Here is a 56,990-nt window from a genome sequence, read left to right on the forward strand (position 1 = left end):
TCCCGCGCGAGGAGCTGCCGGGCGCTGAGCTGGTGGCGGTCGTCGGGGACGGTGGGGAGCTGGTGCGGTTCGAGCGGCCCTGACCTGCGGGGGTGGGGGCGGCGTATGCCGTCCCCATTTCCCCGGCCCAGGGTGTTGTAAATCTAGAAGCGACTGTTGTAAAGTTAGAACCGTCAGGGCGGGGGTGAGAGCCCGAACTGACAACAACCAGTTGAAAACTCCACAGAGAGGACAGTCATCATGGCTGACCGCGAAGACGAGATGATGCAGGCGCTCGCCCACACCATCTCGCGGGTCTACTCGATCTTGGTGGACGTCTGCCGGGGACTGCCCGTGCCGATCACCCTCCCGACCGACGAGCACATCCCGGCATCCGACGCGATTCCCGCAGTGCGGCGGGTCGCGGAGCTGGCAAAGGACCAGCCGATGGGTGAGACCCAGGAGGGGCAGCTGCACACCGGATGCGTACACCTCTTGGCGGCCATCGACCTCTACGCCCTGTGCGCCACGAGGTGGGTGGACGCTCGGGCCGAAGGGTCAGGGATCAACCTCATGTACGCCGAGCGGGCACTCCAGGGCCTCGCGATCTGGCTCCTGACGCACGGCACTGACTGATCCGCCCCCGCGCCCCCCGGCCGCCAGCCGGGGGGCGCTCCCCTTTCCCCGCTGAAGGGTGTTGCAAATCTAGAAGCAAGTGTTGTAAAGTTAGAAACGTCAGGGTGGGGGGTGAGAGCCCCGGACCTGGCAGCCAGTTGAAAAGTCCAGAGAGGAGAACGTCATGGCAGACCATGACGACGAAGAGCGGACCACCTTCCTGAACGGGGCCACACTGGGAGTGACGTACCTCATACGCCAGCTCCTGGCAGCCCTCCCCGTCCCGATGGAGGTGCCGGACATCGTCACCGACGAGAAGGTCGACCCCGAGGCAATCCTGAGCCTCAACCGGGCGCGCGTTCTCATCGACGATGAACCGATCACCGAAGGTGCAAAGGTCGCGTACAGGGACATGATTCTCGATTGGTTCACGGCCTACGAGATCTTGGTCCTGGTGGACATTGCCGGGCCCGCTCCCTGGCGGCTCGAACTCGTCGAGTACTCCCTCGCACGTCTTGCCGTTACGGCACAGATGATCGAGAGAGGCGACGTGGACGACCTCGACTCTGACGAGTCCTAGCCCCCGCCGCCCGCCCCGCGCAGCCAGCCCGGGGCGGGCACCCTCTCCTCTCCGAGCCCCGACCCGCCCGCACAGACAAAAGGGGCCGACGCATTCCCCGAGCAGACTCGGGGGTGAGAGAGCGCCGGCCCCACCAGTTGAAAACTCCGCAAAGGAGCCTCACACCCATGGTAGAACGCCCCGACCTCATCGCCCCCGAGATCGCCGAGACGTACGGGGTGAGCATCCACACCGTAACCAAGAGCTGGGCCCGACACCCCGCCTGGCCTGCCGCAATCGGCAAGCGCAACCGGTACAAGACCTACTCTCCGTGGGACATCGAGACCTTCGTCCGCGACCACGTCGCCCGCCCGGCCGTTGAGCTGGAGCCCCGCCGCCTCTACACCGCGCGCGAGCTGGAAGAGGCCACCGGCATCAGCGCGGGCACCATCCGCGCCGACCGCACGCGCGGGCGCTGGCCCGAGCCTGACACCGAAGGCAGCGCGGACGGCACGAACCGCTGGTACGGCGACGCCGTGACCCAGGCGCTGGCCGGTCGCCGCGGCTACCGCCGGGGCACCACCCCGTCGGCCTGAAGCTGAGGAGAGCCCCATGTGGTCGACCCTGATCGCGGTCCTCGGCACGCTCGCCGGTGCCGCCTTGGCCAGCCTCTCCGCGCACTGGACGGACCGCCGCGCCCGCGCAGCCGAACACCGCCAGCGGGTTCTCGATGCCACCGCGCAGCTCCTCGCCGCAGTGCTGGCGTACCGGGAGACCTACTGGCTCCAGATCGCCAACCGGCGTGACGGCATAGCCCAGACCAGCGAGGACAGGGCCGACCTGTACCGCGCCCGCACAGCCACGACGGCCGCCTTCGACCGCCTCGCCCTCACCACGGCCGATCCAGCCCTCGTCGCCGTAGCCGCAGAGGCCACGTGGTCGGCCATCGAGCTTGCGGATATCGAACTCGGGGCGGTCGTCGACGGACGGTTCAGCGAGGCCGTGGAGGCCGCTCTCGGCACCGGACGGGAGCGGAGTCGGGACGCCCACACCGCCCTGCGTGACGCAGCCCGAATCTGAGCCCGAAGGCAACGCGGGCCGCACCAACCCCCGGGCACGGCGGGGACGTCGTGCCGACTCTCGCGGTATCGGACTTGATGTAAGCCGAGTGCAACTCTTAAGAGCCGGTCGCAGCGCTCTGACCTAGAGATTTGGCGACACTTATAGTTTAGTCTGCACGCCCAACGCTGGTACTTTGGCGCGTGGTGGGTTGTGCTCCTGTTTTACGCACCCTCACAGCGAAGGGCCCAGCTCCGCCAGAGCCAGGCCCTTCACCGCAGTAGTACACGAGCCCGGTCGCCTTCCTGTAGGCCGGGCTCGCTGCGTTGCAGCATCCGCCCGCGCCGGGTCCGTGCGTGGGCCTCACTACTGCACGAACTGGCCCACAGCGGCGATGATCGCCACTAGCAGGGCTGCTGCGGCTAGCCCGACATGCCACTTGTCGGGAGGTTGCCAGCTACCGCCTGGCCCTTGCTCGTTCGATCCCACCAGTTGCTCCTCCTAATCCTCCGAACGGCATCGTCGTCATGCCTGACGGCGATGGGTTTCCGCCGATGCCCGCGAAGAGATCGGCGAAGCTGATGCACGGAGAAGAAGTGGAACGGCGTTCATAGTACTGACGTCCAGCGTCACAACTGTCGTTTGCCATCCAACGAGGTATTTTGTGTGACCTGTTGCCTGCGTGATGGATCAGCATCAGCGACCTCACCTGGACCTTTGACTGCGAGACCGCGTCAGATGCACATCGGACAGGGCACACCACCTGTAAGTACATCCCGCTCGGCGCTTGCCAGCTGCCCCTACCCCATGGATCATGGGTGGCAAGTCCGTTGTGCCCGGACGCAGATGGGCCCGCCGAGTGCGGGCCTTCGTCATGTCACGGAACCGCGACACTCCAGCAAACGATCACCCCCCGCTGACACCCTGAACACCTCTCATCACCTTCACCATCGGTACCAGGGGGGTACACGTGGGGTTCATCAACAACGCCAAGGCCGAAGTCGCCACACAGGAAGCCAAGAAGGCGTACCAACAGGGCAGACAGGTCCTCACCTTCAAGATCATTGAAGCGAACGTCAGTCACCGCACCACCGGCGTCATGTCGGGCGTCGGCGAGCAGATCGAAGCCATCGAGGCCGAAGGATGGGCGCTCTACAACATGTGCGCCGCCGAGGGTAAAGCCCTGTCCGGGGACCGCTCCGCGCTGATCTGCCTCTTCCGCCGCCGCTGACCCCCGCGCCACCCGGCCCGGCCCCGCCCGCGCGAGGCCGGGCCCACGCACGTCCGGACGGGGGTGGCCACCATGGGCAAAGCCCGCCCCGTCACCGAAGCCGACCGCGACCAGGTGCGCCGCCTCCACGCCGAAGGCAGGGGCCGTAACGAGATCGCCGCCGAACTCGGCCGCTCCGGCCGCACGATCAGCGCCATCGCCAAGGACCTCGGCCTGTCCTTCGCCCGCGCCGCCGAAGTCCGCGCCGCCACCGAGATCCGCCAGGCCGACCTCGCCGACCGGCGCGCCCGCTTCGCCGAGCTGCTCCAGGACGACGCCGAGCTGCTCCGCGCGCGCCTCCGCCAGCCCTGCACCGTCTACTCCTTCGGCGGCAAGGAGAACGACTACGCCGAGCACACCTTCCCGGCCCCGCCGAACGCGGAGGCCGTGCTGATCCTGCGCGGCGTCGGCATCGCCCTGGACAAGTCGCTGCGCCTGGTCCCGCCGAAGGACGAGGACGGCTCCGGCGAGGTCGGCTCGCTGCTGACGTCGCTGTTCGACCGGCTCCGGAACCAGCATGGCGACGGCTGAGGCCCAGCTCTCGGAGAAGCAGGAGCGCTCCATCGCGCACTCCACGGCCTGGCTGAACGTCTGGGAGGGCTCCGTGCGCTCCGGCAAGACGATCGCGAGCCTGCTCCGCTGGCTCATGTACGTCGTCAACGCCCCGCGCGGCGGCGCCCTGGTCGTCGTCGGCAAGACCTACGACACCGTGGGCCGCAACGTCTTCGAGCCCCTCCAGGACCCGAGCATCTTCGGCGACGCCGCCAAGCACATCCACTACACCCGCGGCGCCCCGATCGCCTGGGTCCTCGGCCGGAAGATCGAGGTCATCACCGCCAACGACGCCAAGGCCGAGGCACGTCTCCGCGGCCTCACGGGCGCCGGCGCCTACATCGACGAGCTGACGCTGCTCCCGAAGGAGTTCTTCAAGCGGCTCATCGACCGCCAGTCGGTGCCGGGCGCTCTGATCTTCGCCACGACGAACCCGGACAACCCAGGCCACTGGGCGAAGAAGGAGTGGCTGAACAGGGCCGCTGAGCTGGGCATCCGGACGTGGCACTTCGCCCTGGAGGACAACCCGGCCCTGAGCCCCGAGTACGTGGCCCGCATGAAGCAGGCCTTCACTGGGCTCTGGTACCGGCGCTACATCCTGGGGCACTGGGTCATGTCCGAGGGCGCGATCTACGAGGCCTTCGACCCGACGATCCACGTCGTGGACGAGGTTCCGGCGATCACGCGCTGGCTGTGCGACGCGATCGACTACGGCACCGTCAACCCCTTCGCCGACCTGTTGATCGGGCTCGGCGCGGACCAGCGGCTCTACGTCGTGTCCGAGTACCGGCACGACTCCCGCACGGCCCGGCGGCAGATGACGGATGCCGAGTACTCCGCCGCGCGCCGTCAGTGGCTCGCCGGGCACGGGGTTCGGCCGGAGTTCACCGTTGTGGACCCGTCCGCCGCGTCATTCATCGAACAGCTGCACCGCGACGAGACGCCCGGCGTCGTCCCGGCGGAGAACACGGTCCTGGACGGCATCCGGACGGTGGCCTCGCTGCTCGCCGCCGACCGGCTGCGTATCCACCGCTCCTGCGTCGGCCTCATCGACGAGTTGCCCGGCTACAGCTGGGACGACGAGAAGGCGGAGAAGGGCGAGGACGCCCCGATCAAGCAGGACGACCACAGCTGTGACGCGCTGCGGTACGGCGTACGCACGACCGAGGCCCTGTGGCGGCCGCACATCCCGACTCTGTTGGAGGCCGCCGCGTGAAGATCGAAGTCGTCTTCCGGACCGCACGGCTGCCGGACGCCGTCGTCGGTGAGGCGGAGGGCGAGACCTTCCCGGAGTTTCGCGTAGCTCTTCCCGCGCTGCTCCGCGAGCTGGCTGATGAACTGGAGCAGGCGCCGACTCCCCAGGAGGTGCCCGATGCCTCTGCCGAGCGCTGACACCCCGTGGCCGCCCACCGAACCGCACGTCCAGGCCGCCCTCGCCGACTGGGACGCCTGGTACTCCGCCGAGCCCGACCGCCTGGAGAACCGCTACCGCGGCCGCGGCTACCGCGAGGCCCTCAACCGGCCCGCCCAGTACCGAGACGGCATCGTGGGACGGCTGGCCCGCTGGTTCTGGGGCAACCCGACACCCCCGGGCGAGAAGCGGACCAAGCTCCACGTGCCGCTCGCCGGAGACATCGCACGCACCAGCTCGGAGTTGCTGTTCTCCGAGCCGCCGAAGCTGACCGGCGCCGAAGGCCCCACCCAGGAACGCCTCGACGCGCTCATGGAGGACGGTCTCCAGCCCACGCTCCTGGAAGCGGGCGAGGTGTGCGCCGCGCTCGGCGGCGCGTACCTGCGCGTGGTCTGGGACGAGGAGGTCGCCGACCGGCCGTGGATCGACACGATCGCCGCTGACCGGGCCGTGCCCGAGTTCCGGTACGGGCGCCTGCGCGCGGTGACGTTCTGGACGGTCGTGGAGTCGGACGACTCCCGCCGCGTCCTGCGGCACCTGGAGCGCCACGAGCGCGGCGTGATCTTCCACGGGCTGTACGAGGGCTCGCTGACGGCGCTCGGGCGTCCGGTGCCGCTCACCGAGCACCCCTCCACGGCCGGGCTCGCGGGCGAGGTCGACGCGGAGGGCGGCATCGCGACCGGCGCCCCGAACCATCTGACCGCCGCGTACGTGCCGAACGTGCGCCCGGCGCGGGCCTGGCGGCACCTGCCGAAGGCGGCCTACTGGGGGCAGTCCGACTTCCAGGGCATCGAGGGCCTGATGGACGCCCTCGACGAGACGTACAGCTCCTGGATGCGGGACGTCCAGAACGGCAAGGGCCGCATCGTCGTCCCGAACAGCATGCTCGACAGCCTCGGCCCCGGACAGGGCGCCGCGTGGGACGAGGAGCGCCGGATCTACACCGGGCTGAACATGCTCCAGCGGCCCGGCGACCCGAGCCCGCTGGAGGTCGTGCAGTTCGAGATCCGCGTCCAGGAGCACCGCGACACCTGCGCCGAGCTGATCGAGCAGGCCGTCCGGCAGGCCGGATACTCCGCGAGCACGTTCGGGGAAACCGGCGACGGCGCCGCGGTGACCGCCACGGAGATCCGCGCGCGCGAGCGCCGCTCCATGAGCACGCGCGGGCGCAAGGCGCTGTACTGGGGCCCGGCGCTGGCGGACGTCACGGCGGCGCTCCTGGCCATCGAGGCGGGCGAACGCTTCCGCGTGCAGGGGCTGGACCTGGAGCCGCCGAAGGTGGAGTTCCAGGACTCTGTCAGCGAAGGCCCCACCGAGCTGGCCACCACAGCCGAGTTGCTGCGCCGCGCGGAGGCCGCGTCCACGGACACGCTCGTCCGGATGCAGCATCCGGACTGGGACGACACCAAGGTGCGCCAGGAGGTCGACGAGATCCTCGGCGAGTCCGGCCGGGCCGTCGCCGACCCCTTCGAGACCGGAGCTGAGGGGGTACCGGATGCCGGTGTCCCCGGCGATGGCGGAGGACCTCGCGGCTGAGGTCCGGCGCCTGTACGACGACGCGGAGGCCGCGCTCCTGGAGAAGCTCGCCGCCGCCCTGGAGTCCGATATCGCGTCACCCCGCTGGGCAGAGCTGAAGCTCGCCGCGCTCGGGAACCTGCGCGAGGCCGTCGAGACGGTGGCCACCGCACTTCAGCAGGACACCGACGGCGCCGTGCGGCGCGCACTCGTCGAGGCGTACAATCGCGGCCGCCAGGCCGCCGTCGCCGAGCTGGGCGCGCTCGACATCGGCCGCGAGCTGGTGGCCCGCGAGGCACTGCCCGGCGCCCCGGCCGTGGACCGGCTGGCGGCCTCGATGGCGCAGGACACGCGCCCGCTATTCGTGCGGATCACGCGGGCGGTGGTGGACGCCTACCGCGCGATCGTGGCACGAGTGTCCGGCGGCGTGCTGATCGGAGCAGCCACGCGGCGGCAGGCCAGCCAGCGGGCCCTCGACGCCTTCGCTCAGCGGGGCATCACCGGCTTCGTCGACAAGGCCGGCCGCTCCTGGGACATGGCCTCGTACGCCGAGATGGCCGTCCGGTCGGTCACCGCCCGCGCGGCGATCGAGGGGCACACCGATGCCCTGACGGAGATCGGCGTGGGCCTGGTCGTCGTCTCCGACGCCCCGCTGGAGTGCCCGCTGTGCGCGCAGTGGGAGGGCAAGGTCCTCACCCTCTCCGAAACTCCGGGGCCACAGGCGCTGCGAGCGGAGCACGCGGTCGAGGACGGGCGCACCGTCGTGGTGCACGTCGCCGGGTCCCTCGTGGAGGCGCGCGCCGCCGGGCTCTTCCACCCGAACTGCCGACACTCGCTGTCCGCGTTCTTGCCCGGGGTGACGAAGCGGCCGCAGTCGCCGCCGCACCCGCAGGGCGCGACGTACGAGGACACCCAGCGTCAGCGGTACCTGGAGCGGCAGGTCCGCGCCTGGAAGCGCCAGAGCGCTGCGGCCATGGACGACGCGGCCCGCCGCACGGCGAACGCGCGCGTCCGCAACTACCAGGCCCGCATCCGCGAACTCACGGACGCCAAGGGACTCGTCCGGAAGCGGCAGCGCGAGCAGCTCAGCACCACTAACTAGCCGAAGAAGCTTGGAACGAGGCCAACAAGCGTTCCCGCCACTGCAAGGAATAGGCCCCAGGATTCCAGCGTCAGTCCGTCAGCCATCGCTGTGTCCAGCCGTTCGCCAGAACTCCGTTCCAGCTCCTTGATCTCTCCTTCAAGCCGTCCCACTTCGGCACCGCGACTCCTACGCTCCTTAGCGAGTTCCTGCGCCAAGTCATTGCTCTGCTCCTGGAGCTGCTCCACACATGTGATGAGAAAGCTGACTTGCTGGTCCGTGCTGAGGCCAGGAGCTGGGCGGGTGACCACATAGGCGTCCTCAGCACTTGATGCCTCCTCGGCTACCCCGAGGCGAGCGGTCACAGAGGGACGCCGTGTGCGGAAACCGAGGCCGTGCAAGAAGGCGGTCCACAGCCGTCGCGCGTGACCGGCGATTCCAAGCCGCTCGGGCGCATGCTCCTTCCTTGTGGCGGAGACGCCTGCGCCTGCCACAAGGAGGCCCAATAGCTGTAGCAGGCCACCAACGATCGTCAGAGCCGTCATACGCAAGACGGTAGCTCGAGGCGCATGCCAGGAAGCCACGTTCTCGCCTGCCGCACGGCAGCAGAAACCCGAAAAGGGAGATCACCTATGCCTCACCCTTTCCAGCATCCGCTCGCCACGCACCCCGCCGGAGCGATCCTCGGCCGACGCCGCTCCGGCTCGCCGATCTACGCCATCGCGGGTGGCAGCGGCGAGGGCGAAGGCGGCTCCGGCCCCACGCCGCCCGCGCCCGGATCCGCTGATCCGGCCCCGACGCCGCCCACACCCGCCCCGCCCGCGCCTGCGCCCCCCACCCCCTCTGAGGGCGGCGAGGGCCCGGACTGGAAGACGGAGGCCCGCAAGTGGGAGGCCCGCGCCAAGGAGAACAAGGGCGCCGCCGAGGAACTGGCGAAGCTCAAGGCGTCGCAGATGAGCGAGCAGGAGAAAGCCGTCGCCGCGGCGGAGAAGCAGGGCCGCACGGCCGCTCTCGCTGAGGCCGCGCCCCGGATCGCTCAGGCCCGCCTCGAAGCCGCCGCCGCGCGCGCTGGCGTCGACCTCGCGCCTCTGGCCGAGTTCATCGACGTCACGCGGTTCGTCGGCGAGGACGGCGCGGTCGACGACGCGGCGATCAAGAAGGCCGTGGAGAAGCTCGGGAAGCTCACGCCCAAGGGGCCCGGCCGCTCTGGCGGGGACATGGGCGGCGCGGGCGGCTCCGGCGACCAGGCCGCCTCTCTCGACAAGCAGATCGAGGAGGCCACGAAGCGGCGCGACTTCGCCACCGTCATCCGACTCAAGCGGCAGAAGGCCGCCACCAGCACGTAAGGAGCGTGACCGATGGCCGGTATCACCGGGATGGGCACGACATTCGATCTTCCCAACTACGCGGGCGAACTCTTCGCGTTGACGCCCTCCGACACCCCGTTCCTGTCCGCGATCGGGGGCCTGACCGGCGGCGGCATGACCACGTCGCAGGAGTTCGAGTGGCAGACCTACGACCTGCGCGACCCCGCGCAGCGCACCCGCCTGGAGGGCGCGACGGCTCCGACCGCCGAGGAGCGGGTGCGGGCGAACGTGCGCAACGTCGTCCAGATCCACCAGGAGAAGGTCAGCGTCTCGTACACCAAGCAGGCCGCGACCGGCGCCATGACGACGCCCGGGGCGGCGCCGTTCCGGGGCGTGAACGGGGAGAACCCGGTCACCAACGAGCTGGACTGGCAGGTCGCTCAGGCGCTGAAGTCGGTGGCGCTCGACGTGAACTTCAGCTTCCTCAACGGCACGCACGCGAACCCGACGACCAACGCCACCGCGCGCAAGACCCGCGGACTCCTGTCCGCGATCACGTCGAACCGGATCGCGCGCGGCACCACCACGACCGGCGCCTCCTCAGCCACCGACACCGTCACCGCGACGGCGCACGGCCTGGTGGACGGCGACCGGATCGTGTTCACCAACACCAGCACCGCGGCCGGGATCGTGGCCGGTCGCGCGTACTTCGTCGACCAGCTCGACGCGAACACCTTCAAGGTGTCCACGTCCTCCGGCGGGACCCCGATCACTCTGGGCACGGCGACCGGCATCGCCTACACCAAGCCGTGGTCGACCGCGCTCAGCCCGGAGCACGTCGAGGACCTGATCCAGCTCGCCTACGACAATGGCGGCATCAGCGAGCAGGAGACCGCGACGCTGCTCGTGAACTCGGCCCAGCGACGGGCTCTGAGCCGGGCCTACGCGGAGGCGTACGGGAAGTTCCAGGAGACGTCCCGCACCGTTGGCGGCGTCGCCGTGGACACGATCGTCACGAACTTCGGCACGCTCAACGTGATGCTGGACCGGCACATGCCCCAGGACACGATCGCGGTCGTCTCGCTGGAGCAGTGCATGCCCGTCTTCCTCAACATCCCCGGCAAGGGCGTCATGTTCGAGGAGCCGCTGGCCAAGACCGGCGCGTCCGACGAGGTCCAGCTGTACGGCGAGGTCGGGCTGAAGTACGGCAACGAGCGCGCCCACGCGGTCCAGACCGGGCTGAAGGTGTGACGCGTATGGCGATCTACGAGCGAGGCAGCGGCGGACACATCGCCGAGCGGATCAGCCCGGTACCGGGCAGCGAGGAAGCCGAGCGGTACGAGGCGCTCGCCGCCGATCCGACGTCGGGCTGGCGCCGCGCCGAGCCCGACCACAGGGCCGAGCCGAAGCGCCGGACCAAGCCGACAGGGGGTGGATCCTGATGGGCGTCACCAGCACCCTCTCCATGTCCGCCACGGTCCTCCAGACCAGGGCTCTGGACCTCACGGCGGCCGAGGACTCGCTGGCGTTCCGGCGCGCGGTCCAGCTCACCGACGGCACCACCGCTGGCAAGGCCGACCGTGTGTTTCACGACCGGCGCACGCTGGCCGCGTCCGCGACGGAGGACCTGGACCTCGCCGGAGTCCTGACCGACGCGTTCGGCCAGGCCCTCACCTTCGTCCGCGTGAAGGGCCTGTTCATCGCGGCCGCCGCCGCGAACACGAACAACGTGGTCATCGGGAACGCCGCGAGCAACGCGTGGGCGGCGCTGCTCGGAGCAGCCGGCACCGTGACGCTGCGGCCGGGCGCCTGCCTGGGCGTCATGACGGGCCAGGCGGACGCCACGGGCTACGCGGTGACGGCTGGGACCGGCGATCTGCTGAAGGTCGCCAACGCTGCGGGCACCACGTCCGTCACGTACGACGTCGTGATCGTCGGCACGTCCGCGTAGAGGAGGTGGTCCGGTGGCCAGGGTCTACGCGACGTCGGCGCAGTATGAGGCGTACACCGGGCAGACGGCGCCCGCGGACATCACGGCCCGGCTCGCCCGCGCCAGTCGCTTCCTCGACAGCGAGGTGTTTCGGCTGTGCTGGTACGACGCAGGGACAGACGGCTACCCCACCCACACGCGCGTGCGGGAGGCCTTCGCTGACGCGGTGTGCGCGCAGGTGCAGTGGTGGGCGGCCACCGGTGATGAACTGGGGACGGCGGGACTGTGGGGCTCGGTGAAGATCGGCTCGGTTGCCCTGTCCGGTACCTCGTCCGGCGCCGACGGCACCGCCCAGGGCCGCCGAGTCGCTGACGCGGCCCTGGAAGCCCTCCGGAGCCCCGACCTGCCCCCGGACGTCTTCCGGCTCGGCGAGGTGGTGCAGTGCTGATCCCCGACTACCTGCTCCGGCACGAGGTCATCGTGGAGGCCTGGGAGGGCGAGGGACCGTACGGGCCCAAGTACGGCCCCCCGACGGCTGTGCGCTGCTTCCTCGACGAGCAGACCCGCATGGTCCGCAACTCGGCGGGCGAGGAAGTCACCTCCTCGTCCACCCTCTACGCCGCCCTCGACGCGCGGTGCCCGGCGCGCTCGCGCGTCACGCTCCCCTCCGGCCGCGTCACGGCCGCGATCGCCGCGTACCGGCGCGACGGCGGCGGGCTGCCCACCCCCGACCACCTGGAGGTGCAGCTCCAGTGACCCAGTACGTCCGCATGAACTTCCAGGGACAGCGGCTGTGGACGTCGCGCGGCCGCCGCCTCGCGAGCGAGGGCCTCGCCCGCGCCCTGGAGCACGTGCTCGGCGTCTCCAACTCCCGCGTGCCGCTGGACGAGGGCACGCTGGAGCGCTCCGGCCGCGCCGACGTAGACGGGCTGAACGGGGCCATCTCGTACGACACGGTGTACGCCGTCCGTCAGCACGAGGAGCTGACCTGGCGGCACGCCCCTGGTCGCCAGGCGAAGTACCTGGAGTCGGCGATGAACGACTCCAGGGAGGTCATGCTCCGCCTCATGGCCGTGCCCCTACGCCGCTGGCTCCGCGGGTAGATGCTCAGACAGGGAGGCTGCCTACTGAGACGCGCGCCGCCGCCGTTTCGGTATTTCATCAAGAAGACTCCTGGCAGCCTCGGCTGCTTTAGCGCTCCAGTGAGCCAGCGCATCAACCTGTAGACGATATCGATAGAAATCTACTTCCGGATTCTTCTCGACCACCCAACGGGCCCTATCCGTGAAGAGCAGGGCAGATTGCGCTTCTCGCGCTAGAGAATGAAGCTTTTCCCTCAAGTGGTCATCAGGCGTTGAGTAAGTGGGTGGCAGAGCTAGTTCGAAGGTCGCATACTCTGCACCGGAGAGCGCTCCGTCGATCACCAGAGGAACAAAGGAGCAGCGAGAGCCTTCATACTGCAAGGATTCGAGGACTTTCAAATGCTCCTCACGGAACTCTGAACAGATCCATACCGCGTGGCTAGCGTCAACCTCAGCAGCGCAGGTGATGAGCCTTCCCAGGTGATCGGCATCAGATCTCTCAAGCTGATTCTCGATTACCACATAACGATCGTTTCCGTTAACACGCGTCATGGCGAGCACGTCGATCCTATAACCAGCAATCTTCTGTTCGGTGCCGACCAATCTGAGCGGCTCTTCGATACGTGCGGCCATCTGCACATCAATCAAACTTCGCGCAATGTATGGAGTGTAATCCGACGCTTCGTGCGGAAAATAGTCACGATAGTTGGCCACCGGTCTCAGCCATGCAGCACGGTCCTCGCTCACGTCTGGTTCCTCTGCATCGACAATTTCAAGGCCGCTCGGGGGCGTATCTGCCCTAGCGGCATACATGAACTCGCCGGAGTCAAGCTCGGCATAGGCAGAGGAAAACGCTTTGCCCAAATGCGCCCAGTCCAGGGCCGGGGATGAATCGATCGTCACGGAGCGGAACCGTACCTTCCCCCACTGACAACGGTGCAGGTCAGCGCTGTGTTGACGCTGCGTGGAGGGTGCTTGTGAGATACACGACACGGCTCCTGCAGGGCCTCGCCTCACTCATCGAGGAGGCCGGGCTCGCCGTCTACCGGCCCGACGGCGTGTACGCGGCTTCCGAGGTTGGCCTGCTCTTCTCCGTCCTGCCGGACGCCCCGGACGGCGCCGTCGTTCTGACCACGTACCCGGTCGAGGACACCGACCTGACGGACGTCGTGACGGGCGTCCAGGTACGCATGCGCCGCGGCCGGGACCCCCGCGCCGTCGAAGACCTGGCCGACGGCGTCTTCGAGCTGCTCCACAACCGGCGCGGCCTGGTCCTCAACGGCGTCCACGTGGCGCTGATCTGGCGGCAGTCGCAGGCCCCGATGGGCCAGGACGTCCACGGCCGCCAAGAGATCGCCGCCACCTACTACCTCCGGGCCACGCGGCCCTCACCCCACCTGAACGAATAGGAGGCCGCGTCATGTCGACGCCGACCGAGGTCACCGCTCTCGCCCGCCGCTGGCGGCTGGAGATCAACATGGCCAGCGAAGCCACACCGGACTGGCAACTCTGCCCCGCCGTCGTGGAATTCCAGCCCGAGTTCGAACCGAACCACGAGGACTCCGGCACCTACGACGACGAGGGCTGGGACGACAACGACAAGACCGGCATGGGCTGGACGGTCACCGTGAAGTTCAACCGCAAGAAGTCGGCGGACTCCACGGTCTACCACCCGGTCCACGAGAAGCTGCGTCTCACCGCGTTCGCCTGGGGCGCCAACTCGAAGATCCCGGTCAGGTGGATGGACCGCGACGGCATGCCCGAGGCCTACCAGGGGCGAGCGCTGGTCACCTGGGCGCCTGAGGGAGGCGAGAAGAACGACCTCGACCAGGTCGAGGTGACCCTCACCGGGGCCGGGCCGCTGACTCCGATCACGAACCCGATCACGCCGTGAGCGCCCGCTTCGAAGCCCTGGACGAGCTGTTCGACGACAGCCTCGAACTGCCGATCAAGGGCAAGACGTACCGCATTCCGTCACCGTCCGGCGAGGACGGCCTGAAGGTCCAGCGCATCACCACGGCGGCGGCACGGCTCATCGCCGGGGGCCAGTCCCTCGACGCCGAACAGCTCGACGACACCGAGGAACGCGACCTCCTGGAGATGTGCCTCGGCCCGGTGTACGAGCAGCTCCTGGCCGACGGCGTCGACTGGGCCTGGATCCGACACGCGGGCCTCACCGCCATGTTCTGGATCATCTCCGACGTGGAACAGGCACAGGCGTACTGGAGGGCGGCTGGCGACCCTTCTCGCATGGCCCCGAACCGGGAGACGCGCCGCAAGCAGGCCAAGAGCAAGGGTGGATCGGCCGCGGCGAAGTCGACCCGGTCACGGGGCTCCACGAGTGGTACGAGCGCCCGTCCGGCTACCAGCCGCGCCCGAAAGGCCTCGAAGGACTGACCTGGGCCAAGCTCCTGGAGCAGTGGCCGCTCATCGAGGCAGACCTCCACGAGGCCTACGGCATCGACGTTGGCACGGGCGTCCTGCGGGACCGCTCGTGGCGCTGGCTGAAGATTCGTATTCTCGGCCTGCTCAGCACCGAGTCACGCCTCGCCCGGCACTTTGTACCCCCTGAGATCCCCTCCGCCACGAGGTCAGGCAAGGCCACCTGATCTCTTTTTTTGACTGCTCTATCTACATATTCATGCATTTGTAGACAGACCAGGTCGCCGCGCTCACCACGCACGACGGGGAGGTGGGCGCCATGGCCCTGCGTCTCGGCGAGCTGGTCGGCTTCATCCGCGCCGACGACTCCGGCTGGCGCGCGGGCCTGTCCTCCGCCGAGCTGCGCCTGCGCGGTCTCCAGCGCGCGACCGACGGCACACTCCGCGACCTCCGCGGGCGCTTCGTCTCCGAAGGCGAAGCAGCCGGCCGCGGCCTCTCCGACGGGATCCGCGCACACGCCCAGCTCGCCGTCTCTGCGCTGCGCAAGGTAGCGCCCGCAGCGGCCGGGATCGTCGCCGCCGCGCCCGCCGGTGCAGCCGTCGTGACGGTGCTCGGCGCGATCGCCGCGTCCGCCGTCGCTGCTGGCATCGCGGTGAAGGCGTTCAGCCTGGCGGTGGGCCCGCAGATGGAGGGCGTCGCCGAGGTCGCCAAGCTCGCCGAGGAGGCGCAGAAGGCGGCGGCTGACGGCGCGGCGGACGCGGCGGAGAAGCAGAAGGCGTACACGGACGCGCTCGCTGAGCTGCCGCCCGCGACGCGGGCGACCGCGAAGGCCTTCATCGGCTTGAAGGACGACTACAAGTCCTGGTCGGACTCGCTGGCGCCGACGACGATGCCGCTGGTCACGCGCGGCATTGAGCTTCTGCGGCGCCTCCTGCCGAGCCTGACGCCGTTCGTGCGGGCGGCGGCGGCCGCCTTCTCGTCTTTCTTCGACGACCTCGAAGAGGGGGTCAAGTCTGCCCGCTTCAAGGAGTGGGTGGCCGGGACCTCGGCGGCGGCCGGGCCCGCGCTCCGGAACCTCCTGACGGTCCTCCGGAACCTGGTGATCGGTTTCGCCGGGGTCCTGCACGCTTTCCTCCCGATGTCGGCCGGGGTGACCGGCGGTCTGGTGGACATGTCGGCGGCGTTCGCCCGCTGGGGCACGTCGCTGGAGGGCTCCGAGGGTTTCGCCGAGTTCCTGGAGATGGCGCGCGAGGGCGGCGCCACCCTGGGGCAGCTCGCCATCGCCGTCGGCAGGCTTCTGATCGCGCTGGGGCCGCTGATCGGCTTGACCACGCAGGTGGCGCTCGTGCTGGCGCGGGTCGTCAATGCGCTGCCGCCGAGTGTGTTGTCGGTGCTGGCGACGGCGATCCTCTTGGTCGTCGTCGGCATGAAGGCGTGGGCGGTCGGCGCCCGCGTCGTCGCGGTCGCCAACCGGCTCCTGGCGTCCTCGACATGGGCGGCGATCGCGGGCTGGCTGCGGATGATGGTCGTCGGCGTGATGGCCTACGCGCGGGTCGCGAAGGCCGCAGTCCTCTCGGCGGCCCGTACAGCGGCGGCGTGGGCGGGCGCGGCTCTGCGGAGCATGATCGTGTTCGCCGCCCAGATGATCCGCACGGCGGCGATCGCGGTAGCGCAATTCGCGATCATGGCCGCGCGCGCCGTGGCGTGGGCGGCGGTCATGGCTGCTCAGTGGTTGATCGCGATGGGTCCGATCGGCTGGGTGATCCTCATCGTGACCGCGCTCGTCGCGCTCGTGATCGCGAAGTGGGACACCGTCAGGGCCTGGACCCTTACCGCCTGGACGGCAGTGCGCACCGCCGTGACTATGGCGGTCCAGGGCGTCCTCATCGCGGTCGCCTGGCTCAGCCAGATCCCCGGTTGGATCTTGGGTTGGTTCACCCGGGCCAAGGACGTGGGCATCGCTGCCATGGTCGCCCTCGTCGCCTGGCTCGCCGGGCTGCCCGGCCGAGCCCGCTCGGCGATCGCTGGCCTGCCCGGTGTCCTGCGCGCCGCCGCGGTGAACGCGTTCACCGCCTTCCGCACGGCGGCGTCCTCGCAGGCCTCCACGTTCCTGGGCTGGGTGCGCGGCCTGCCGGGGCGGATCTCGGCAGGAATCGGCTCGCTCAAGGGACTTCTTGTCGGCCACGGCAAGGACGTCATCCGCGGCCTGTGGGCCGGGATCAAGAGCATGGGCGGCTGGCTCAAGAGCAGCTTGACGTCCTTCGCGAAGTCGATCATCCCGGGGCCGATCGCCCGCGCGCTGCGCATCGGCTCGCCCTCGCGCCTCATGGCCGACGAGATCGGACGCTGGATTCCGGCCGGGATCGCGGTCGGTGCCGAGGAGCACTCCGGCGTCCTGGACAAGACGATGCAGGGCCTCGTCACCACGCCGTCGCCGGGGCAGGTGGCCACGGCCGCCAGCTCGGGCGTCGGCACCACGGCAGTCGGCGGCGGCCGGACCGTGCTCGAACTCCGCTCCAGCGGCAGCCGGATCGACGACATGCTCCTGGAGATCCTCCGCGATGCCGTGTCGGTCCGGGGCGGCGACGTCCAGCTCGTCCTCGGGAGGTGAGCGGTGGCTTTCCCGGAGAGCCCTCTGGGGCTGCGGATCGAGATCCAGGCAGGCGGGGTGTGGACGGACATCACGGGGGACGTCCGCACCCGAGACCCGATTACGCACGCGCGCGGCATCCGCAACAGCGGCACGAGTGCTGATCCGGCGTCGGTGCCGCTGACGATCAACAACCGCGACGGCCGGTACTCGCCGCGCAACGCGATGAGCCCGTACTTCGGGCAGATCGGCCGCAACACGCCGGTGCGTCTCTGGCTGCCCGGTGGCGCCCGCTTCCTCGACCTCGACGGCTCCCCGGGCTCGTACGCCTCCACACCGGATGCGGCGCCGCTCGACGTCGTCGGCGACCTGGACGTGCGCTGGGACGGCGAGGGGAGCTGGTACGCCCCGGGCGCCCACACCCTGATCGGCAAGTGGGACGCGGCGGCAGACCAGCGCTCCTTCCTCCTGAGGATCCAGGACGGCCAGCTGAACTTCGCGTACAGCACCAACGGCACGTCGGCGGCCGCGGTCTTCCACGCCCGCGCCCTGCCCGCGCTACCGCAGCGGGCCGCTCTCCGTGCCACGCTCGACGCCGACGACGGCTCAGGCGGCAGGACCGTGCGCTTCTACTGGGCGCCGTCGCTGGCCGGTCCCTGGGTCAGCTTCGGTAATCCGTCCACGCTCACCGGCCCGGTCACCGTGCACTCCGGGACGGCTCCGCTCACGATCGCTCCGACCGACCTCACGCAGGCCGTCGCGCGCCGGCCCTTCGCGGGCCGCGTGTACGCCGCGGAGGTCCGCTCGGGCATCGGCGGCACTGTGGTGGCGGCGCCGGACTTCACCGCGCAGCCGCTCGGTGCGACGGCCTTCGTCGACTCCGCCGGACGGACGTGGTCGTACACCGGAGCCGCCGCGGTCGCTGACCGCCAGGAGCTCTTCGTCGGCGAGATCTCCTCGTGGCCGCAGCGGTGGGCGCCGTCGGGGCACGACGTGTGGACGCCGGTAGCGGCGGCCGGGATCCTGCGCCGCTACGGCCAGGGCGCCAAGGCTCTGGACTCCACGCTGCGACGCAGGATCCCGTCGGGGGCCCCAGTGGCGTACTGGCCGATGGAGGAGGACCGCTCGGCGACCCGCGCATACTCGCCGATCAAGGGCGTGCGTGCGGCCGCGATGACGGGCGTCGAATTCGGCGCCGTCGACACCCTGCCCAGCTCGCGCGCCCTGCCCCGGCTCAGTGCGGCCGCCACCCTGTCCGCGATCGTTCCCGCCCACCCCGGCGGCCAGTGGCAGGTCGAGTTCGTGTACAACGCCGACGACAAAACCCCCAGCGGCTCCGGCCCGTGGGCCGAGGTGATCGGCATCTCCACCACCGGCACCGTCCGCCGGTGGGTCATCGGCATGCGCTCCGGCTCCGCCCGCATCTACGGCTTCGACGCCTCCGGCACTGACGTCATCTTCCGCAGCGTCGGCCTCGGCTCCGATGTCTTCCACGGCTGGGTGCGCATGCGGGTCTGGGTGCGCGACACCGGCAGCGGCAGCATCGACTGGCGCCTGGACTTCCAGGACGTCGGCGGCGACGCGGGCGGCATCGGCGGCACCCTCACCGGGTCTGCGGGCCGCGTGACGGCCGTCACCGCCACCTGGGGCGCCCTCACCGAGGGCTGGTCCATCGGGCACCTGGCCGTGCTGCCGACCGCCGCCAACGGCCTCTACACCGGCTCGGACGACGGGTACGCGGGCGAGACCGCGTGGGCGCGGATGCTGCGCCTGGCTGCCGAGGAGTCCATCCCGCTGGGGCGCGTCGCGGGCCCGCTCCCTCCTGAGCGTGTCGGCCCGCAGCGCCCGGAGACGCTCCTGGCGCTGCTCCAGGCGGCGGCCGAGGTCGACGGCGGGATCCTCGTCGAGGACCGCTCCCGGCTCGGCCTGGTCTACCGGGACCGCTCCAGCCTGTACACCCAGGAGCCCGCGCTCGTCCTCGATTACGAGGCGGGCCACCTGGCGCCGCCGCTGGAGCCGGTCGACGACGACGCCAGCACCCGCAACGACATCACGGTCACCAGGCAGGGCGGCAGCTCGGCGCGCGCGGTGCTCGAAGAGGGGCCGCTGTCCGTGCAGCCGCCGCCCGCCGGGATCGGCCTGTACGACGAGGCCGTGACGCTCGCCCTGGACGACGACGTACAGCCACTGCCGCACGCGCACTGGCGGCTGCATCTCGGCACGCACGACGCGGCCCGCTACCCCTCGGTGCGGATCCTCCTGCACCGCGTCCCCTCCCTCATCCCGGCCGTGCTCGCACTGCGCGAGGGCGACCTCGTCCGGCTCACGAACCTCCCACCGTGGGTGGCGCACGGAGCCGTGGACCTGATCATCATCGGCTGGACGGAGACGCTGAAGCCGCGGTGGTGGGAGCGCACGCTCACGTGCGAGCCGGGCGGGCCGTGGATGACGGCGAAGGCGAATCACCCGGTGTACGGGAAGGCGGACACGGACGGCTGCACGCTGACGGCCGCTGTCTCCACGACCGCCACCAGCCTGCCCGTGGTGAGCACCGGGCTGCTGTGGACGACGGACCCGGCCGAGATGCCCATCCGGCTCCAGCTCGGCGGCGAGCACGTCACCGCTACCGCGATCACCACCACCTCCGCACCCGCCCGGACACAGCAGATCAGCGTCGTCCGGAGCGTCAACGGCGTGGTGAAGCCGCACGCGGCCGGGGCGGCTGTGCGGCTGGCCCACACCGCGATCACGTCCCTGTAGGAGGTCACATGGCTACCCCTGTCGAGCAGTGGCTCCCCGGGATGGACGTCACCGCGGGCCGCCTGGAGGCCATGAACCAGAGCCGCGTCGCGTTCACGGTCACCAACTTCGGCGCGGACCCGAGCGGCAGCGTCAACGCCTCCCCAGGCATCCAGATCGCCCTCAACCTGGCCCGCGACCTGGGCGGGGCTCAGGTCGTCGTGCCGCCCGGGGTGTACCTCATCGGGCAGACGCTCAGGATCTACAACAACACCCGACTGACCTGCATGGCTGGTGCTGAACTCCGGCGTAACCACGCCGGGACGATGCTCCTGAACGGTGACTCGGGGCAGGCCTTTCCGGGCTACACCGGCCACTCCCGGATCACGATCGAGGGCGGCCTGTGGAACATGAGGGGCACCACGGCCGGGCTCACCGGCAGCGCGATGTGCATCTCCATCGGCCACGCCACCGACATCGTCATCCAGGATTTGGAGATCAGGGATACCCCGGGTTTCCACGCCGTCGAGCTGAACAGCACCAGCCACGGCGTGATCAGGAACTGCAAGTTCAGGGGCTATGTCGACCCGGGAGGCCGCGACTTCAGCGAGGCCGTCCAGATCGACCTCGCCAAGTCCGTGGGGGTGTTCGGTGGCTTCGGGCCGTACGACCACACTCCGTGCGAGGACGTGCTGGTCACCGGCTGCCACGTCGGCGCCTCCGGAACCGCGGGCACGACCGCGTGGCCGCGCGGGATCGGGAGCCACTCAGCGACGATCACCCGCTGGCACAGGCGGATCCGTATCAGCGACTGCTCGTTCGAGGGGACCCTCCAATACGCGGTGTCCGCGTACAACTGGGAGGACGTCGCGATCGGCAACAACACCTTCGTGTCGTGCGGGAGCGGCGTACGCCTGCGCTCGGTGATCCTCTCCGACCCCGAGGACACCAAGGACCCGGACGGCAACCCGACCGGAGCATCCCAGGTCATGCGGAACATCGCCATCGTCGGCAACACCATGCGATCCGGCGGCGGCTACGACAACGCGATCATCGCCCTCGGTGAGACGTCCGGGACGATCCTCAACCTCACGATCGTGGGCAACGCCATCGACGGCACGTCCGGCGGCCAGGCGGGCGTACGCCTGGAGCGCGTGTCTCGCTGCACCGTCGCGGACAACATCGTCGCCAACGTGGCCGGGACCGGTATCAGCACCGAGAACCAGAACAACACGATCTTGAACGGCAACGTCGTGTGGACCTCTGGAGCCCACGGGATCACGATGGTCACCAGCGACAACAGCGACATCCTCGGCAACCACGTCCGCGACCCGGCGAACAGCGGGGTCCTGGTGCAAGGCGGCACGGACATCCAGATCCGCGACAACTTCGTGGACGGCGCCAACCGCGTGGCCAGCTCCTCCTACGGCATCCGCGTCTCCACGAACCCCGTAGCCGTGGCCATCTCCGGCAACAAGTGCCGCCCCGGCTCCTCGACGACCAAGGCCGTCCGCGGGCTCTCCATCAGCTCGGGCAGCGGCATCCACCGCTTCGGCAACGACATGCGCGGCACCTGGTCCGGCAGCGGCGGCACGGGCATTGAAGACGCCTCGACGTCGCCGAACACCACCGCCACCGACATCCAGTAGCCCCGCGCTCCCCCTGTACGCCCCGTGCCGTCCGGCCGGGGCTTTCTCTATGCCCGAGGAGGGCCTCTGTGAAGCCGACCGTCGGCCGCACCGTCATCTACCGCGCCCGGACGCGCGGCTACCCCCTGCCCGCCATCGTCACCGCGACCCAGGACACGCTCGACCCGGTCGGCCTGGAGCTCGGCGACGTGCCGCCGCTCGACGACGACACCACCGTGCACCTCCACGTCATGACCCCGGGCGCGCAGGGCTCGTACACCGAGCACGCGATCCCGCAGGGCGACGGGCCGGGCACCTGGTCCTGGCCGGAGCGTGCGTGATGGCCAGGCCCCTGACCGCATCCCGGTTCCTCGCTGCCCTGCGCACGGAAGGCGTGCACGTCGTCGAGGTCGGCGCGTGGCGCACGCACAACCGCAACCACAAAGGCCCCTGGGGCCCGATGCACGGCGTGATGATCCACCACACCGTGACCTCCGGCGCCCAGAAGACCGTAACGACCTGCCGCCACGGCTACGAGGGCCTGCCGGGCCCCCTGTGCCACGGCGTCATCACCAAGGACGGCACGGTCCACCTCGTCGGCTACGGCCGCGCCAACCACGCAGGCCTCGGCGACGACGACGTGCTCCAGGCCGTCATCGCCGAACACGCGCTGCCCCCGGACAACGAGGCCAACACCGACGGCAACCGCCACTTCTACGGCTTCGAGTGCGAGAACCTCGGCGACGGCGACGACCCCTGGCCCGCCGCCCAAGTCGAGGCGATCGTGCGGGCGTCGGTGGCGATCTGCCGCGCGCACGGCTGGGGCGGGACCGGGCCCACGTCGGTGATCGGGCACGCCGAGTGGCAGCCCGGCAAGACCGACCCCCGCGGTCCCGGGGTGTCCATGCCAGACATCCGCAAGCGCGTCGCCGAACGCCTCCGCCACCCCGCCTCGTGGTCGCCCGGCACGACCACGCCCACACCCCGGCCGCCCACGACCGAGGAGCGGCTGACCGCCCTGGAGAAGCGCGTCACCGCGCTGGAGAAGAGGACCCCGTGAACACCGCTGCCTTCTGGACCGCGACCCTTGAGCGCGTCGTCCGTACCTTCGCGCAGGCCCTAGCCGCAGTCCTCACCGCGGGCGCCACCGACCTGCTGTCCGTGCCGTGGGAATCCGCGCTCGGCACCGCCGGTCTCGCCGCGGTGCTCGCGCTGCTGACCGCTGTCGCGACGAGCGGCCGGGGTGAGGGGCCGGGGTTCACGGAGTCGGTGCGGAGACGGCTGTGACGGCGCCGGAGTCGCGTGATGTTGCCCTGGAGTTGGCCGAGTTGCGGCGGACGATGGAGGTGGGGTTCGCCGAGCAGCGTGGGCAGCTCGCGCTCTTGGTGCAGCGGGGCGAGCAGACGGACAAGGCTCTGGATGAGCATGAGCGGCGGCTGGACGCGCTGGAGCGCGGTCGGTGGCCGCTCCCGACGATCGCGGCTCTCGCCGGGGTGATCGGAGCTGGGTCCGGCCTCTTCGCGCTGCTCGCTCGCTGAATTGCCTCCTCTCGCCTTCGGGCGGGGGGAGGCCTTTCGTCATGCCGTGGGGCGGGCTGGGGTCAACAGCGAAACGGCCCCCGCACACGCGGGGGCCGTCAGGCGTACCGTTCTGAGTGTCGAGCTCTGAACGGAGGCACCAGTATGCCCGAGACCACCGACACCAATCCGGTACCGCAGCTCACCTTCGGCCAGCGCGTGCAGCGCGCCCGCACCCGATCCGGCCGGACCCGCGCCTACGTGGCAGACGTCATGGGCCACTCAGTGGAGTGGGTCAAGGCCATCGAACGCGGCGCGATCGGAATGCCCCGGCTGCCCAAGCTCCTGAAGCTCGCCCAAGTCCTGGGCGTTGAGGACATCACCGAACTCACAGGTGACGACCGCATCACGGCCGCCACGTACACGAAGGCCGAACACGGCGAACTGCCGCTCATCAAGCAGGCCTTGACCCGGTACCGACTGGCCCCGGCGGACCGGCAACCGGAGCCCGCAGATGTACTGTCCGCGCGGCTGCGTCAGGTGTGGAAGGTGTGGCACGCCCGCGATGAGCGGGCCGGGAACCAGACGATCGGGCACCGAACCCGTATCGTCCAGATGCTCCCGGCCCTGCTGGACGACGCCCGGCACTCTGCCCGGATGCTGGAGGGCGCGGACCGCCGCCGCGCGCTGGTGGCCGAGGCCGAGGCAAACCACCTCGCGCAGCTCTTCCTCAGCTTCCAGCCCGCCCCGGACTTGGTCATGCTCACTGGTGACCGTGCCATGACCGCTGCCCAGGACGCTGACAGCCCGCGCGCGATTGCGGCCGCCGCCTGGTACGTCAACCACGTCCACCGCGACGCTGGCGAGGCTGCCGAGGCCCGCGTCGACCTCGCCGAGCAGGCCGCCGCCCTGCTGTCCAGCAAGGAAGACCCCGATCACATCGCGCGCCGCGGCTTGTTGTATCTCGCCGTCGCCCTGTCCTACGCGAAAACGGGGCAGGCAGGCGATGCGTGGCGGTACTGGGACAAGGCGGAGGCAGCTGCGAAGCGGCTTGGTGACGACTACGCGCACCCGTGGCTGATCTTCGGCCGGGGTGTCGTCGATGGCTACGCGATCACCATGTACAACGACTTGGTCCAGCCCGCCAAGGCCCTTGATGTCGCTGACGAGCTGGATCTGCGCACGATCCCTTCAGCCACGCGTCGCTCGTACCACCTGATCGAGACCGCGCGGGCCCACACCCTGCTCGGGGAGAGTGCAGCGGCCGTGGCCTACCTGAAGAAGGCGCGCGACGAGTCACTGGAAACGATCAAGTACAACCTTTTCACCCGTGGCGCGCTGCCCGGCCTGGCGAAGTCGGGACCACGGATGGTGCGGGAGGACGCTGCCAGCCTCGCGCAGGAACTCGGCGTACCTGCCTGATCGCCTAAGGGGTAGGAACCGTACCCCTGCCGGAGGGGGTACGGACCCTACCTCTGCTCTGGTCGAACCCCTCTTACCGTCGCCAATACACCTGATCAGCGACGACAGGGGCAGATCGTGGACGCCACTCAAGAGAGAGCCGTATCGCAGCGGCTGGCCGAGGCCGACCCGCGTCCGGAGGCAATCCGGTGAACACGCAGGCGGAGAACAGACTGATCGCTGACTGGCTGGCCCAGGCTCACCCGCTGCCGAGCAAGGCCCGCCGCGAGTGGTCGGACGCGTACGTCGCGATGATTCCGCTCGGGCGGCGCTTCGACGCGGTACGCGTACCCGCGCAGCGGATCCACGCCGCGGTCGCCAGCGAGGAGCCCGCCACGGTAGCAACGGCGCTGCGGGACTGGCTGCGGGGCCCGGTGATCCGGGACCTGCGGAGCCCCTTGGGCGCGTACTACTTCCTGGTGACCCCAGGCGCGGAATGGGACGGACCGGAGGCCCGCCTGAGCACCGGCACCTACCTCGGCGTCCCCCGTGTGGGGCACATCGCGTACCTCATGACCTGGGTGGTGCCGCCGGAGCATCCCGGGAACCTGTGTGACGTGACGGCGCTGCGCACGCTGCTCGCCACGGCCGATCCGCTGCGGACGGTGGGCTGATGATGACCGGGCTCGACGACCACGAGGACCGCCAGGAACCCAGGGGCCCGTACGAGGCCTACCGCGAGCACCTGGACACGTGCCCCCGTCGGCACTTCGGCATCCTCGCCGACTGCTCCGAAGGTGTACGTCTGCACGCCGCCTGGATCGAGGGCGACCGCACGGCCGCCACGCCCGCGGGCCCGGCCCGGGGAGGCCGGGATGGCTGATCTCAAGCCGGTGGTGCTGCTCGCCGCCCTGCCCGAGGTCGGCATGCTCGACGCGGCGCAGCTGTCCGGCGCCGCGTGCGTCTGGTGCGAGTACGAGTTCCATCCCGGCGAGGGGATCGATCTCGGCAGCCCCGGCCCCTTCCGGCCCCACGGCTGCTTGCTCTGCTGCGAGGTCAGGACGAACTCCCTGACGACGTACCTCGCCTGGTACGACCACGAGGTCACGTGCCGCCGGTGCCCGTTCGGTCCGTGCGACGAAGGCCGGGCCCTCGGCGCGGCGCATCTGGCCGTGCGGGAACGGGCAGGTCACCCGGCGATACGCTGCGCGGCCTGCTGGAGCTCCATCGCGCCCGGCGAGCCGCTCCGCCCGCACTTCTGGCGAGAAGAGCCCTGGCCGATGTTCGGCTACCTCCACGCGCGTACCTGCCCGGCCTCCGCGAGCCGCCCGACGGCACCGTAGCTGCGGGAGCGGCGTGATGTCCGTCCGCCGTCCCCGCTCCGCGCTCGGCCCTCCGACCGAGCGCGACCGCCCGGTCCTCCCCTGGGGGAGGACCGGGCGGTTTACTGTGTGCCAGACGCCCCCTGCCGTGTGATCCGGCAGGGGGCGCCCTTCCGGCCAGCGCGCCTCCCGAGCTTGCTGACCGGGCCTGTCTTGGGGTTGTCCGTCAGGCCGTCGGAATCTTCACGTCCGGCCTCCCCACCAGGCACTCTACCCAGCACAGGGGTCGTTCTACATCCCCAACACGGCGAGTGTTCAGGGGAGTTCACGCTCGGGCGTACGCCCCCACCAGATCATCACCTGGTACATGGAGGCCATCCCGAGCGCCTCGCGCAGCTCGGCCAGGGCCTTATGGACGGCTCGCACCGAGATCGGCGGCGTGAGGCGCCGCGCGGCCTGCTGCTGGGAGTACCCAGCCTCCAGCTCGCGCAGGATGCGCCGCTGGAGTTCCGTGCTGGTGACCCGGTTGGCCGCAGGGTCCAGGTCCTGCCAGCGGGTGGCCTGCCACCAGAACATGTCGTAGACGGCGCGCGCCCAGGCGACGACCGCGCGGTCAGTGACGTGCCAGCCTGCGTCCGGCTCGCTGTGCTCCTCGCTCAAGACGTTGTCGATGAAGAGGTGCTGCCCGTCGACGATGACCATGCGCGGGACGCGGGCCGTCGTGACGCGGGCCTCGCCTCCGGCCTCCAGGAGCCGGGCGACGTACTCCGCGGTGGCCTCGTCGGTCAGGGCCGCCGAGTTGTACAGGGCCCGGTGGGTGATGCCCTGGCTGAGGGCCTTCCGGCCGCGCTGGCGGCCGAGCTTGCGCACTGTCGGGTCACGCTTCTCCGGCGGGGCGGGCTGGGAGGTGCACAGCTCGGTACGGGCGGTCTCCAGGACCGAGCCGATGCGGCCGTTCATCTCCTCCCCGGTCGCCAGGAACTCGCTGCCGGGGCCGCTGTACATACGGTGGGGCTCGAAGTGCCCGGCAAGCAGCTCCAAGGCCGGCAGCTGGTGGAGGCGCTCGACGGTGCGGTCCAGGAGTTCGTGCTCGGCGCTCATGAGGCGGCGGGCGACGGTGTGGGGGTCGCAGGCGATGAAGCCCGCGGGGAGGTGGGGCGCTCGCTCCACGAGGCCGAGGGTCAGCAGCCGGTGGGGCTCCCAGCCGTCAGGGGGCGCAGCTCCGGCGGAGATGTCGGCGTAGGCGGTGAGGTCGAGCGGTGTCAGGCCCAGTTGGGCGAATGCTTTGTCTCTGGCTGCGTCGTCCAATCTTCCCCCCTGTGAACTCGTGAACTTCCCGCATATGCAGGTTTTCCCGCGTCATGCCCCCTTGGACCCGGGTCAGGATCGTGTCAGCCTACGGGTCTGACAGGGCCAGGGGAACGTTTCTGCACGGAGGTGGCACATGGTCAGGGTTCGCGTGCTCTTCGCGTCCGCACTGCTTGCCGTTGCGGCGTCCGTGGGGGCCGCTGCGGCGGTCATGGCGGCTCCGGCCTCCGCCGATGACACGCCCGTGTGTTGCCGGGCGGCGGACGGGGGCGCCGTTCAGGAGCAGCCCTCTGCGCCGCCTACACAGAAGGGTGACCCCGGTTGGGGATGACCTAGACCCCGGTTGGTTGCTCGGCAGAGTACTGATCGGCTGGGTGGGTGCTCGGGAGGCCCCAGCCGGTCCGGTCGGTGCTCGGGAGGGCTCCAGCCGGATGGCAGTGCGCCCCCGCCGGACGAAACGGCGGGGGCGCACTGCTGCTGCCACAGTAGAGGCGGCATGCGGGATTCCGCACTAGCAGGTTCCTGCAAGATCATCAGGGGGCGTGTTGAAGAGGCGCCACGGCTTCGGCCTGTGGGGTTCCGGACGAATTCTGGCTTCTCAAGATCAACAAATGTAGACGCCCGGTAGATCCTGAAGATCTACCGGGCGTCTCACCTGGCCTCGGGCCGTTGTGGGGCTAACAGGATTTGAACCTGTGGCCTCATCCTTATCAGGGATGCGCTCTAACCAACTGAGCTATAGCCCCGCCGCGCTCTGCGGGATGTCCCGCGCGCTGACCTCTGAAGATTAGCGCACGTGGGGGCCAGTCCCAAAATCGATAGCCGAGGGACTGGTGACCACGCCCTCGCGGGGGCGGGCGCATGTCGGCCGGGCCGCGCCGCCCCCTGGGCCGACAGCCCCGTCACGAGCCGATCGGCCACCCGCCGGGAGCCCCGACGCCCACGCGGAGCCCCGAAGGCCGCGCGGCAGGCCGCACCGGAGCCGCACAGCGCGCTGCCGGGGTCCCTGGGCAGTGGGACCCCGGCAGCGTACGGAGGCGCGGCGGGAAGCGCGCGACGGGCGGAAAGGGCTACTCGTCCTCGGCCAGCGTCAGTTCCACACCGCCGACGAAGCCCGCCGAGAGGTTGTAGATGAACGCGCCGAGGGTCGCGAGGGCCGTGGCGAGGACGACGTCGATGACCGCGATGATCGAGGTGAAGATCAGCACGCGCGGCAGCGACAGGAACGCCTGGAGGTCGAAGCCGTTGGACTCGTTCGACCCCGTGGCCTCGGAGATCGTGCCGCCGACGGTGGAGAAGACGCCCATGGCGTCCATGACCATCCACAGCGTCGCGGCCGCGACGATCGTGCAGATGCCGAGCGCGATGGACAGCAGGAAGCTGACCTTCATCACCGACCAGGGGTCGGCCTTGGCCACGCGCAGCCTTGCCTTGCGCGTGCGCGGGGTGGTGCGCGCCCCCGTGCGCGGACGGCGGACCGCACCGGCCGGCGCCGCCTGGTAGGCCTGCGGCGGGTGGTACGGCTGGGAGCCCTGCTGCTGGGGCGGGCGCTCACCGGGCAGGGCGCTGGATCCGCCCCCCGCGGACGCGCCCTTCTTGGCAGGCCCGCCCTTGGCGGGGGCCTCGGTCTCGGACGTCTGCGTGCCGCGACCTCGGGTGTCTGTCACAGTCCCCCCCTGGGATCCATGAGACTCGTGGGAGTCGTCATCAGTGGCGGAGCCACGGGCACCATCCTTGCCGGTTCCACGCGATCCAGCCGCTCCGGCGCCCGGGGCTCCACTCACGATGACTCACTCCTCGCGCTACTCGGCCGGGGACGGTGTGCCCTCGTCCGTACCGACGGCCGGAGTGCCGTCGGACGATTCGTCGACCCCGTCGACTTCCTCGGCCTCGCGCCCGGCCTCGGCGTTACGAGCGATGCCGACGACGGCATCGCGCTTGCCCAGGTTGATCAGTTGGACGCCCATGGTGTCACGGCCCGTCTCCCTGACCTCGTTGACTCGCGTGCGAATCACACCGCCGGAGAGGGTGATGGCGAGGATCTCGTCGGTCTCCTCGACCACCAGTGCGCCGACGAGCTCACCACGGTCCTCGACGATCTTGGCGGCCTTGATGCCGAGACCACCGCGGCCCTGGACGCGGTACTCGTCGACAGGCGTCCGCTTCGCGTACCCACCATCGGTGGCGGTGAAGACGAACGTACCCGGCCGGACCACATTCATCGAGAGCAGCTGATCACCGTCGCGGAAGCTCATGCCCTTGACGCCGGAGGTCGCGCGGCCCATCGGACGCAGCGCGTCATCCGTAGCGGTGAACCGGATCGACTGCGCCTTCTTGCTGATCAGGAGCAGATCGTCCTCGGCGGACACCAGCTCCGCGCCGATCAGCTCGTCGTCCGAACCGTCGTCCGTCTCGCGCAGATTGATGGCAATGACACCGCCGGAGCGAGGCGAATCGTAATCCTTCAGAGGCGTCTTCTTGACCAGACCGCCCTTGGTGGCGAGCACCAGGTAGGGCACGGCCTCGTAGTCGCGGATCGCGAGGATCTCGGCGATCGCCTCGTCCGGCTGGAAGGCGAGCAGGTTCGCGACGTGCTGGCCGCGCGCGTCCCGTCCGGCGTCCGGGAGCTCGTACGCCTTCGCGCGGTAGACACGGCCCTTGTTGGTGAAGAACAGCAGCCAGTGGTGCGTCGTCGACACGAAGAAGTGGTCGACGATGTCGTCCTGCTTCAGCTTCGCGCCGCGCACGCCCTTGCCGCCGCGCTTCTGCGAGCGGTAGTCCTCCGTCTTGGTGCGCTTGATGTAGCCGCCGCGCGTGATGGTGACGACGATGTCCTCTTCGGCGATCAGGTCCTCGATGGACATGTCACCGTCGAAGGGCACGAGGGCGGAGCGACGGTCCTCGCCGAACTTGTCGACGATCGCGGCGAGCTCCTCGCTGACGATCGCGCGCTGCTTCTCGGGCGAGGCCAGGATCGCGTTGTACTCGTTGATCTTCTGCTGGAGCTCGTCGTGCTCCTGGATGATCTTCTGGCGCTCCAGGGCGGCAAGCCGGCGGAGCTGCATCTCCAGGATGGCGTTGGCCTGGATCTCGTCGATCTCCAGGAGGCCCATCAGGCCCTCGCGCGCGACGTCGACGGTGTCGCTGCGCCGGATGAGCGCGATGACCTCGTCGATGGCATCCAGGGCCTTGAGGAGGCCGCGCAGGATGTGGGCGCGCTCCTCGGCCTTGCGCAGCCGGAACTTCGTGCGCCGGACGATGACCTCGATCTGGTGGCCCACCCAGTGCCGGATGAACGCGTCCAGGGAGAGGGTGCGCGGCACGCCGTCGACGAGCGCCAGCATGTTGGCGCCGAAGTTCGTCTGGAGGTCCGTGTGCTTGTAGAGGTTGTTCAGGACGACCTTGGCGACCGCGTCCCGCTTGAGGACGATGACCAGGCGCTGGCCCGTGCGCGAGGACGTCTCGTCGCGGACGTCGGCGATGCCGCCGACCTTGCCGTCCTTCACCAGGTCGGCGATCTTCTGCGCGAGGTTGTCCGGGTTGACCTGGTAGGGCAGTTCCGTGACCACCAGGCACTGGCGGTTGTGGATCTCCTCGACCTCGACGACCGCGCGCATCGTGATGGAGCCGCGCCCCGTGCGGTACGCCTCCTCGATGCCCTTGCGGCCCACTACGAGGGCACCGGTCGGGAAGTCGGGGCCCTTGATGCGCTCGATCAGGGCGTCGAGCAGCTCCTCGTGCGAGGCCTCCGGGTGCTCCAGGGCCCACTGCGCGCCCGCCGCGACCTCGCGGAGGTTGTGCGGCGGGATGTTGGTCGCCATGCCGACCGCGATGCCCGCCGAGCCGTTGATCAGCAGGTTCGGGAAGCGGGACGGCAGGACGGTGGGCTCCTGGGAGCGGCCGTCGTAGTTGTCCGTGAAGTCGACGGTCTCCTCGTCGATGTCCCGGACCATCTCCATGGACAGCGGCGCCATCTTGCACTCGGTGTAGCGCATGGCGGCCGCGGGGTCGTTGCCCGGGGAGCCGAAGTTTCCGTTCGAGTCCACCAGGGGCATGCGCATCGACCACGGCTGCGCGAGGCGGACGAGCGCGTCGTAGATCGAGGAGTCGCCGTGCGGGTGGTAGTTGCCCATGACGTCGCCGACGACGCGGGCGCACTTGTAGAAGCCCTTCTCGGGGCGGTACCCGCCGTCGTACATCGCGTACAGGACGCGGCGGTGCACGGGCTTGAGACCGTCGCGGACGTCCGGCAGCGCGCGCGACACGATGACGGACATCGCGTAGTCGAGGTACGAGCGCTGCATCTCGGTCTCGAGCCCGACGGGCTCGATGCGCACCGTCTGGCCCTCGCCGTCCTCGGAAGGGGTGGGGTTGTTCTCGTCGGCCATGGCCGGTCAAGATCCTTTCGTACGTCAGTCAGCAGCCGTCGGGGTGCCTGACCGGCTCAGATGTCGAGGAAGCGGACGTCCTTGGCGTTGCGCTGGATGAACGAGCGGCGCGCCTCGACGTCCTCGCCCATGAGGACCGAGAAGAGGTCGTCGGCCTGGGCGGCGTCGTCGAGGGTGACCTGGCCGAGCACGCGGTGCTCGATGTCCATCGTGGTGATGCGCAGCTCCTCGGCGTTCATCTCGCCGAGACCCTTGAAGCGCTGGACCGAGTCGTCGCGGATCCGCTTGCCGTTCTGGCGGCCGAGCTCGATGAGCGCGTCGCGCTCGCGGTCCGAGTACGCGTACTCGAAGTCGTCCTTGCCCCACTTGATCTTGTAAAGCGGCGGCCGGGACAGGAAGACGTGGCCCGCCTCGACGAGCGGACGCATGAAGCGGAACAGGAACGTCAGCAGCAGGGTGTTGATGTGCTGGCCGTCGACGTCGGCGTCCGCCATCAGGATGATCTTGTGGTAGCGGAGCTTCTCGATGTCGAAGTCCTCGTGGACTCCGGTGCCGAAGGCCGAGATCAGCGCCTGGATCTCCTGGTTCTGGAGGATCTTGTCGACGCGGGCCTTCTCGACGTTCAGGATCTTGCCTCGGATGGGCAGGATCGCCTGGTACTCCGGGTCGCGGCCGGACTTGGCCGAGCCGCCGGCGGAGTCACCCTCGACGATGAAGATCTCGCACTTCGTCGGGTCGTTCGACTGGCAGTCGGAGAGCTTGCCCGGCAGGGACGCGGTCTCCAGGAGGCCCTTGCGGCGGGTGAGGTCACGCGCCTTGCGGGCGGCCACGCGCGCGGTGGCGGCCTGGATGCCCTTGCGGATGATGTCCGCGGCCTCGTTCGGATTGCGGTCGAACCAGTCCGTCAGGTGCTCGTGCACGACCTTCTGGACGAACGTCTTCGCCTCGGTGTTGCCGAGCTTCGTCTTGGTCTGGCCCTCGAACTGGGGCTCGCCCAGCTTCACCGAGATGATCGCGGTCAGACCCTCGCGGATGTCCTCACCCGTGAGGTTGTCGTCCTTCTCGCGGAGCAGCTTCTTGTCGCGCGCATAACGGTTCACCAGACCGGTCAGCGCGGCGCGGAAGCCCTCCTCGTGGGTGCCGCCCTCGTGCGTGTGGATCGTGTTGGCGAAGGAGTACACGCCCTCGCTGTACTGCGAGTTCCACTGCATCGCGATCTCGACCGAGAGCATGCGCTCCTTGTCCTCGGCCTCGACGTCGATGACGGTCGGGTGGACGACCTCGCCCTTGCGGGAGTTGAGGTACGTCACGAAGTCGACGATGCCGCCTTCGTAGTGGTACGTGACCGAGCGGACCTCTTCGGCGGTGTCGTCGGTGGCCTCGGCGGAGTCGGCGCCCGCCGTGGCCTTGGCCGACTCGCGCTCGTCGGTGAGCTTGATCGTCAGGCCCTTGTTGAGGAAGGCCATCTCCTGGAAGCGCCGCGCCAGCGTCTCGAAGGAGTAGACGGTGGTCTCGAAGATGTCACCGTCGGCCCAGAAGGTGACCGACGTGCCCGTCTCGTCGGTGGCCTCGTGCCGCTCGAGCGGTGCCGTGGGGGCACCCCCCTTGTAGTCCTGCGTCCAGCGGTAGCCGTCGGTCTTGATCTCGACGGACAGCTTGGTGGAGAGCGCGTTCACCACGGAGACACCCACGCCGTGCAGACCGCCGGAGACGGCGTACCCGCCGCCGCCGAACTTGCCGCCCGCGTGCAGCACCGTGAGCACGACCTCGACGGCCGGCTTCTTCTCCACCGGGTGGATGCCCACCGGGATGCCTCGGCCGTTGTCGATCACGCGCACGCCGCCGTCGGCGAGGATCGTGACGTCGATGGTGTCCGCGTGCCCGGCCAGGGCCTCGTCGACCGAGTTGTCGACGACTTCCTGCACGAGGTGGTGCAGGCCGCGCTCGCCGGTCGAGCCGATGTACATGCCGGGCCGCTTGCGGACCGCGTCCAGACCCTCGAGGACGGTGATGGCGCTGGCGTCGTAGGCCATGCCCTCGCCGGAGGCCTCGATGGCCTCGGGGGGTACGGCGCCGTCGCCGGCGGCAGTGGACGGGATGTTCTCGTTGGGGTTGCCGGAATCGGCCACGAAGCGCCCTTTCTGGCACAGCACAAAGCCAAGCTCCCGGCGCTGGCCGGAGCGGCTGCGGCGTGTTGCGTTGGTAAGCCTGGTTCAGCTCTTGCTCAGCTTCTCCCGCTGCTCCCCACGACTGGGGCGGGATTAGCTTCCAGTCTACCGGTAGCGCCGACAGTGATGGGGGTTTGCCGGTACCTGAGTCCGCATGTGCCGCCCTGAACCGGCATCAGCCGACTCCCCATATGCGCCCCCGGGCTCTAAGAGGCTCACAGCGGCACTCAGCGCTTCGGGCGGTCAACCCCCAGCTACCGACCGGATCTCGTCATCCGTAGGTGTCGCCGGGACCCGTGCTGCCGGGCGCCCGCAAGGGCCCGAAGCGGCGTGCGGGGCCACCGGGTCCGAGGACCTTGATGAGGCGTACGGTGCCGTGCCCGAGGTCCTCGTTCAGGCGCGCGACCAGCTGCGGAGCGAGCAGCCGCAGGTTCGTCGCCCAGGCCGTGGAGTCGCACTGCACGGTCAGGACGTGCTCGTTCTCGTCGTACCGCTGCGGTACGCAGTGCTTGGCCAGGTCCTCGCCGACGATCTCGGGCCAGCGGCCCATCACGCCGCCGACGGCCGCCGGGGTCTCCCAGCCGCGCTCGGTGATCAGCCGGTTGATGGCGGAGCCGAGCGGCAGCGGATCGCGCCCGTCGGAGCGCGCGCCCGAGCGCAGGCCGCCGCGCCGGGCCTGCTTCTTCTGGCGGGTCGCGTCCCCACGCGCGCGTGCCTGCTCCTTGGCGGCGCGCAGGGCCACGCGGGCGAGGTCGACCCCGGAGGGCTCGGGCGGCGCGGGCCTGGGCGCCCCGGCGGGCTCCGCGGGGCGGTCGGGCTTCGACGCCTTGCCGGGCTCGGTCATGCGCGTTCCACCTCGCCGCCGGACACGGCGTACCGCGCGCCCGCCAGGACACCCGGTACGTCGTCGTCCACGGCGGCCGTGACCAGGACCTGCTCCCCGGGGGCCACCAGTTCCGCGAGCCGCTCGCGGCGGCGCGCGTCCAGTTCGGCGAAGACGTCGTCGAGGACGAGGACCGGCTCATTGCCCTCGGCCCGGAGCAGGTCGTACGAGGCGAGCCGCAGCGCGAGCGCGTAGGACCACGACTCTCCGTGGGAGGCGTATCCCTTCGCGGGCAGCTGGCCAAGTTTGAGTAGGAGGTCGTCCCTGTGGGGTCCCACGAGGGTGACGCCCCGCTCGATCTCCTGCTTGCGGGCCTCTCCCAGGGCGGCGATCAGCTGCTCGTAGAGCTCCTCGCGCGCGTGGCCGACGATTCCGGCCGAGGAGGGCTTGTAGTCGAGGCCGAGCGGGCCGCCGCCGGGTGCCAGCTGTTCGTACGCCTTGTCGGCGAGCGGCTGGAGCGCTGCGATGAGGTCGAGCCGCTGGGCGAGCAGCTCGGCGCCCGCCTGGGCGAGGTGCTGGTCCCAGACGTCGAGGGTGGACAGGTCCATGGAGCGGCCGCCGTGGCGCCTTGCGAGGGCGGCGGACTTCAGGAGCGTGTTGCGCTGCTTCAGGACGCGGTCGTAGTCGGAGCGGACCGCCGCCATGCGCGGGGAGCGGGCGGTGATCAGCTCGTCGAGGAAGCGCCGCCGCTCTCCGGGGTCGCCCTTGATCAGGGCCAGGTCCTCCGGGGCGAACAGGACCGTGCGCACGATGCCCAGCACGTCACGAGGCCTGACCTGCGAGGATCGGTTGATGCGGGCGCGGTTCGCCTTGCCCGGGTTCAGCTCCAGCTCGATGAGCTGCTGGCGCTCGCCCTGCCGGACGGCGGCCCGGATGACGGCCCGGTCGGCGCCCATGCGCACCAGGGGCGCGTCCGAGGAGACCCGGTGGCTGCCGAGCGTCGCCAGATAGCCGACGGCCTCGACGAGGTTGGTCTTGCCCTGGCCGTTCGGCCCCACGAACGCGGTGACGCCCGGGTCGAGCGGAACTTCGACCCGGGCGTACGAGCGGAAGTCGGCCAGGGACAGGTGGGTGACGTGCATGATGTGGCGCCGACCTCCCCCGGCTTACCTGCTGTGGCTAGGGGCCGCCGTGGCCTGGGTGCCGACGGCCCGCCCGCCGCGGCCCACCGCTGTCCACACAGGCTGTGGACAGCGGGCCGCGCGGGCTGTGGATCAGTGCTCGCTCTTGGACTCGACGGCGTGGCCGCCGAACTGGTTGCGCAGCGCCGCGATCATCTTCATCTGCGGCGAGTCGTCCTGCCGCGAGGAGAACCGCGCGAACAGCGACGCCGTGATCGCGGGCAGCGGCACCGCGTTGTCGATCGCCGCCTCCACCGTCCAGCGGCCCTCGCCCGAGTCCGCGGCGAAGCCCCGCAGCTTGTCCAGGTGCTCGTCGTCGTCCAGCGCGTTGACCGCCAGGTCGAGCAGCCAGGAACGGATGACCGTCCCCTCCTGCCAGGACCGGAAGACCTCCCGCACGTCCGTCACCGAGTCCACGGCCTCCAGCAGCTCCCAGCCCTCGGCATAGGCCTGCATCATCGCGTACTCAATGCCGTTGTGAACCATCTTCGCGAAGTGGCCCGCGCCGACCTTGCCCGCGTGCACGGAGCCGAAGTCGCCCTCCGGCTTGAGCGCGTCGAAGACGGGCTGCACCTTGGCGACGTTCTCCTTGTCGCCGCCGTACATCAGCGCGTAGCCGTTCTGCAGGCCCCAGACGCCGCCGGAGACGCCGCAGTCGACGAAGCCGATGCCCTTGGCCGCGAGCTCCTCGGCGTGCTTCTCGTCGTCCGTCCAGCGGGAGTTGCCGCCGTCCACCACGACGTCGCCGGGCGACAGGAGCTCGGCGAGCTCGTCGATGGTGGACTGGGTCGCGGCTCCGGCCGGGACCATCACCCACACCACGCGCGGGCCCTTGAGCTTGCTCACCAGCTCTTCGAGGCTGTGGACATCCGCGAGGTCCGGATTGCGGTCGTATCCGATGACGGTGTGGCCTGCGCGGCGAATGCGCTCGCGCATGTTGCCGCCCATCTTGCCGAGGCCGACGAGACCGAGCTCCATCAGTGCGTTCCTAACTAGCGATGTGGCGTGAAGGCACGTCACGGCCGCTCGGCGCTGAGCGGCTCCGCGTACCCGCGGCACGTTCGTACCCGCGTCCGAGCCTACGCCCGGACGCGGCCACACACCTGTGGGCTCAGCCGCTCAGACGTACGGGCATGATCAGGTACTTGTACGCCTCGTCCGCCTCGGCGTCCACGGCCGGCTTGCCGCTCAGGAGCGCGGGCTTCGTCGACGTCGTGAACGACAGCTGGGCGACCGGGGAGTCGATCGCGCTCAGGCCGTCGAGCAGGAACGTCGGGTTGAAGGCGATCGAGATGTCGTCGCCCTCCAGCTGGGCGTCGACCCTTTCCACAGCCTGTGCGTCGTCGCTGGAGCCGGCCTCCAGGATGAGCACGCCCTGCTCGAAGCTGAGCCGCACCGGGGTGTTCCGCTCGGCGACGAGCGCCACGCGCTTGACGGCCTCCACGAAGGGGGCGGTCTCGATGACGGCGACCGAGTTGAACTCCGTCGGGAAGAGCGTGCGGTACTTCGGGAGGTCGCCCTCCAGGAGGCGGGTCGTCGTGCGGCGGCCCGCGCCCTCGAAGCCGATGAGGCCCTCGCCCGCGCCGGAGCCGGACAGGGCCAGGGTGACCGTGTCGCCGCTCGTGAGGGCCTTGGCGGTGTCCAGGAGCGTCTTGGCGGGCACCAGGGCCACGGCGGACGCCTCCGGGTTCTCCGGCTTCCACAGGAACTCGCGGACCGCGAAGCGGTAGCGGTCGGTGGAGGCCAGCGTGACCGTGTCGCCCTCGATCTCGATGCGGACGCCGGTGAGCACGGGCAGGGTGTCGTCGCGGCCCGCGGCGATGGCGACCTGGGAGGCGGCCGAGGCGAAGACCTCACCGGGGACGGTGCCCGTGGCGGTCGGCATCTGGGGCAGTGCCGGGTACTCCTCCACAGGCAGGGTGTGGAGGGTGAAGCGGGAGGAGCCGCAGACCACCGTCGCCCGTACACCGTCTGTGGAGATCTCCACCGGGCGGTTCGGCAGGGCGCGGCAGATGTCGGCCAGGAGGCGGCCGGAGACGAGGACCGTGCCCTCTTCGTCGACCTCGGCGTCCACGGAGACGCGGGCCGAGACCTCGTAGTCGAAGCTGGACAGGGAGAGGGCGCCCTCCTCGGCCTTCAGCAGCAGGCCCGCGAGGACGGGCGCTGGCGGCCGAGCCGGGAGGCTGCGTGCCGCCCACGCCACCGCCTCCGCGAGTACGTCGCGTTCCACCCGGATCTTCACTTAGCCGCCCTCCTGCTGTTGCTGGCACTGGGGACCAGTCTGACGCACCGCACTGACAGCTGGTGCCCGTCGGGGTCAAGTCGTGCCGAGAGGTCGTGGCGGCCCGAGCGGCGAGTTGTACACAGCCCCCACTTCAAAGCGGAAATCTGACTCTCTCTAGTCGGGAGTAGTAGTAGGGCCTGTGGAAACCGTGGATAACCGCGAATGCGCAGGTCAGCGCCCGTTTTTTGTCCACTGGCCCTGTGGGCGACGGCGGTGGACAACCGGGGGTAACTGTGGACGGGCGAAAGTTCTGCACACCCGATGCACAGGAGAGGGGGACTTCTCCCCAGCCCTGTCCCCAGCTTTACCCAGCTTCCCCACAGGCCAACCCGACAGCTTTGTGTGACGCCTTTCACTCGACCCGGTGAGAGCGCGCGTCGCGTTGCCGAACAGTGGACAGGCCTGGGGAGAAGCTGTGCACAACCAGCCCCAGCCTGTGGGCCGCCGGTGGACAACTTTTCCCACCCCCTGTGGAGAAGATCTTTATCCACAGTCTGTGGAGAGTCTTCGTCCACGAATCCACAACCACTTGACCTGGCCTGATGACTATTCAGCAGGGTCCCCTGTGGACACGGTTGGGACAACTTCCCAGTCCCCAGGGTGTGGAGAGCGAAAAGGCCGCAGATCTGTGGAGAACCCGGGTGAGGTGACCATGAATCGAACAGAAGATGACGAAGAGGTCGCGGTCATCGGGGGCGGAGAGCGCCCTGCACAGCCTTGAGGACGGCGTGAGGACGGCATGAGGACGGGTTTCAGCGGGCCGCGAGACGGGTCCTGGCGGCGCTGAGGAGGGCGCTCCTCGAACTGGGAACGCGTGCCAGGGGCCCGCCTCGCGGCCCGCTGCGGTCCTGCTGCGGCTGCTCCGCGGCTCTCCTGGAGGCATGCCACCCCCGCGTGGGCACGTGCCTGTGACCGCTCGTCGCCAGGCTGCTCCAACGCCCCGCCAAGCCCCACTACGTAGGCGATGTCTCACCACGTAAGCAATGGCCCACTACGTAGGCACACGAAAACGCGGCAGGGCGCCCCGGAGACGTGTCCCCGTGGCGCCCTGCCGTGGCGCATCGCCGTTGCTGTCAGCCGTTCTTGATGCGGTTGGTGAGCTCGGTGACCTGGTTGTAGATCGAGCGGCGCTCGGCCATCAGCGCACGGATCTTGCGGTCCGCGTGCATCACCGTCGTGTGGTCGCGGCCGCCGAACTGCGCGCCGATCTTCGGCAGGGACAGGTCGGTCAGCTCGCGGCACAGGTACATGGCGATCTGGCGGGCCGTCACCAGGACCCGGCTGCGCGACGAACCGCACAGGTCGTCCACCGTCAGACCGAAGTAGTCGGCGGTGGCCGCCATGATGGCCGTCGCCGTGATCTCCGGAGCCGCGTCCTCGCCGCCCGGGATCAGGTCCTTCAGGACGATCTCGGTGAGCCCCAGGTCCACAGGCTGGCGATTGAGCGACGCGAACGCCGTCACGCGGATCAGCGCGCCCTCCAGCTCACGGATGTTCCGCGAGATGCGGGACGCGATGAACTCCAGGACCTCCGGCGGGGCGTTGAGCTGCTCCTGGACCGCCTTCTTCCGCAGGATCGCGATGCGCGTCTCCAGCTCGGGCGGCTGGACGTCGGTGATCAGACCCCACTCGAAGCGATTGCGCAGCCGGTCCTCCAGGGTCACCAGCTGCTTGGGAGGCCGGTCACTGGAGAGCACGATCTGCTTGTTCGCGTTGTGGAGCGTGTTGAACGTGTGGAAGAACTCCTCCTGCGTCGACTCCTTGTCCGCGAGGAACTGGATGTCGTCGACGAGCAGGATGTCCATCTCGCGGTAGCGCTTGCGGAAGCTGTCGCCCTTGCCGTCGCGGATGGAGTTGATGAACTCGTTGGTGAACTCCTCGGAGCTCACGTAGCGCACGCGCGTGCCCGGGTACAGGCTCCGCGCGTAGTGCCCGATCGCGTGCAGCAGGTGGGTCTTGCCGAGCCCCGACTCCCCGTAGATGAAAAGGGGGTTGTACGCCTTCGCGGGGGCCTCGGCGACGGCGACCGCGGCCGCGTGCGCGAAGCGGTTCGACGCCCCGATCACGAAGGTGTCGAAGAGGTACTTCGGGTTCAGGCGCGCGGTGGGCTCGCCCGGGCCGGTCGCGGGCGCGGGCTGCGCGGCCAGCGGGCCGGGAGCGCCACTCGACGCGGGCAGGGAGGTGCCGCCGTGGCCGACGGGGCCCGAGGGGCCGCCGCCAGGGCCCCCGTGCGGGCCCGCGCCGGAGCCCGTGCCGGAGGGCGGCTCGTGCCGCTCACGCCGGTCGTGGCGGTCGTGGCGGTCGTGGCGGTCGTGTCGCTCCGGCCCCGGCCGCTCGGAGTGCTGCTGCTCGTACGGCGAGCGCTCCTGCGGCGGCTGCGAGCGGTAGTCGTGCTGCTGCGGCTGCTGGCCGGGGCTCGCGTACGGATCGCGCTCGGGGAAGCCGAGGCGCGGCTGCTGCCAGCCGTAGTCGTCCTGCGGCTGCTGCGGCCAGGCACCGGGGCGCTGGTAGTCCGGGTACGCCGGGCGGGCCGTCGGCAGCTGGTCCGGGCGCGGGCCTGCGGACCGCTCGTCCCCGGAGCGGCGGCCGTACGCGTCGTACGCGTCATGCCCCTGGCCGGAGGCGGGGGGCGGCTCCTGAGCCTCGTACCGGGGCGCGGGCTCTTCGTAGCGGGGCGGCTGCTCTTCGTAGCGGGAGGGCTGGTCCTCGTACCGTGGCTGCTGGTGCTGGACCGGCGGCGCGGGCGGGGTCTGCGGCTCGCCCACGGAGTCGTCGACCGTGATGGCGATGCGGATCGGGCGCCCGCACTCCCGGCTCAGCGTCTCGCTGACGACCGGGGCGAGACGGCCCTCCAGGACGCCCTTCGCAAATTCGTTCGGAACGGCGAGGAGCGCGGTGTCGGCGACGAGCGCGAGCGGCTGGCACCGTCGGATCCAGTGCTCGTCCTTCGCCTCGACGCCCTGCCCCCGCCCTTCGCCCAGCAGCTGTTCCAGAACCCTTGGCCACACTGCGGCAAGATCGGCAGGTACGTCAGCCACAGGGCACGCTCTCTCACAGGTCCCACGAAGGTGTGGTTCTTGGGACGGGTCGGGACGGAAATCGGGAGGGGCAGGGGGAAGGGAACGAATCGGAGTTCAGCCACGGTAGTCAGGGCGACGGGTGCGGTTCAAGTTGTTGTCCACAGGCTGTGCACAGTGTCTCTCCCCGACGGCTGGTTTGACCGGATGGCGTAGCCCCGCGTACCGTAACCAGGTCGAGTTGTCGATGGCTGCTGCCGCCTGCCTCCGATGGGCAAAGATCACGGTCAGTGATTGTGAAGCGGTGCACTCGGTGCCTATACGCGAGCTTCTCCGAGCTTCTCGTGGGCGCACGGTGACAGCCAGGCGATACCCGCCACCACACGAGTCATTACTGGAGCCCCCGAGTGAGCAAGCGCACCTTCCAGCCGAACAACCGTCGTCGCGCGAAGACCCACGGCTTCCGGCTGCGTATGCGCACCCGTGCCGGCCGCGCCATCCTGGCGTCCCGCCGTAGCAAGGGTCGCGCCCGCCTGTCCGCCTAAGCGCAATTAGGTCATGACGTCGTGCTGCCTACCGAGCATCGGCTGAGGCGGCGCGAGGATTTCGCGACCGCGGTACGGCGAGGACGCAGGGCTGGCCGCCCTCTCCTCGTCGTCCATCTACGCAGCGGTGCAACGGACCCGCACGTGCCAGGGGAGAGCGTTCCCCCGACACGTGCGGGTTTCGTCGTGAGCAAGGCCGTGGGTGGAGCCGTCGTACGCAATACGGTCAAGCGCCGACTTCGCCATCTGACACGCGACCGGTTGGCCTCGGTGCCCCCCGGTAGCCTGGTAGTCGTACGAGCGTTGCCCGGCGCGGGCGACGCCACCTACGCACAGCTGGCCCAAGACCTGGACGCCGCCCTGCGGCGCCTCCTTGGAGGGGGCGCGCGATGAAGTACCCGCTGCTGGCGCTGATCAAGCTGTACCAGTGGACGATCAGTCCACTCCTCGGCCCGGTGTGCAAGTACTACCCGTCGTGCTCCCACTACGGCTACCTCGCCATCGACCGGCACGGTGCGGTCAAGGGAACAGCGCTCACTGCCTGGCGCATCCTGCGGTGCAATCCGTGGTCGCTCGGTGGTGTCGATCACGTTCCGCCGCGCAAGCGTCCGCGGTGGCACGAGATGCTGCGCGTTGCCTGGCGCGAACGCAAGGGCGGGCCCTCCGCCGCTGGCGTGCCGACCGGAGACCTCCCACCGGCTCCCCCGAGCCCGGCCGCCGAGACCCCGTCCCATGCTCAAGGAGCCTGATTAGTGGACACGATTGCCGGTTTCTTCAGCTTCATCACGACACCCGTCTCCTGGGTCATCGTGCAGTTCCACAAACTGTACGGTGCGATCTTCGGCCCTGATACGGGCTGGGCCTGGGGCCTGTCGATCGTGTCCCTGGTGATCCTGATCCGCATCTGCCTGATCCCGCTCTTCGTGAAGCAGATCAAGGCGACCCGGGCCATGCAGACGCTGCAGCCCGAGATGAAGAAGATCCAGGAGCGCTACAAGAGCGACAAGCAGCGCCAGTCCGAAGAGATGATGAAGCTGTACAAGGAGTCGGGTACCAACCCGCTCTCCTCGTGCCTTCCCATCCTGGCGCAGTCGCCCTTCTTCTTCGCGCTGTACCACGTGCTCAACGGCATCGCGTCCAACAAGAAGATCGGCGTCATCGACCAGCAGCTGCTGGACAGCGCCCGTGACGCCCACATCTTCGGTGCTCCGCTCGCGGTGAAGTTCACGGACAGCGCCGACAAGGTCGCCTCGCTTGGCGCCTCGCTGACCGATGTGCGCGTCGTGACCGCGCTCATGATCATCCTGATGTCGGCCTCGCAGTTCTTCACGCAGCGCCAGCTGATGACGAAGAACGTCGACACGACGGTGAAGACGCCGTTCATGCAGCAGCAGAAGATGCTGATGTACGTCTTCCCCATCATGTTCGCCGTCTTCGGCATCAACTTCCCGGTCGGTGTCCTCGTCTACTGGCTGACCACCAACGTGTGGACCATGGGCCAGCAGATGTACGTGATCCGCCAGAACCCGACTCCCGGCTCCAAGGCCCAGGCCTCGTACCTGGAGCGCCTGCAGAAGCACATCACGACCGCCGGCAAGACCCGCAGCCGTGGCCAGGTCAGGGCCGTGAAGGCCATCGTCGCCAAGGGCCGCGACCGCAACGAGTACGAGCGGAAGTTCATCAACGGCCTGAACAAGGCCGGCTTCGCCGCCCAGGCCGACGGCACCGTGATCGTCAGCGACACCGTGGCCACCACGACCGAGGACGGTGCGCCCGCGGCAGCGCCCAAGCGGCAGCAGCCCAAGCGCCAGAGCAAGTCCAAGCGCCAGTCCGCCACCGCCGCCACGGGCGGCAAGACGGACGGTGGCGCGACGACCGCCCCGGCCTCCGATGCCTCCGGTCCGTCGCTGACCAAGTCCGAGGACAGCAAGCCCCAGGGTGCCGCGGCCAAGAACAAGCCCGCCGGCGCCGCCTCGGGCAGCCAGCCCGGCCAGGGCACCCGCAGCAAAGCCAAGTCCGGGCAGCGCAAGGGTCAGCAGCGGCCCAAGCACCCGTCCAAGAAGTAAAAGGAGTCCATCCCGTGACGGAAGGCACCACCACCTCCGCCGCAGCTGAGGCCGGCGACGCTCTGACCCGCCTCGAGCAGGAGGGGGAGATCGCGGCGGACTACCTCGAGGGTCTGCTGGACATCGCCGACCTCGACGGCGACATCGACATGGACGTCGAGGCCGACCGGGCCGCGGTGTCGATCATCAGCGATGCCGGCAGCCGCGACCTGCAGAAGCTGGTCGGCCGGGACGGCGAGGTCCTGGAGGCGCTCCAGGAGCTGACCCGCCTCGCGGTGCACCGGGAGACCGGCGACCGCAGCCGCCTGATGCTGGACATCGCGGGCTACCGTGCCAAGAAGCGCGAGGAGCTGTCCGAGCTGGGCGCCAAGGCCGCCGCCGACGCCAAGAGCTCCGGCGAACCGGTCAAGCTCAAGCCGATGACGCCGTTCGAGCGCAAGGTCGTGCACGACGCCGTCAAGGCCGCTGGTCTGCGCAGCGAGTCCGAGGGCGAGGAGCCGCAGCGCTTCGTCGTGGTACTCCCCGCCTGATCTGTACGTCTCATCCCGGCCCCGTCTGTTCGCAGACGGGGCCGGTCTTTGTCAGCCTGATAGTCACTGACCCAGTGCGGTACGGAAGGACGGTCCCCGTGACGGAGGAAGCGGAGCTCCCCCCGGCGCCGGAGCAGGCGCGCGCGGTTTTCGGCGAGCGATTCCCGGAAGCGGTCCGGTACGCGGAACTGCTCGCCGAGGCGGGAGTGCGGCGCGGCCTGATCGGCCCCCGCGAGGTTCCCCGGCTGTGGGAGCGGCACCTGCTGAACTGCGCCGTGCTGTCCGAGGTGGTTCCCGAGGGCGTGACGGTGTGCGATGTCGGCTCCGGGGCCGGACTCCCCGGCATCCCGCTCGCGCTCGTCCGCGAGGACCTCAAGATCACCCTCCTTGAGCCGCTGCTGCGACGCACGAACTTCCTCAGCGAGGTCGTCGAGCTGCTGGGGCTCGACCATGTCACGGTCGTCCGTGGCCGCGCCGAGGAGGTCCTCGGCAAGCTGCAGCCCGTCCACGTCGTGACCGCGCGTGCCGTCGCTCCACTGGATCGTCTCGCCGGATGGGGCGTCCCGCTGCTGCGTCCGTACGGAGAGATGCTGGCGCTCAAGGGCGACACGGCCGAGGAAGAGGTCAAGGCGGCGGGTGCCGCCTTGAGCAAGCTCGGCGCCGAGTCCGTCTCCGTGGTGCAGGTGGGTGAAGGGGTCGTCGACCCGTTGTCCACCGTGGTGCGGGTCGAGGTGGGCGAGAGCCCCGGCGGTGTGCGCTTCGCTGCCAAGCGTGCCAAGGCCGCGCGGGTCGGACGCGCCCGCCGCCGTCGCTGAAGGACGTCGGTGTCGCTGTCGACGAGGTGTCTTCCGTGCCGTTGATGCCTGTCGGCCGCTGGTGGACGCGCGTTGACGTTCGTCGCTGATCCGTCCTGACGACGAGCCGTACTCCACAAAAGCTGTCAAACGTACGCGTACCGGGGTGTCGCACGAGCGGCACCCCGGTCGCCATGCATCGTGTTTCACGTGAAACGTCGCTCACTGCTGCATGGCATCATCAGTCGCGGTCGCGCTGCCGAACCTCGCGAGCGTCGGCCACTTGGTTCCCTCGATAAGGGAACGGAGTTGTCCACAGAGACGGATTCGTCCACGGAAGACCGGGCCTCGCTGGTTCACGACCCCGAAAGCATGGGAGGCTCTGTTCATTGCGAGCCTGTAGTCGAGGAGAGTGAATCCTTGCGGTCCGACGCCAACATCGCGGGACCGATGACCGATCCGGTCCCCGGTCCCCGTACCGAGTCGGCGGGGGAGGATGTTTCACGTGAAACACCGAGCCCGATGGACGACACCCCCATCGGTCGTGCTGCCCAACTGGCGGTGGAAGCTCTTGGCCGCGCGGGCGAGGGCCTGCCACGGCCCGAGCAGACCCGCATCATGGTCGTCGCCAACCAGAAGGGCGGGGTAGGCAAGACGACGACAACCGTCAACCTTGCCGCCTCACTGGCCTTGCACGGTGCGCGTGTTCTGGTGATCGACCTGGACCCGCAGGGGAATGCCTCCACGGCGCTCGGTATCGACCACCATGCCGAAGTCCCCTCCATCTACGACGTGTTGGTCGAGAGCAAGCCTCTCGCTGAGGTCGTCCAGCCCGTCCCTGATGTCGAAGGTCTCTTCTGCGCCCCGGCCACCATCGATCTCGCCGGTGCGGAGATCGAACTGGTGTCGCTGGTGGCTCGGGAAAGCCGACTCCAGCGGGCGATCCAGGCGTATGAGCAGCCGTTGGACTACATCCTCATCGACTGCCCGCCGTCACTGGGGCTGTTGACGGTGAATGCCCTGGTGGCCGGTGCGGAGGTGCTGATCCCCATCCAGTGCGAGTACTACGCCCTGGAAGGCCTCGGTCAGCTTCTGCGGAACGTCGACCTGGTGCGGGGTCACCTCAACCCGAACCTGCATGTGTCGACCATCCTGCTCACCATGTACGACGGCCGGACCCGGCTCGCCTCCCAGGTGGCCGACGAGGTGCGCAACCACTTCGGCGATGAGGTGCTGAGGACGAGTATCCCGCGCTCGGTACGCATCTCCGAGGCGCCCAGCTACGGCCAGACCGTGTTGACCTACGATCCAGGCTCAAGCGGTGCCCTGTCGTACTTCGAGGCGGCGCGAGAGATCGCGCTGCGCGGAGTAGGCGTGCGGTACGACGTGCAGCACGCCCACACGGGCATCCAGAACGACCAGAACATGACGGAGGGGATCCAGTGAGCGAGCGACGAAGAGGGCTGGGCCGTGGCCTGGGCGCTCTGATCCCTGCGGCTCCCACGGAGAAGGCGGCTGCGCCGACCACGGGCGGAGCGTCCACCTCGCCGACGGCCGTGCCCGTCCTCACCGCGGAGCGCGGCGTGGCGGCCGCCACCGTGGCCGCGCTTCCGCAGAGCTCCCTTGCGCAGCCCTCGGTTCCGCAGGAGACGGAGGAGCCGGGCAGCGGGTCGGTGGAGGAACTGCGGAGCCCGGCCGGTGCGCACTTCGCCGAGCTGCCGCTCGACTCCATCACGCCGAACCCGAGGCAGCCGCGTGAGGTCTTCGACGAGGACGCCCTCGCGGAGCTGGTGACGTCCATCAAGGAAGTCGGGCTTCTCCAGCCCGTCGTCGTACGGCAGCTGGGTCCCTCGCGGTACGAGCTCATCATGGGCGAGCGGCGCTGGCGGGCTTGCCGTGAGGCGGGTCTTGAGCGCATCCCGGCGATCGTGCGGGCGACGGAGGACGACAAGCTCCTCCTGGACGCGCTCCTTGAGAACCTGCACCGCGCTCAGCTGAACCCGCTGGAAGAGGCCGCGGCCTACGACCAGCTGCTCAAGGACTTCAAGTGCACGCATGACCAGCTGGCGGACCGGATCGGCCGGTCCCGCCCGCAGGTCTCCAACACGCTCCGCCTTCTGAAGCTGTCGCCGAAGGTGCAGAACAGGGTCGCCGCTGGAGTGCTGTCCGCGGGCCACGCCCGGGCGCTGCTGTCCGTCGAGGACCAGGAGGAGCAGGACCGCCTCGCGTACCGGATCGTGGCCGAAGGGCTGTCGGTGCGGGCCGTCGAGGAGATCGTGACTCTCATGGGGTCGCGGCCGCAGAGCAAGCCGAAGGCCAAGGGGCCGCGTGCCGGGGCACGTGTGTCCCCCGCACTGACGAGTCTCGCCACGCGCCTCTCGGACCGGTTCGAGACGCGCGTGAGGGTCGACCTGGGCCAGAAGAAGGGCAAGATCGTCGTCGACTTCGCCTCGCTGGACGACCTGGAGCGGATCCTCGCCACGCTCGCTCCTGAAGAGGGCTCGGTCCTCAAGCGAGGTCTGGCCGATGCCGCGGCCGAGGAAATCTCGGACGGCGAGCAGAGCTGAGCAGCGACGGCGCCCTTCAGAGAGGCCGCGCGCTGAGCGCGGGGATCGGAAGACCGCTGTAGCCGAACCCTGTGACGCCTGTGAAAGCGGGCCGTGTCCGGTGTGTGCCGGAACACGGCCCGCTCTTTGCTTTCTTCCGGTATCGATGCAATCACATCGTGGATACGATGCGCTTGGGTATGGCGCATTCACCTGACGGCACCTCTTAGGGGAGGCGGGGGCCATGCGATCGGTGAGCCGCACCGGACTGATGACCGCAGGGTTCGGCCTGGGCGCGGTCGGTGGCTTCGTCGGCAGCCTGCTCAGGGAACGGAGCACACTGACAGCTGCTCGTGGCGCCGCGGGCGAAGGAGAAGAGGAACCGCCTTCATGGGGCGACGGCTCGTACCGCTCACGCTGGACAACCTTCCGGACCTTCCCAAGCGTTGCCGCGCGTGCGTCTTCTGGGAACTGGACCCGGTCAGCGGGCAAGCCGCGCTGAAGGCCGGAACACCCGAGCTGGAGAAGGAAGCGTGGATCTCCGCCGTCCTGCTGGAGTGGGGGTCGTGCGGCCGGGTCGTCTATGTCGACGACGTCCCGGTGGGTTTCGTCCTCTACGCTCCCCCCGCCTATGTGCCGCGGTCCACGGCCTTTCCCACGAGCCCGGTCTCGCCGGACGCCGTCCAGCTGATGACTGCCTGGATCATGCCGGGCTATCAGGGGCAGGGACTTGGCCGCGTCATCGTGCAGACAGTCGCCAAGGATCTGCTGCGTCGGGGGTTCAAGGCCATTGAGGCGTTCGGTGACGCGCGCTGGGAGAAGCCGGCCTGTGTCCTGCCCGCAGACCATCTCCTCGCGGTGGGCTTCAAGACGGTCCGTCCGCACCCTGCCTACCCGAGGCTCCGGCTGGAGCTGCGGACGACGCTCTCGTGGAAGGAAGACGTCGAGCTGGCGCTGGACCGGCTGCTGGGAGCAGTGCAGAAGGAGCCTGCCCTGCGGCCGCTCTAAACCGGCCGGACGCGCCGCAGACCGCGCAGCGGACAGACGAATGGGCCAACCCCTCGGGGTTGGCCCATTCGTGTTTCACGTGAAACATCGCTCTCCGCCGACAGAGCGGACACCGATGACGTGGTGCCTTACTCGGCGATGAAGTCCGCCAGGTCGCGCTCGATGGCGGCCTTCGGCTTGGCACCGACGATGGTCTTGGCGACCTCGCCGTTCTGGTAGACGTTCAGCGTCGGGATCGACATGACGCCGTACTTGGCGGCGGTGCCCGGGTTCTCGTCGATGTTGAGCTTGACGATCTCGATCTTGTCGCCGTACTCCTGCGCGATCGCCTCGAGGGACGGCGCGATCTGGCGGCACGGGCCGCACCAGGCGGCCCAGAAGTCCACCAGGACGGGCTTGTCACTCTTGAGGACGTCCTCGTCGAAGGAAGCGTCGGTCACGTTCTTCAGGTTGGCCACGGCGGGCTCCTCACATGGTGGTGCGGGTGGGGGAGGAAGGGAGGATCAGACGGCAGCAGCGGCCGCGGTCTCGCTGTCCGCGAGGGCGGCGAGGAAGCGCTCGGCGTCCAGAGCGGCGGCGCAGCCGGTGCCCGCCGCCGTGATCGCCTGGCGGTAGGTGTGGTCGACGACGTCACCGGCGGCGAAGACACCGGGGATGTTCGTCCGGGTCGACGGCGCGTCGACCTTCAGGTAGCCCTCGCCGTCCAGGTTCAGCTGACCCTTGAAGAGCTCGGTGCGCGGGTCGTGGCCGATCGCGATGAACAGGCCGGTGGCCGGCAGCTCGGACGTCTCGCCCGTCTTGACGTTGCGCAGGGTGAGACCGGAGAGCTTCTGCTCACCCTTGATCTCGGCGACCTCGCTGTCCCAGACGAACTTGATCTTCGGGTCGGCGAAGGCGCGCTCCTGCATCGCCTTGGAGGCACGCAGGCTGTCGCGGCGGTGGACGACCGTCACGGACTTGGCGAACCGGGAGAGGAAGGTCGCCTCCTCCATCGCGGTGTCGCCACCACCGATGACGGCGATGTCGTGGTCCTTGAAGAAGAACCCGTCGCAGGTCGCGCACCAGGAGACGCCACGGCCGGACAGCGCGTCCTCGTTCGGCAGGCTCAGCTTGCGGTGCTGGGAGCCCGTCGTCACGATGACGGCCTTCGTGCGGTGCACCGTGCCGGCCGTGTCCGTGACGGTCTTGATCTCACCGGTGAGGTCGACGGAGACCACATCGTCGGGCACGAGCTCGGCGCCGAAGCGCTCGGCCTGGGCGCGCATGTTGTCCATGAGCTCCGGGCCCATGATGCCGTCCTGGAAGCCCGGGAAGTTCTCTACGTCGGTGGTGTTCATCAGCGCGCCGCCCGCGGTGACGGCACCCTCGAACACCAGGGGCTTCAGGGACGCGCGCGCGGTGTAGAGCGCCGCCGTGTAGCCGGCGGGCCCGGAGCCGATGATGATCACGTTACGGACGTCGGTCACGGCTTGATTCCTCGTCTCTGAAGACTGCTGCGTACTGCTGGCGGGTGCCTGTCTCAGGGCTCTCACCCCACCCAACGGATCCTACGGGGCATGCATTCCCCAACGTGTCCGAGCACACGGAAGCGCGGGCGCGGAGCAGCAGAGCGAGATCGCGCACGTACCGTCGAGCTGGGGACCGCTCAGTTCCGGGCGTAGGACTCGGTGAGCAGTACCTTGCCGATGGATTCCGGCGACGAGGGCGCGTTCACACAGGCGGCATCGACGATATACGCGGACACCTTGGCACTGTCGGACTCATGGGCCACGACGACGAGGTAGGCGCTCTTGCCTTCGTAGGTGCCCTTGTCCACGGCCAGTGGTGCCCGGCCGTCGAGGCTCCGCTCGATACACGCGGGCACCTCGACGACGTCTTCGGGCGTCGTCGAGCCCTTCTTCGGGCCGTTCGGGCTGGACTGTGGTCCGACGCGTGTCTCGGGAGAGGCGGTGTTATCGGCACCCGCGATCGACGGCTCGGCGGGAAGCATGTCGTTGACGCGGTCCCGGAGCTTGTCCCTGGAGAACGCGTCAGCGCTTGCTGTGTGGCCCGCCGTGGTTTCCGAGCCTTCCGAGTCGCTCTCCCACGGGTGGATCAGCAGTGCTCCCAGGCCCAGGGCGGCGGCGGTGAAGACGGCGCCAAGGGCTGCCGTACGGCGACGCCTCCCCCGGAAGCGCCCGCCCCGGCCAGGCCCGGTAGCCGCACGAGCGTGACCGGACGGGCCATGGGTGCCGCTGCTGGCAGCGGCTGAGGCAGCGGGCTTGCTCGATGAGGCAGCCGCTTCGCTCGGCTCGGAGGTCGATGTTTCACGTGAAACATCGGCAGCGGGCTCGACCACGGATCCGCGTCCCGAGGCTTCCTCGGCCTCGCGGGCCACCAGGGGGGCACCCACGTCCTCGGTGACAGTGGAGTCCAGAAGCGCCTCAGCCGCCAGAGCCGCGTCGATGCGCTCCGCGACATCGGCGGGCATGCGCGAAGGCCCGGGCAGCGTGCCGAGCATGCCGCGAATCTCTTCGAGTGAGTCGTAGACGTCGGTACAGAGCGCGCAGCCGTCCAGGTGCTGCCGCACGTCGTGAGTGCGGGACGGTGAGAGCAGGCCTTCGGTGAGGTCGGAGATCTCGGAGACGTCTGGGTGCCCAGCCGAGTCCGTCGTCGTGGTCACGCTCGTCCACCTCCGCCCTTCACTGCCGCTGAATCGCCGGGTTCCGTGTCCTGGGACGACCCCGTACGCGGGGGGTCCGCTGCCGGTGGGACGGTTGTCCCCTGCGTCCGGTTCCTTCCTGGGGCGGCCTTTCTTCCTTCGCCCGGGTCGCCGGGGCCGCTTTCGCCCGGTGGCTCCGTCCGCAGATGGGTCAACAGGGGCAGCAGTCTTGCTCTGCCCCGCGCGCAGCGGCTCTTCACCGTGCCGGTGGGGACGTCGAGCACCCGGGCGGCCTCGGCCACGGGGTAGCCCTGCATGTCCACCAGGACGAGGGCGGCCCGCTGATCGGGCGGCAGCGTGCTGAGCGCCCGCAGGAGCTCCCGGTGCAGATCGCCGCGCTCCACTGGCGCCGCCGCGGACTCGTGCGGCTCGAGGAGCTGGTCCAGGCGCTCGGTGTCGTCGACGGGCGAGGTCTTGCGGGAGGCGGCCTTGCGCGCCCGGTCGAGGCAGGCGTTCACGGTGATGCGGTGCAGCCAGGTCGTCACGGCGGACTGGCCGCGGAAGGTGTGCGCGGCCCGGTACGCGGAGACCAGGGCGTCCTGGACGGCGTCCGCGGCTTCCTCGCGGTCTCCCAGGGTGCGCAGGGCCACGGCCCACAGCCGGTCGCGATGGCGGCGGACGAGCTCGCCGAAGGCGTCCTTGTCGCCGTCGACGTGGCGCGTCAGGAGGTCCTGGTCGCTGAGCTCACCGTGCACGGCGTCGTCCGCCACCTCGAACCCCCTCCCCCTGCCGAGACGCGCGGGCCCTCAGCCCTTGACGCCCTTGAACTGGGCGCCCGTGATGCCCTGCCGGTAGCCGGCACCGCGGTACTTCTCGGCCGGGACCGACGGAACCGCCGTCACCCAGAGGAGTACGTACCGGGACTTGGCCTTGGAATTCACCTTGATCTTCAAGGAGGAGCCGGTCGTCTTGCCCTCACCGATCTTCTTCATCGAGCTGACCGGCCCGATGGGTGACATCGAGTCGGTGGCGTAGAGCGAGATCGACGTGTGCTCTCCGCCGTACAGGAGCTTGATCGTCGCGTCCGTGAGCTTGTTCTCCGACCCCAGGTCGTAGACGAGGCCGGCGCCGGGCTTGTACGGGGCCAGGGGCGGACCCTCGTTGTACGTCGCGGTGCGCCAGACCGCGGCGCCGCTCTCGGTGGACTGCTTGAACTCTCCGCCCAGGCGGCTCGCCCGGGTGTCCTCGATGGAGATCGGCTTGCCGGGCTTGGGCTTGTTCTTGTCGCCGTCGTCGGACGTCTGTGACGTGCCCGAGTCCCCCGACTTGTTGTCCTGGTCCATGAGGGCGTCCGCCAGCTGCCAGCTGCCCAGGCCGAGCGCGGCGATGAGCAGCGCCGAGACCGCCCACTTGAGGGCCTTGCCGGTGCGGCTCTGCAGCGGGGGCGGCGGGGCCTGGATGACCTGGGTGGAGCCCGGAGGCTGCGGACCGCGGCCGTACGTGCCCTGTTGGTAGGTCGTGCGCTGGTACTCGGGCGGCGCCGTGAAGGCGGGCTCCGGCGGGCGGATGCGGGGCATCTCGCCGACGGCCTTCACCAGGTCGTCCGGCGTGGTGCAGGCGGGCTCCTGGCGGGACGCGGTCGCGCCGTCGTTGGCGAGCGCGCGCATGGACAGCTCGGACAGGCCCCGGTGCACCCCGGCGCGGACCTGGTCCGGCGCGATGAGGCCGACGCCCTTGGGCAGGCCGGAGAGGCCGTGGGCGTCGTTCTCGTACGGCCAGCGCTGGGTCAGGGCGGCGTACAGGAGGGCGCCGATGGCCTCCGTGTCGGTGCGCTGGGGGGTCTCGGAGGTGATGCCGCGCAGCGCGGCGTTCACGGCGAGGCCGCGGATGCGGTACTGGCCCGAGGAGGTGCGCAGCACGGCACCGGGCGTCAGCCGCAGATGGGCGAGGCCCTCGCGGTGCGCGGCGGCCATGGCCTGGGCGACCTGGCTGACGAGCTGGTAGGCATCGTGGGCCTCCAGCGGGCCGGAGGCCAGCAGGGCGGTGAGTTCCGTGGCGTCCGGAAGCCATTCGTGCACCACGTAGACGAGGTCGTTCTCCTCGACCGCGTCCAGGACCTGCACGAACCGCGGGTCGCCGAGGAGCGCCGCGGACCGGGCCGCGGCGAGCACCGAGCGCCCGCGGGGATGGTCGGCGGGCAGCACGTGCACGCCCACAGCACGGCGGAGCTTCTCGTCCACCGCGCGCCAGCTGCTGAAACCGTCCAGACGGGTGACGCACTCCTCGAGGCGATAGCGTCTGGCGAGTTTGTGGCCGCTGTGCAGTTCTGGGGGCGTGGTCGCCCCGGGCGGACTCGAGGGCCCCTTCGTCTCCGCCGCGCTGTCGTCCGCCGTGTCCCGCTCCCGGGTCTGGGCCACCCCGTCGGCCGTGGACTGATCCGCCTTCGCGGTCAGCGGCTCGTCGCCGCTGTTGCCTGCCACGTCGACGGCAGCCGTGCTCCGTTCCGCCACCGTCGTTCCTGCCTCCCCATCCGTTGCGCTACGTCAGACGCCAAAGCCAATTGTGCCCACAGACCGCCGCTATGCACGACACGCGGTAGCCGCCGATGGTTGTGCGGACTGCCACGCCTCAGCGTCCCAGGCGCCCCCGTACCGTGCCGACCAGGGAGTTGAGTTCCTGGATGCGCAGGCGCCGCGCGACGAGGAAGAAGACGCCGAACAGTACCGCGCAGCCGACGACCAGCGCGGCCAGTGAACCGAAGACGCCCTGTCCCAGGGCCTTCGTGATCGCGTACCCGGCCGCGGCGCCGAGAATCGCACCGGGCACCGAGGCGATCACGAGACGGGCGTACGTACGGACCACGTTCGCACCGTCCAGGTCGCCCCCCAGCCGCTTGCTTAGCCGTCGCCAGGCCACGCCCACCCCGATCGCGTAGGCGAGGCCGTACGAAGCGGCCATGCCCGCTACGGCCCAGCGGGCGGGCAGCACCATGTAGCAGAGCGCGGAGGCGGCGGCGTTGAAGGCGGCCACGATGACGGTGTTGTAGAAGGGGGTGCGGGTGTCCTCGTACGCGTAGAAGGCGCGGAGGACGACGTACTGCACCGAGTACGGGATCAGGCCGAGGCCGAAGGCCATCAGCATGTAGCCCATGCGGGTGGCGCCGTTGACGCCGGACGAGCCGAACATGAGCGTGCACATCGGGATGCCGAGCGCGACGAAGCTGAAGGCGATCGGCACGATCGCGACGGCGGAGGTGCGCAGACCCTGGGAGATGTCGTCGCGGACCGCGCCGGCGTCGCCCTCGTGGGCCGCGCGGGACAGCCGGGGCAGCAGCGCGGCCATCAGCGAGACGGTGATGATGGCCTGCGGGAGCCCCCAGATGAGCTGGGCGTTGGAGTAGGCCGAGAAGCCCGTGCCGTCCATGCCGGAGTGCTTGACCGCCGCGGTGCCCAGCTGGGTCACGACGATCGCGCCCGCCTGGTTGGCGAGGACGAAGAGGATCGTCCACTTGGCGAGCATGGCGGCCTTGCCGAGGCCCTGGCCCTTCCAGTCGAAGCGCAGACGCGGCTTGAAGCCCGTCTCCCGGAGGTAGGGGAACATCGCGAGCGACTGGACGACCATGCCGAGCAGCACGCCGACGCCGAGGAGGCGCACACCGTCGTCGGGGATCGACGTGACGCGCATGCCCGACTTCTCCGAGGTGCCGTACACCCACAGGAACATGCCGAGCGTCGCGATGATGACCACGTTGTTGAGGACGGGCGTCCACATCATCGCGCCGAACTTCCCGCGCGCGTTGAGGATCTGTCCCATGACGACGTGGATGCCCATGAAGAAGATCGAGGGCAGGAAGTAGCGGACGAAGGTGATCGCCACTTCGTTGGCCGCGGGGTCGCTGGCGACCGGCGTCGACAGCAGGTGCACCAGGACGGGCGCCGCGAACCAGCCGACGACGGTGAGGAAGCCGAGCGCCACCATGACGAGCGTGAGGAGGCGGTTGGCGTACGCCTGGCCGCCGTCCTCGTCGTCCTTCATGGCGCGGACGAGCTGCGGCACGAAGACCGAGTTCAGGCCGCCGCCCACGGTGAGGATGTAGATCATCGTCGGCAGCTGGTAGGCGACCTGGAAGGTGTCGCCGAGCAGGCCGATGCCGAGCGCCGAGACGATCATGGCGGAGCGGACGAAGCCGGTGAGGCGGGACACCATCGTGCCCGCGGCCATCACGGCGCTCGACTTCAGCAGGCTGGACGCGCGGCCGCCGGACTTCGCCGCGGGCGCCGCGGGCACGGGCTCCTGGGCCTGGGCCGGGGCCGGAACGGAGGGGGACTCGCCGGGCGGACGCGCGATGTCGTACTGCTGCGCGTCCTGGTACGGCTGACCCTGCTGGTTCGGGTCCTGGTAGTAGCCGTCCGCCTGCTGGTTCGCGTACGGGGCGTTCTGGTGGTTCACGTACGGGGTGCCGCTCTGGGGGTAGTACTGGGGGTCGTTCTGCGGGTACGCGTACTGCGCGCCGCCCTGCTGGTCGGCGTACGGCGCCGCGCCCTGCTGCTGGTAGGGGTACGCGCCGCCCTGGTCGGGGTAACCGGTGGCCTGCTGGCCGGGGTAGGCGGTGCCGCCCTGCTGGCCCTGCCCTTGGTACGCGCCGCCCTGTTGGTATCCGGCGTCCTGCTGGTAGCCGCCCTGGGGCTGCTGGCCCTGGGCGGGGTAGCCACCTGCCTGGTACGCCTGGCTCCGCGGGTCCTGCTGGTAGCCGTCGCCCAGGTGCGGGTCCTGCTGGTGTGCTCCGGCGCGCGGGTCGGGGTAGCCGCTGCCCTGCTGCTGGTCGCGGAAGAGGTGGGCGAAGGCGTCGGGCTGGTGCCGCTCCTCGCCGGCCTGGGTGACGAGGTCGTCGACGCCGACGTACTGCGTCGTGCGCGGGTCGTCGCCGTACGGGAGGTGCCGGGTGGCACCGTCCGGCTCCGGGGGCGGCGTCTGGGCCCATACACGGGGGTCCGGGGCGTGCTGGGGCGACGGCGGCTGGGCGTAGAGCTGCTGGGGGTCCTGGTACGTGCCGGGCGGGGGCGGGGGGTGCGCGGCACGGTCGTAGAGCGCCTCGGCCACCGGGTCCTGGGCCGAGAGGTCCTGGGCGCGGTAGGGGTCCTGGGCGTAGGCGTCCTGGAGGTAGGCGTCGGGCGCCTGCTGCTGTGGCACCTGGCCGTCCTCATGGGGCCCTGGCGGCGGGCCCCCGGCAGCGCCGGAGCCGCCCGCGCCCTGGCCGCGCTCACCGTCGTACGGCGCGTTCATGGTTTACCCCACCTCATGGTCCCCGGGCCCACCGGCCACGACATCGCTCAACGGTCCACTCTCTCACCCGTGTGCGACGGCTCGGTGCTTTCCGGAGCGGTGTCCGGGGTCGGGTCACTCGGCTGCTCGGGTTCGCCCGCGTCGGGGCCTGCGTCGGGCGCGGGGTCGTCCGTGGTGTCGCCGTCGCCGTCGGGGCCGCCGTCCGGGCCCGCCTCCGCCTGCTGTCGCGCCGCGCGCTTGCGCTGGGTGTACATGCGGAATCCGGCGAGCACGAGCAGCAGGACGCCACCGGCGATGACCAGCATCACCGTGGGGGTGACCTCGGTGACGTTGACGTCGAAGTACACGGCGTCGCCGTACGGCTGGTTGTCCTCGGTGTAGAGCTGGGCGTAGACCTGGACCGGTCCGTTGGCGTTGGCCGTGGTGGTGAACTTCACCGACTGGGTGTGACCGCCGCCCGTGATCTTGA

Annotated in this window: 58 protein-coding genes, 1 tRNA gene and 1 pseudogene (2 of these 60 cut by a window edge); 41 read left to right on the forward strand and 19 right to left on the reverse strand. The window is 69.7% G+C overall.

The genetic code is table 11. The features are described 5' to 3' along the window. The 11 genes from AC5WAM_RS20530 to AC5WAM_RS20580 form a co-directional block, all read left to right on the forward strand. Positions 1-83 carry the final stretch of a hypothetical protein gene (locus tag AC5WAM_RS20530; protein ID WP_495523443.1) on the forward strand. It extends 133 nt beyond the left edge of the window, so the window shows 83 of its 216 coding nt (coding positions 134-216); the start codon falls outside the window, past its left edge; it ends in the stop codon at positions 81-83. A gap of 157 nt (positions 84-240) precedes the next feature. Further along, positions 241-615 carry a hypothetical protein gene (locus AC5WAM_RS20535; protein WP_495523444.1) on the forward strand — a complete coding sequence of 125 codons (375 nt, stop codon included), beginning with the start codon at positions 241-243 and terminating at the stop codon, positions 613-615. A 163-nt stretch (positions 616-778) separates the two neighbouring features. After that, entirely contained in the window at positions 779-1,174 is a 396-nt protein-coding gene (locus tag AC5WAM_RS20540; RefSeq protein ID WP_495523445.1) for a hypothetical protein, read from the forward strand. A gap of 167 nt (positions 1,175-1,341) precedes the next feature. Continuing rightward, complete coding sequence (locus AC5WAM_RS20545; protein ID WP_495523446.1) at positions 1,342-1,749, forward strand: helix-turn-helix transcriptional regulator; 408 nt, start codon at positions 1,342-1,344, stop codon at positions 1,747-1,749. Positions 1,750-1,765: 16 nt separating this feature from the next. Beyond that, positions 1,766-2,233: a plasmid transfer protein KilB gene (gene kilB, locus AC5WAM_RS20550; protein WP_495523447.1), complete on the forward strand. Its 468-nt coding sequence runs from the start codon at positions 1,766-1,768 to the stop codon at positions 2,231-2,233. Positions 2,234-3,182: 949 nt separating this feature from the next. After that, entirely contained in the window at positions 3,183-3,443 is a 261-nt protein-coding gene (locus AC5WAM_RS20555) for a hypothetical protein (protein ID WP_495523448.1), read from the forward strand. A 72-nt stretch (positions 3,444-3,515) separates the two neighbouring features. Next, positions 3,516-4,013, forward strand: a complete 498-nt coding sequence (locus AC5WAM_RS20560) for a helix-turn-helix domain-containing protein (protein ID WP_495523449.1) — start codon at positions 3,516-3,518, stop codon at positions 4,011-4,013. Then, positions 4,000-5,250, forward strand: coding sequence for a PBSX family phage terminase large subunit (locus AC5WAM_RS20565; RefSeq protein WP_495523450.1), 1,251 nt, complete (start codon positions 4,000-4,002; stop codon positions 5,248-5,250). Before AC5WAM_RS20560 ends, AC5WAM_RS20565 begins: the two co-directional genes overlap by 14 nt. Then, positions 5,247-5,426, forward strand: coding sequence for a hypothetical protein (locus AC5WAM_RS20570; protein WP_495523451.1), 180 nt, complete (start codon positions 5,247-5,249; stop codon positions 5,424-5,426). The genes AC5WAM_RS20565 and AC5WAM_RS20570 overlap by 4 nt, the downstream gene beginning before the upstream one ends. After that, a complete protein-coding gene (locus tag AC5WAM_RS20575) occupies positions 5,407-6,981 on the forward strand; it encodes a phage portal protein (RefSeq protein WP_495523452.1) in 1,575 nt (524 codons plus the stop codon). The genes AC5WAM_RS20570 and AC5WAM_RS20575 overlap by 20 nt, the downstream gene beginning before the upstream one ends. Then, on the forward strand, positions 6,941-8,062 hold the full coding sequence (locus AC5WAM_RS20580; protein ID WP_495523453.1) for a phage minor capsid protein: 1,122 nt from the start codon (positions 6,941-6,943) through the stop codon (positions 8,060-8,062). Before AC5WAM_RS20575 ends, AC5WAM_RS20580 begins: the two co-directional genes overlap by 41 nt. Here the strand turns inward: AC5WAM_RS20580 and AC5WAM_RS20585 are convergent. Beyond that, positions 8,059-8,586, reverse strand: coding sequence for a hypothetical protein (locus tag AC5WAM_RS20585; RefSeq protein WP_495523454.1), 528 nt, complete (start codon positions 8,584-8,586; stop codon positions 8,059-8,061). The two genes, AC5WAM_RS20580 and AC5WAM_RS20585, sit on opposite strands and share 4 nt — an antisense overlap. An 87-nt stretch (positions 8,587-8,673) precedes the next feature. Here AC5WAM_RS20585 and AC5WAM_RS20590 point away from each other — a divergent pair, with 87 nt between their 5' ends. The 7 genes from AC5WAM_RS20590 to AC5WAM_RS20620 are packed head-to-tail and all read left to right on the forward strand — an operon-like array spanning position 8,674 to position 12,381. After that, positions 8,674-9,387 (forward strand): hypothetical protein, encoded by a 714-nt coding sequence (locus AC5WAM_RS20590; RefSeq protein WP_495523455.1) that lies wholly within the window; start codon positions 8,674-8,676, stop codon positions 9,385-9,387. 12 nt (positions 9,388-9,399) lie between these two features. After that, complete coding sequence (locus tag AC5WAM_RS20595; protein WP_495523456.1) at positions 9,400-10,599, forward strand: SU10 major capsid protein; 1,200 nt, start codon at positions 9,400-9,402, stop codon at positions 10,597-10,599. A gap of 5 nt (positions 10,600-10,604) precedes the next feature. After that, a complete protein-coding gene (locus AC5WAM_RS20600; RefSeq protein WP_495523457.1) occupies positions 10,605-10,790 on the forward strand; it encodes a hypothetical protein in 186 nt (61 codons plus the stop codon). Next, positions 10,790-11,299 (forward strand): hypothetical protein, encoded by a 510-nt coding sequence (locus tag AC5WAM_RS20605; protein WP_495523458.1) that lies wholly within the window; start codon positions 10,790-10,792, stop codon positions 11,297-11,299. Before AC5WAM_RS20600 ends, AC5WAM_RS20605 begins: the two co-directional genes overlap by 1 nt. Before the next feature lie 13 nt (positions 11,300-11,312). Next, positions 11,313-11,726, forward strand: a complete 414-nt coding sequence (locus AC5WAM_RS20610) for a head-tail connector protein (RefSeq protein WP_495523459.1) — start codon at positions 11,313-11,315, stop codon at positions 11,724-11,726. Beyond that, the gene (locus tag AC5WAM_RS20615; protein ID WP_495523460.1) at positions 11,720-12,034 is read left to right on the forward strand and encodes a hypothetical protein; all 315 of its coding nucleotides are present in this window, start codon (positions 11,720-11,722) and stop codon (positions 12,032-12,034) included. Before AC5WAM_RS20610 ends, AC5WAM_RS20615 begins: the two co-directional genes overlap by 7 nt. Further along, positions 12,031-12,381: a hypothetical protein gene (locus AC5WAM_RS20620; RefSeq protein WP_495523461.1), complete on the forward strand. Its 351-nt coding sequence runs from the start codon at positions 12,031-12,033 to the stop codon at positions 12,379-12,381. The genes AC5WAM_RS20615 and AC5WAM_RS20620 overlap by 4 nt, the downstream gene beginning before the upstream one ends. Before the next feature lie 21 nt (positions 12,382-12,402). Here AC5WAM_RS20620 and AC5WAM_RS20625 read toward each other — a convergent pair whose 3' ends face one another. Continuing rightward, on the reverse strand, positions 12,403-13,263 hold the full coding sequence (locus AC5WAM_RS20625) for a hypothetical protein (protein WP_495523462.1): 861 nt from the start codon (positions 13,261-13,263) through the stop codon (positions 12,403-12,405). Between the two features lie 74 nt (positions 13,264-13,337). On the opposite strand from AC5WAM_RS20625, the gene AC5WAM_RS20630 reads away from it, so the two are divergent. From AC5WAM_RS20630 to AC5WAM_RS20695, 14 genes and pseudogenes are all read left to right on the forward strand, one after another. Beyond that, on the forward strand, positions 13,338-13,769 hold the full coding sequence (locus tag AC5WAM_RS20630) for a minor capsid protein (RefSeq protein ID WP_495523463.1): 432 nt from the start codon (positions 13,338-13,340) through the stop codon (positions 13,767-13,769). A gap of 11 nt (positions 13,770-13,780) precedes the next feature. Then, positions 13,781-14,254, forward strand: a complete 474-nt coding sequence (locus AC5WAM_RS20635; protein WP_495523464.1) for a phage tail tube protein — start codon at positions 13,781-13,783, stop codon at positions 14,252-14,254. Beyond that, a complete protein-coding gene (locus AC5WAM_RS20640; RefSeq protein ID WP_495523465.1) occupies positions 14,251-14,757 on the forward strand; it encodes a DUF7426 family protein in 507 nt (168 codons plus the stop codon). Before AC5WAM_RS20635 ends, AC5WAM_RS20640 begins: the two co-directional genes overlap by 4 nt. 304 nt (positions 14,758-15,061) lie before the next feature. Continuing rightward, positions 15,062-17,353: a phage tail protein gene (locus tag AC5WAM_RS20645; protein WP_495523466.1), complete on the forward strand. Its 2,292-nt coding sequence runs from the start codon at positions 15,062-15,064 to the stop codon at positions 17,351-17,353. Between the two features lie 3 nt (positions 17,354-17,356). Then, positions 17,357-20,092, forward strand: coding sequence for a hypothetical protein (locus AC5WAM_RS20650; protein ID WP_495523467.1), 2,736 nt, complete (start codon positions 17,357-17,359; stop codon positions 20,090-20,092). An 8-nt stretch (positions 20,093-20,100) separates the two neighbouring features. After that, a complete protein-coding gene (locus tag AC5WAM_RS20655) occupies positions 20,101-21,720 on the forward strand; it encodes a right-handed parallel beta-helix repeat-containing protein (protein WP_495523468.1) in 1,620 nt (539 codons plus the stop codon). A 68-nt stretch (positions 21,721-21,788) separates the two neighbouring features. Continuing rightward, entirely contained in the window at positions 21,789-22,040 is a 252-nt protein-coding gene (locus AC5WAM_RS20660; RefSeq protein ID WP_495523469.1) for a hypothetical protein, read from the forward strand. Positions 22,041-22,051: 11 nt separating this feature from the next. After that, positions 22,052-22,642, forward strand: a pseudogene (locus AC5WAM_RS20665) (N-acetylmuramoyl-L-alanine amidase); the annotation flags it as partial. Between the two features lie 113 nt (positions 22,643-22,755). Further along, a complete protein-coding gene (locus tag AC5WAM_RS20670; protein WP_495523470.1) occupies positions 22,756-22,986 on the forward strand; it encodes a holin in 231 nt (76 codons plus the stop codon). A gap of 53 nt (positions 22,987-23,039) precedes the next feature. After that, positions 23,040-23,237: a hypothetical protein gene (locus tag AC5WAM_RS20675; protein WP_495523617.1), complete on the forward strand. Its 198-nt coding sequence runs from the start codon at positions 23,040-23,042 to the stop codon at positions 23,235-23,237. Positions 23,238-23,381: 144 nt separating this feature from the next. Then, positions 23,382-24,638, forward strand: a complete 1,257-nt coding sequence (locus AC5WAM_RS20680; protein WP_495523471.1) for a helix-turn-helix domain-containing protein — start codon at positions 23,382-23,384, stop codon at positions 24,636-24,638. A gap of 188 nt (positions 24,639-24,826) precedes the next feature. Beyond that, positions 24,827-25,291, forward strand: coding sequence for a hypothetical protein (locus AC5WAM_RS20685; protein WP_495523472.1), 465 nt, complete (start codon positions 24,827-24,829; stop codon positions 25,289-25,291). After that, positions 25,291-25,500 (forward strand): hypothetical protein, encoded by a 210-nt coding sequence (locus AC5WAM_RS20690; protein ID WP_495523473.1) that lies wholly within the window; start codon positions 25,291-25,293, stop codon positions 25,498-25,500. The genes AC5WAM_RS20685 and AC5WAM_RS20690 overlap by 1 nt, the downstream gene beginning before the upstream one ends. Next, entirely contained in the window at positions 25,493-25,960 is a 468-nt protein-coding gene (locus AC5WAM_RS20695) for a hypothetical protein (protein WP_495523474.1), read from the forward strand. Before AC5WAM_RS20690 ends, AC5WAM_RS20695 begins: the two co-directional genes overlap by 8 nt. Before the next feature lie 294 nt (positions 25,961-26,254). Here AC5WAM_RS20695 and AC5WAM_RS20700 read toward each other — a convergent pair whose 3' ends face one another. The 10 genes from AC5WAM_RS20700 to dnaA form a co-directional block, all read right to left on the reverse strand. Next, the gene (locus AC5WAM_RS20700; protein WP_495523475.1) at positions 26,255-27,247 is read right to left on the reverse strand and encodes a hypothetical protein; all 993 of its coding nucleotides are present in this window, start codon (positions 27,245-27,247) and stop codon (positions 26,255-26,257) included. A gap of 672 nt (positions 27,248-27,919) precedes the next feature. Next, positions 27,920-27,993 (reverse strand) — tRNA-Ile (locus AC5WAM_RS20705). A 324-nt stretch (positions 27,994-28,317) separates the two neighbouring features. Then, entirely contained in the window at positions 28,318-29,031 is a 714-nt protein-coding gene (locus AC5WAM_RS20710; RefSeq protein WP_366796167.1) for a DUF3566 domain-containing protein, read from the reverse strand. Between the two features lie 18 nt (positions 29,032-29,049). Next, a complete protein-coding gene (gene gyrA / locus AC5WAM_RS20715) occupies positions 29,050-31,635 on the reverse strand; it encodes a DNA gyrase subunit A (protein ID WP_366796166.1) in 2,586 nt (861 codons plus the stop codon). Between the two features lie 56 nt (positions 31,636-31,691). Continuing rightward, positions 31,692-33,788, reverse strand: a complete 2,097-nt coding sequence (gene gyrB, locus AC5WAM_RS20720) for a DNA topoisomerase (ATP-hydrolyzing) subunit B (RefSeq protein ID WP_495523476.1) — start codon at positions 33,786-33,788, stop codon at positions 31,692-31,694. A gap of 286 nt (positions 33,789-34,074) precedes the next feature. Beyond that, complete coding sequence (locus tag AC5WAM_RS20725) at positions 34,075-34,647, reverse strand: DciA family protein (protein ID WP_366796164.1); 573 nt, start codon at positions 34,645-34,647, stop codon at positions 34,075-34,077. Further along, entirely contained in the window at positions 34,644-35,768 is a 1,125-nt protein-coding gene (gene recF / locus AC5WAM_RS20730) for a DNA replication/repair protein RecF (protein WP_366796163.1), read from the reverse strand. The genes AC5WAM_RS20725 and recF overlap by 4 nt, the downstream gene beginning before the upstream one ends. Positions 35,769-35,900: 132 nt before the next feature. Next, complete coding sequence (gene gnd, locus AC5WAM_RS20735; RefSeq protein WP_138960702.1) at positions 35,901-36,785, reverse strand: phosphogluconate dehydrogenase (NAD(+)-dependent, decarboxylating); 885 nt, start codon at positions 36,783-36,785, stop codon at positions 35,901-35,903. Positions 36,786-36,918: 133 nt separating this feature from the next. Then, a complete protein-coding gene (gene dnaN, locus AC5WAM_RS20740; protein WP_399611723.1) occupies positions 36,919-38,049 on the reverse strand; it encodes a DNA polymerase III subunit beta in 1,131 nt (376 codons plus the stop codon). 1,115 nt (positions 38,050-39,164) lie between these two features. Beyond that, positions 39,165-41,129: a chromosomal replication initiator protein DnaA gene (dnaA, locus tag AC5WAM_RS20745; protein WP_495523477.1), complete on the reverse strand. Its 1,965-nt coding sequence runs from the start codon at positions 41,127-41,129 to the stop codon at positions 39,165-39,167. Positions 41,130-41,515: 386 nt separating this feature from the next. Between dnaA and rpmH the strand changes: the two genes are divergently transcribed. The 9 genes from rpmH (at position 41,516) to AC5WAM_RS20790 (ending at position 48,597) form a co-directional block, all read left to right on the forward strand. Further along, positions 41,516-41,653 carry a 50S ribosomal protein L34 gene (gene rpmH / locus AC5WAM_RS20750; protein WP_003956500.1) on the forward strand — a complete coding sequence of 46 codons (138 nt, stop codon included), beginning with the start codon at positions 41,516-41,518 and terminating at the stop codon, positions 41,651-41,653. Between the two features lie 21 nt (positions 41,654-41,674). After that, positions 41,675-42,046, forward strand: coding sequence for a ribonuclease P protein component (rnpA, locus tag AC5WAM_RS20755; protein ID WP_366796016.1), 372 nt, complete (start codon positions 41,675-41,677; stop codon positions 42,044-42,046). Then, a complete protein-coding gene (gene yidD / locus AC5WAM_RS20760; RefSeq protein ID WP_366796015.1) occupies positions 42,043-42,402 on the forward strand; it encodes a membrane protein insertion efficiency factor YidD in 360 nt (119 codons plus the stop codon). The genes rnpA and yidD overlap by 4 nt, the downstream gene beginning before the upstream one ends. A gap of 3 nt (positions 42,403-42,405) precedes the next feature. Beyond that, positions 42,406-43,719 carry a membrane protein insertase YidC gene (yidC, locus tag AC5WAM_RS20765; protein WP_366796014.1) on the forward strand — a complete coding sequence of 438 codons (1,314 nt, stop codon included), beginning with the start codon at positions 42,406-42,408 and terminating at the stop codon, positions 43,717-43,719. A 14-nt stretch (positions 43,720-43,733) separates the two neighbouring features. Then, a complete protein-coding gene (locus AC5WAM_RS20770; protein WP_030676855.1) occupies positions 43,734-44,249 on the forward strand; it encodes a Jag family protein in 516 nt (171 codons plus the stop codon). A gap of 98 nt (positions 44,250-44,347) precedes the next feature. Further along, positions 44,348-45,064 carry a 16S rRNA (guanine(527)-N(7))-methyltransferase RsmG gene (gene rsmG, locus AC5WAM_RS20775; RefSeq protein WP_495523478.1) on the forward strand — a complete coding sequence of 239 codons (717 nt, stop codon included), beginning with the start codon at positions 44,348-44,350 and terminating at the stop codon, positions 45,062-45,064. Between the two features lie 351 nt (positions 45,065-45,415). Then, the gene (locus tag AC5WAM_RS20780; RefSeq protein ID WP_138966787.1) at positions 45,416-46,489 is read left to right on the forward strand and encodes a ParA family protein; all 1,074 of its coding nucleotides are present in this window, start codon (positions 45,416-45,418) and stop codon (positions 46,487-46,489) included. Further along, the gene (locus tag AC5WAM_RS20785) at positions 46,486-47,610 is read left to right on the forward strand and encodes a ParB/RepB/Spo0J family partition protein (RefSeq protein ID WP_495523479.1); all 1,125 of its coding nucleotides are present in this window, start codon (positions 46,486-46,488) and stop codon (positions 47,608-47,610) included. Before AC5WAM_RS20780 ends, AC5WAM_RS20785 begins: the two co-directional genes overlap by 4 nt. A gap of 369 nt (positions 47,611-47,979) precedes the next feature. After that, on the forward strand, positions 47,980-48,597 hold the full coding sequence (locus AC5WAM_RS20790) for a GNAT family N-acetyltransferase (protein WP_138960694.1): 618 nt from the start codon (positions 47,980-47,982) through the stop codon (positions 48,595-48,597). Between the two features lie 128 nt (positions 48,598-48,725). On the opposite strand, the gene trxA is transcribed toward AC5WAM_RS20790, so the two are convergent. From trxA to AC5WAM_RS20825, 7 genes are all read right to left on the reverse strand, one after another. Next, positions 48,726-49,055 carry a thioredoxin gene (gene trxA / locus AC5WAM_RS20795; RefSeq protein ID WP_138960693.1) on the reverse strand — a complete coding sequence of 110 codons (330 nt, stop codon included), beginning with the start codon at positions 49,053-49,055 and terminating at the stop codon, positions 48,726-48,728. A 45-nt stretch (positions 49,056-49,100) separates the two neighbouring features. Next, positions 49,101-50,063: a thioredoxin-disulfide reductase gene (trxB, locus tag AC5WAM_RS20800; RefSeq protein WP_495523480.1), complete on the reverse strand. Its 963-nt coding sequence runs from the start codon at positions 50,061-50,063 to the stop codon at positions 49,101-49,103. A 179-nt stretch (positions 50,064-50,242) separates the two neighbouring features. Then, positions 50,243-51,259, reverse strand: a complete 1,017-nt coding sequence (locus AC5WAM_RS20805; protein WP_495523481.1) for an RsmA family anti-sigma factor — start codon at positions 51,257-51,259, stop codon at positions 50,243-50,245. Then, entirely contained in the window at positions 51,256-52,008 is a 753-nt protein-coding gene (sigM, locus tag AC5WAM_RS20810; protein WP_495523482.1) for an RNA polymerase sigma factor SigM, read from the reverse strand. The genes AC5WAM_RS20805 and sigM overlap by 4 nt, the downstream gene beginning before the upstream one ends. Before the next feature lie 36 nt (positions 52,009-52,044). Continuing rightward, positions 52,045-53,748, reverse strand: a complete 1,704-nt coding sequence (locus AC5WAM_RS20815; RefSeq protein WP_495523483.1) for a protein kinase family protein — start codon at positions 53,746-53,748, stop codon at positions 52,045-52,047. Between the two features lie 118 nt (positions 53,749-53,866). Beyond that, positions 53,867-56,521: a murein biosynthesis integral membrane protein MurJ gene (gene murJ / locus AC5WAM_RS20820; protein ID WP_366796009.1), complete on the reverse strand. Its 2,655-nt coding sequence runs from the start codon at positions 56,519-56,521 to the stop codon at positions 53,867-53,869. A gap of 47 nt (positions 56,522-56,568) precedes the next feature. After that, positions 56,569-56,990, reverse strand: partial view of a DUF6049 family protein gene (locus AC5WAM_RS20825; protein WP_495518453.1) — the final stretch only. Its footprint extends 1,999 nt past the window's final position; 422 of the gene's 2,421 nt are visible here — the last part of the coding sequence; the start codon falls outside the window, past its right edge — the gene reads right to left on this strand; the stop codon is at positions 56,569-56,571.

The sequence above is a fragment of the Streptomyces sp. JLYT201 genome, assembly GCF_059448825.1.

What these genes read in the sequence shown, in the direction of transcription:
- AC5WAM_RS20535 (WP_495523444.1), top strand. Translation starts at nt 241, where the DNA reads ATGGCTGACCGCGAAGACGAGATGATGCAGGCGCTCGCCCACACCATC.
- AC5WAM_RS20540 (WP_495523445.1), top strand. Translation starts at nt 779, where the DNA reads ATGGCAGACCATGACGACGAAGAGCGGACCACCTTCCTGAACGGGGCC.
- AC5WAM_RS20545 (WP_495523446.1), top strand. Translation starts at nt 1,342, where the DNA reads ATGGTAGAACGCCCCGACCTCATCGCCCCCGAGATCGCCGAGACGTAC.
- kilB (WP_495523447.1), top strand. Translation starts at nt 1,766, where the DNA reads ATGTGGTCGACCCTGATCGCGGTCCTCGGCACGCTCGCCGGTGCCGCC.
- AC5WAM_RS20560 (WP_495523449.1), top strand. Translation starts at nt 3,516, where the DNA reads ATGGGCAAAGCCCGCCCCGTCACCGAAGCCGACCGCGACCAGGTGCGC.
- AC5WAM_RS20565 (WP_495523450.1), top strand. Translation starts at nt 4,000, where the DNA reads ATGGCGACGGCTGAGGCCCAGCTCTCGGAGAAGCAGGAGCGCTCCATC.
- AC5WAM_RS20575 (WP_495523452.1), top strand. Translation starts at nt 5,407, where the DNA reads ATGCCTCTGCCGAGCGCTGACACCCCGTGGCCGCCCACCGAACCGCAC.
- AC5WAM_RS20580 (WP_495523453.1), top strand. Translation starts at nt 6,941, where the DNA reads ATGCCGGTGTCCCCGGCGATGGCGGAGGACCTCGCGGCTGAGGTCCGG.
- AC5WAM_RS20585 (WP_495523454.1), bottom strand. Translation starts at nt 8,586, where the DNA reads ATGACGGCTCTGACGATCGTTGGTGGCCTGCTACAGCTATTGGGCCTC.
- AC5WAM_RS20590 (WP_495523455.1), top strand. Translation starts at nt 8,674, where the DNA reads ATGCCTCACCCTTTCCAGCATCCGCTCGCCACGCACCCCGCCGGAGCG.
- AC5WAM_RS20595 (WP_495523456.1), top strand. Translation starts at nt 9,400, where the DNA reads ATGGCCGGTATCACCGGGATGGGCACGACATTCGATCTTCCCAACTAC.
- AC5WAM_RS20600 (WP_495523457.1), top strand. Translation starts at nt 10,605, where the DNA reads ATGGCGATCTACGAGCGAGGCAGCGGCGGACACATCGCCGAGCGGATC.
- AC5WAM_RS20605 (WP_495523458.1), top strand. Translation starts at nt 10,790, where the DNA reads ATGGGCGTCACCAGCACCCTCTCCATGTCCGCCACGGTCCTCCAGACC.
- AC5WAM_RS20635 (WP_495523464.1), top strand. Translation starts at nt 13,781, where the DNA reads ATGTCGACGCCGACCGAGGTCACCGCTCTCGCCCGCCGCTGGCGGCTG.
- AC5WAM_RS20645 (WP_495523466.1), top strand. Translation starts at nt 15,062, where the DNA reads ATGGCCCTGCGTCTCGGCGAGCTGGTCGGCTTCATCCGCGCCGACGAC.
- AC5WAM_RS20655 (WP_495523468.1), top strand. Translation starts at nt 20,101, where the DNA reads ATGGCTACCCCTGTCGAGCAGTGGCTCCCCGGGATGGACGTCACCGCG.
- AC5WAM_RS20675 (WP_495523617.1), top strand. Translation starts at nt 23,040, where the DNA reads ATGGAGGTGGGGTTCGCCGAGCAGCGTGGGCAGCTCGCGCTCTTGGTG.
- AC5WAM_RS20680 (WP_495523471.1), top strand. Translation starts at nt 23,382, where the DNA reads ATGCCCGAGACCACCGACACCAATCCGGTACCGCAGCTCACCTTCGGC.
- AC5WAM_RS20690 (WP_495523473.1), top strand. Translation starts at nt 25,291, where the DNA reads ATGATGACCGGGCTCGACGACCACGAGGACCGCCAGGAACCCAGGGGC.
- AC5WAM_RS20695 (WP_495523474.1), top strand. Translation starts at nt 25,493, where the DNA reads ATGGCTGATCTCAAGCCGGTGGTGCTGCTCGCCGCCCTGCCCGAGGTC.
- gyrA (WP_366796166.1), bottom strand. Translation starts at nt 31,635, where the DNA reads ATGGCCGACGAGAACAACCCCACCCCTTCCGAGGACGGCGAGGGCCAG.
- AC5WAM_RS20725 (WP_366796164.1), bottom strand. Translation starts at nt 34,647, where the DNA reads ATGACCGAGCCCGGCAAGGCGTCGAAGCCCGACCGCCCCGCGGAGCCC.
- recF (WP_366796163.1), bottom strand. Translation starts at nt 35,768, where the DNA reads ATGCACGTCACCCACCTGTCCCTGGCCGACTTCCGCTCGTACGCCCGG.
- gnd (WP_138960702.1), bottom strand. Translation starts at nt 36,785, where the DNA reads ATGGAGCTCGGTCTCGTCGGCCTCGGCAAGATGGGCGGCAACATGCGC.
- yidD (WP_366796015.1), top strand. Translation starts at nt 42,043, where the DNA reads ATGAAGTACCCGCTGCTGGCGCTGATCAAGCTGTACCAGTGGACGATC.
- AC5WAM_RS20780 (WP_138966787.1), top strand. Translation starts at nt 45,416, where the DNA reads ATGGGAGGCTCTGTTCATTGCGAGCCTGTAGTCGAGGAGAGTGAATCC.
- AC5WAM_RS20790 (WP_138960694.1), top strand. Translation starts at nt 47,980, where the DNA reads ATGGGGCGACGGCTCGTACCGCTCACGCTGGACAACCTTCCGGACCTT.
- murJ (WP_366796009.1), bottom strand. Translation starts at nt 56,521, where the DNA reads ATGAACGCGCCGTACGACGGTGAGCGCGGCCAGGGCGCGGGCGGCTCC.